This window comes from Caulobacter sp. P1_D6, assembly GCF_056406095.1.
In genome coordinates, this window is sequence record NZ_JBFUAW010000022.1 from 54145 (window position 1) to 111681 (window position 57537).

Below are 57537 nucleotides of genomic sequence, written 5' to 3' on the forward strand. Positions count from 1 at the left end.
GCCGGTCGACTGCCAGCCGTGCTCCTCGGTGGCGAACCAGCGGTAGGTCACGTCGACCTTCAGCTTGTCGGTCGCCTTGATCGAGGCGCCGGCGATGGCTTGCCAGGCGATGGCGATGTCGTCGTCGTCGACGGTCAGGTTCTGCTGAGCCGCGTTGGTCGCCGTGACCGGGCCCACGCCGCTGAACTGACCCAGCGCGCTGACGTCCAGACGGTTGATGCCGAGACCGGCGCCCAGGTAGGGGTTGATCCACGAGTCCGGCGCGAAATCGTACAGGACGTTGACCATCAGCGACCAGGAGTCGATCGAGCCCGACGGGCCGCCGCAGGTCGGCGAGGTGGCCGAACGGGTCACGCCGGGGGTGCAGAGGCCGATCGGCTGCTGACGGACCGGGTTGCCCATGACGGTGGTCAGGTCGCCGGGGCGATAGCCGCCTTCGACTTCGGCGCGCCAGTTCGGGTTGAACTGGTAGCCCAGGCGGACGAAGCCGGCCCAGTCTTCATCCGTCGACCAGGTCCAGTGCGCGTGCGCGCCATCGCGCAGGCTCAGGTCCGATTCGGAGTTGATGCCCTCGGGCCAGTGGTAGCCAAGGTCGACCGCGCCGTACCAGCCGGTCTCTTGGGCCGAAGCGGCGCCAGCGGCGAACACCGCGGCCAGAGCCACCCCCGCCAGGAGTTGGAGTTTCATATCAAGAGCCCTCTATTGCCCTGCACCGGCCGAGACCGACCGAGCATTGTTATACCAAGGCGCACGATCCGCGAAAGTGTCAGCAGAGCAACACCCGTCAGGTTTCGAGCGCCCCATTAGAGATGACGCCGCGAAACATGACCGCCCCCACGAAATCAACTTCCGAGCGTATCGGCTGACTGTCCCGGAAAAAGCGCCAGCATAGTACCGGTTCGCACGTGAATCCGCGCAGCGCAAGGCCTTGAGCGCGTTTTACAACCTGCAAACGTGTAAAAATGTCGCACCTGTGCAGGAACTCCACAGTCGGAAGCGGCGGGCGCCCGCTACCTCAGTCGAGGGTCCGTCGGTAACGTGACATAGCGGCGGCGGCGATCGCCACGACAAATAGCGCCAGGGCCAAAAGACTAGTCCAAAGGTCGATCAGACCCAGTCCTTTAAGTAATGAGCCGCGCACGATTCGCAGGAAGTGGGTCACGGGGATCACGCTGCCCAGGGCCTGGGCCCAGGCCGGCATGCCCCGGAACGGGAACATGAAGCCCGACAGCAGGATCGACGGCAGGATGTAGAAGAACGACATCTGCACGGCCTGCAGCTGGTTGCGGGCCACGGTCGAAATGAGAAAGCCCAACGACAGCGACCCGAAGATGAACAGCACCACCCCCAGGGCCAGGGCGTCCCAGCCGCCCGCCATCGGCACCGAGAACAGCACCCGCGCCAGCACCAGGATGACCACGGTCTGGATCAGCCCGACCACCACATAGGGCGACAGCTTGCCGATCATCACCTCGATCGGCTTGGCCGGGGTGGCCAACAGGCTCTCCATGGTGCCGCGCTCGTATTCGCGGGTCATGCCCAGCGAGGTCATCATCACCAGGGTCAGCGACAGCACCACGCCCAGCAGGCCGGGCACGATGTTGTAGGCGGTGATGGCCTCGGGATTGTAGCGCCGGTGGATCACCACCTCGAACGGATCCTTGTCGACCCCTATGCCAGAAGGTGGGGCCGCCGCGCCCACCAGGTCGCGCGACAACGCCGTACGCGGAAGATTGGCCAGGGCCGCGATCGCGCCGCCGGTGGCGGCGGGGTCGGAGGCGTCGGCCTCGACCAGGATCTGCGCGTCGTCGCCGCGCACCACGCGGCGCGTGAAGTCGGCGGGGATGGTCAGGGCGAACTGCACCTCGCCCCGGGCGATGGCCTGGTCCAGCTCCTCGGGCGAGGACGCCTCGCGGACGATCTTGAAGTAACCGTTGTGGGCCAGGGCCGAGAGGGCCGAGCGCGCCATCGGCCCGTGGTCCTGCACCAGCACCGCCGTGGGCAGGTCGCGCGGGTCGCTGTTGATGGCGTAGCCGAACAGCAGCAGCTGGACGATCGGCATGACCAGGATCATCGCATAGGTCAGCCGGTCGCGGGTGAGCTGGATGAACTCCTTGGTCAGCACCGCCAGGATGCGGTTCAGGGAGAGGCCCCTGTCGGCCGCCCCAGACGAGGATTGGGCGCCGCTCATTGAAAGTTGTCCCGCGACGACGCCATCAGCTGGATGAACACGTCCTCCAGGGTGGGCGAGACCTCGCTCCAGACGAATGGCGGCTTGCGATAGGGGGCGATGGCGGCCTCCAGCGCCGCGCGGTCCTGGCCGCTGACGTGCAGGGCGGCGCCGAACGGCGCGGCCATGGCCACGCCCGGGGCCTTGGAAAGCTCGCGGCCCAGCCGGTCGGCCCCTGGTCCCTCGGCGCGGAAGGTGGTCAGGCCCGACTGGCCGATCACCTCGTCCAGCGTCCCCCGCGCCATCAGCTTGCCGTAGGCGATGTAGGCGATGTCGTGGCAGCGCTCGGCCTCGTCCATGTAGTGGGTCGAGACCATCACGGTCAGGCCCTCGGCCGACAGGGCGTGGATCTCGTCCCAGAACTCGCGCCGCGCCTGGGGATCGACGCCCGCCGTGGGTTCGTCCAGCAGCAGCAGGCGCGGCTCGTGCAGCACGCACGACGCCAGGGCCAGGCGCTGCTTCCAGCCGCCCGACAGGCTGCCGGCCAGCTGCTTCTGGCGTCCCGCCAGGCCCAGCCGCTCAAGCGCCTCGTCCACCCGCCTGCGGCGCTGGTCCAGGCCGTAGATGCGGGCGGTGAAGTCCAGGTTCTCGCGGATCGACAGGTCCTCGTAGAGCGAGAACTTCTGGGTCATGTAGCCGGTCTGGCGCTTGATCTCCTCGGCATGGCGCCGGAAGTCCAGGCCCAGCACCGTGCCCTCGCCGGCGTCGGGGGTCAGCAGGCCGCACAGCATGCGCAGGGTGGTGGTCTTGCCCGAGCCGTTGGGACCCAGGAAGCCGGTGATCTTGCCGGAACCGACCTGGATGGTCAGGTCCTGGACCACGTGCTTGTCGCCGTACGACTTGTCCAGGCCGCGCACGTCGACGGCCAGCTCGCCGCCGGGCTCGGTCAGAGGCTTGGAAGCAGGCTGGGCGACCGCGGCGTTCACTTGCCCGCGCCCTTCAGCGGAACCACGTCGACCGGCAGGCCGGGCGGCAGGTCGTCCGGATGGTCCGGCAGGGCCTCGACCAGGAACACCAGCCGGTCGCGGGCGTCGCGGCTGTAGATCACCGGCGGGGTGAACTCGGCCCGGGGGCTGACGAAATTGATCCGGGCGCCGAGGCCGCTCTTGCAGCCGTCGCACTCGAAGGCGATCCGCGCGCCCGGCTTATAAAGAGCGACCTCGGACTGGGGCACGTAGAACCGCAACCGCACCCGGTTGTCGGCCAGCAGGGCCACCACCGGCTGGTTGGCCGCCACCCATTCGCCGGGCTGGTAGAAGACGTCCTGCACCCGGGCGGCCGTCGGGGCCTTGGGGCTGATCTGATCGAGGCGGTCCTGGGCGACGGTCAGCTGGTCGCGAGCGGCGGCGGCCTGGCTCTCGGCCGCGCGGATGGCGTCCGGCCGCGCGCCCAGCGTGCCGACCCGCCGCTGCTGCTCGACGGTGCGGACATTGGCCTGGGCCGTGCGCAGGGCCGCCTTGGCCTGGTCGAGACGGGCGGGGGCGTAGAAGCCCCGCGCCGCCAGGGGCGCGACCCGGTCATAGTCGGCCTGGGCCTGGACCATCTGAGCGGCGGCGGCGGCGCGCTGGGCGTCGTAGACCGCCAGCTCGTCCGGCCGCTGGCCCTTTTCCGCGTCCAGCACCTGGGACTGGGCGGCGGCGGCCTGGGAGGCGGCCTGATCGCGGGCGGCCACCAGCTGGGCGGCGTCCAGGGCGAACAGCGGTTGGCCGGCGGCCACGCGCTGGCCGCGCTGGACCGACACCGTGCTGACCGGCCCGGCGACCGAGGCCCCGACATAGAGGGTCTCGCCCTCGACATAGCCCGACAGTCGCCGGGGGTGGGCCGAGCCCGGGCCCCAGATCCGCCAGGCGACGAACCCGACCAGCCCAATGGCCGCGACGGCCAGGACGATGCGAACCCGCGGCTTCATGCGCGCCCCTCCCCCGGATCCACCAGCATGCCCTTCAGGACGACCTCGGCGTGCTGGGCCAGCAGGGCCTTCAGGTCGACCGGCTTGACCCCGATCGGCACGAACACCTCGCGCCACAGCACGCCCAGCAGCAGCGGCCCCGCCAGGCTGAACACATAGAGCTGGGGATCGCCGGGCCGCACCTCGCCGCGCGCCTGGGCGGCGGTCACGGCCCCGCTCATGGCGCCCAGCATCAGCGAGATCACGTCCTCGTGCCAGACCTTGGCCAGCTCCGGGAAGTTGCGTGACTCGCCGATCACCATCTTGGCCACCGCCCCCAGCCGGCTCTCGGTCATCAGGTCGGCGATGCGGGCGAAGACCAGGCGGATCAGGTCGCCGAACGGCATCTGGCTCTGGCCGATGAAGCCGGCGACGGCCTCCAGGTTCGGCGCGATCGTCTCGCGCACCACCGCCCGGAACAGGTCCTGCTTGGTCTCGAAATAGAGATAGAGCGCGCCCTTCGACACCCCGGCCCGGGCGGCGATGTCGTCCAGCCGCGCGGCCGCGAAGCCCTTCTCGGAAAACACGACCAGCGCCGCGGCGATGATCTCGCCGGGGCGTGCTTCGCTGCGTCGTCGCCACTTGGGTTGGCCGGGCTGCATGGTGGGGCTCGATATATAACTGACGAGTCAGTTATATATCCGGATATCACCGATTGTCAAAGCGATGAGAGCGCTCGACCGGAAGTGGCGCCTCGTCTAGCTTGACCGCATGCGCGCCCTCCTGATCCTCGCCGCCGCCCTCGTGCTCGCCAGTCCGGCCCAGGCCCGGGACGACAAGGAGGCCGCCACGCGTTGCGCCGCCAGCGTCGCGCGCCTCGACAAGCCGCTGAACGACCCGTCGGCGCGGATGGCTGTCTATTTCTGGTCCGTCTTCATCGATCACTACCGCCCGATCCCCTATGAGGCGGCGGCGATGTCGCAAAAGGTGATCGCCCAGTGCGGCGACGACGGCCGCCGCGACAATGCCTGGTCCTTCACCGTGCACCTGCTGGCCGCCTCGGGCGACCTGGACGGAGCCCAGGCCGTGGCCGAGGAGCGCTTGCGCCTGTCGCCCTCGAACACCGCATTGGAGGAACTGGCGGAGGTCCGGCTGCGAAAGGGCAACGAAACCGGCGCGCTCGACGTCGTGCGCAGCAAGGCTCTTCCGGGACGCTCCGACGAAGAGATGCTGGCGCGGATGTACCGGTCCCTCACCGTCGAACGGGACGCCGATCAGTCCGCCGCCCTGGCCTTGCTTCGGAGAGGCGAACAACATTGGCGCGCCCTGGCTGAAGTCCAGCGGGATCCGGATACGACCATCCGGTTGGCCGGCATGATCGCCCGCCAGGGCTCCCCGCAGGAACGCATGAACGACAACAAGGCCGCCGCCGAGACCTATGCCCGCGTCGAGACCACGCTCGCCCCGCTGCGCACCCGCCCTCTGGACGGCTTCGATGAGAACGGAGTCGAGGCCGTCCTGATGGACGCCTACGTCTCGAGGGCCAGGGTCTCCGCAGCGGCCGGCGATCGCGCCGGCGTGCTCGACAGCGCCAGCAAGGCCGTCTCCCTGGCCCAAGACGAACCTTTCACGGTCGCGGACGGATCGTTCCGGGGCGAGATCTCGATCAACCGCTGGACGGACGGCTATCCGGCCCGCTTTTCAGTCGACTACTTCCGGCAGATCGCTGACGACCTGATGCGGGTCGACGCGCCGCGCCAGGCCCTGCCGCTGCTGCGGGCCGTCGCCGAGTTCTGGTCCGTCGTCAACACATCGCGCGGAAAGCCTGACACCGGCACGCACCTGATCAATGTCGCCCGAGCCCAGCGCTTGTCCGGCGAACCCGCCGAGGCGTTGAAAACGCTGGATATCAGCCTGAAGCTGATGCGCGACAACGCCCGCCCGACCCCTACCGATCCCATGGAGGGGCACATGCTGCCGCGGATCGCCGAAGGCCTGCTGGAGCGCGGCCTGGCCCTGGACGCGCTGGGGCGCGGGACCGAGGCCTGCGCCGCCTTCCGCGACGCCCGCCTCACGTTCAGCCCCGAGCCAACCCACTATCCGGTGACGAGCCCCCTGCTGACCCGGCTGGACGAGGCCGTGGCGCGTCCGGCCTGCGCCGCCTAGACCCGGCCCGCGTCCCTCAACCGCTTGCGCTTGCCGCCTAGCGCGTCCGGCCGGTTCAGCACCTTGCGGTACTCGTCGCGGCGCTCGTGGATCGAGGCGATGACCAGGCCCATGGGCACGCCGATGTCGACCAGCACGGCTTCGGACAATTGCAGCGAGGCCTCGATGGTCTCGGGCACCGCGTCGGTGGCGCCCAGCTCGTACAGGCGGGCGGCGTGGCGGGCGTCGCGGGCCCGGGCGACGATGGTCAGGTCGGGGCGATGGCCGCGGGCGGTGGCCACCACCGCCTCGGCGGCTTCCGGCGAATCCATGGTCACCACCACCGCGCGGGCGTGGTCCAGGCCGCAGCGCTCCAGCAGCTCCACCCGCGAGGCGTCACCGAAATAGACGCGGTGGCCGGCGCGGCGGCCCTGCTGGACGAAGCTGGGGTCGCGGTCGATGGCGATCCAGGGCAGCTCGTGGCGATCCAGCATGTCGCCGACCAGCCGGCCGACCCGGCCGTAGCCGACCACCAGCACCCGGCCCGCCGGCTCCTCGCTCTGCAGGCCCACCAGATCGGGAGCCTCGGCGACGGGGGCCGGGGCGCGCTTGGCCAGGCGTCCGCCGACCGCCGACAGGACCGGGATCAGGAACATGGTCAGGGTGGCGGCCACCAGAACGGCTTGGCCCACTTGGTCGGAGACGACACTGGCGGCCATGGCGTTGTCGAGGATCACGAAGGCGAACTCGCCGCCGGCCGCCAGGGTCAGGGCGGCCTCGATCGACGCGCGGTTCGACAGGCCGAACAGCCGGCCCAGCCCCATGATCATCACGCCCTTGACGACGATCAGGCCCACGGCGACGCCCAGCACGAAAACCGGCGAGGCGATCAGCAGCGACAGGTCAAGCCGGATGCCCAGCGACACGAAGAACAGGCTCAGCAACAGCCCCTTGAACGGCTCGATCTTGACCTCGACCTCGTGGCGGTACTCGGTCTCGGCCAGCAGGATGCCGGCCACGAAGGCGCCCAGGGCCATCGACAGGCCCGATAGCGACGCCACCAGCCCCGCCCCGATGATCACCAGCAGGCAGGCGGCCATGAACATCTCTTCGCTCTTGGCCTTGGCGACCGAGCGCATCATCGGCCGCAGGGCCAGGCGGCCGAACAGCACGATGATCCCCAGGCCGACCACCGCCGGCCCGAGGGCCAGCAGGTCGCGCAGGCCGAACGTGCCGTCGCCCCGGCCCAGGATCGCCAGGGTGATCAGGATCGGGGCCACCGCCAGGTCCTGGAACAGCAGCACCGAGAAGGTGGCCCGCCCGCCCTCGGCGTGAAGGCGCTTGCGCTCGACCAGCACCGGCACGGCGATGGCGGTGGACGACAGGGTCAGGGCCGCGCCGATCGCCAGGGCCGCGACCGGCTGCTGGCCCAGCGCCATGGCGATGCCCCCCAGCGCCAGCGAGCAGCCGATCATCTGCAGGGCGCCCAGGCCGAAGACCAGCTTGCGCATCAGCCGCAGCCGCTCCCAAGACAGCTCCAGCCCGATCATGAACAGCAGGAACACCACCCCGAACTCGGCCAGCTGGGCGATTTCCTGGGGGTTGTCGACGGTGACGTAGTCCAGCCACGGGAAGGTGTGGCTCAGCGCGCCCAGGCCGAACGGCCCCAGGATCACGCCGGCGATCAGGAAGCCGAGGATGGGGTTCAGCTTCAGCCGCTTGAACAGCGGCGCGACGATGCCCGCCGTGGCCAGGAACAGCACCAGGTCCTTGTAGTCCGCCGGCGACATCGCGTGGTTCACGTGGTCTTGCCCCTCTTGCCTGGTTCCTAGCTGGCGAGTTTCAGTCTTACGCCGGCGCCCGCGTCGTCCGGTGGGATCAGCGCGACCCCGCCGACCTCCAGCGCGTCGATCAGCAGCCGTTCGGTGCTATGGTGCAGGGCGTGGCGCTCGGTCTCGAAGTCCTTGACCGTGCTGCGCGAGACGCCGGCCTTGTCGGCCAGGTCGCCCTGCGACCAGCCCAGCAGGCCGCGCGCGCCGCGACATTGGGCCGGCAGGAGAATTTTTGCGTGGGGCATCTGGCGCTCCCGGGCTTTGTCACCCATATTGGTTGAGTACGCCCGAAAATGTTGACCGTCAAGGAGAGCCTTTGCACCACACATCCCTGATCGCCACCATCTGCGCCGGCCTGGGCCTGGCCTTCGTGTTCGGCGCCATCGCCAACCGGCTGAAGCTGCCCGTGCTGGTCGGCTACCTGGTGGCCGGCGTGATCGTCGGCCCCTTCACGCCCGGCTACGTGGCCGATCAGGAGCTGGCGCCGCAGCTGGCCGAGATCGGGGTGATCCTGCTGATGTTCGGGGTGGGCCTGCACTTCTCGGTCAAGGACCTGCTGGCGGTGCGCAAGATCGCCATCCCCGGCGCCGTGGTGCAGATCCTGGCCGCCACCGCCATGGGCATCGGCCTGGCCCACCTGCTGGGCTGGACCCTGGGGGCGGGGATCGTGTTCGGCCTGGCCCTGTCGGTGGCCTCGACCGTGGTGCTGCTTCGCGCCCTGCAGGAACGCCGGCTGATCGAGACCGACCGCGGCCGCATCGCCGTCGGCTGGCTGATCGTCGAGGACCTGGCCATGGTGCTGGCCCTGGTGCTGCTGCCGGCCCTGTCGGGCATGATGGGCGGCGAGGCCCCGCCGCCGGGACCGGGCGGCGTCGCCGGCGCCTTCGCCATCACCATCGGCAAGGTCGCGGCCTTCGTCGCCCTGATGCTGATCGTCGGCCGCCGGGTGATCCCCTGGATCCTGCACCGCATCGCCCACACCGGCTCGCGCGAGCTGTTCCGCCTGGCGGTGCTGGCCATCGCCCTGGGCGTGGCGTTCGGCTCGGCGGCGCTGTTCGGCGTGTCGTTCGCCCTGGGCGCCTTCTTCGCCGGCATGATCATGGCCGAGAGCGAGCTTTCCCAGCAGGCCGCCAACGAGACCCTGCCGCTGCGCGACGCCTTCGCCGTGCTGTTCTTCGTGTCGATCGGCATGCTGTTCAACTGGTCGGTGATCCTGCGCGAGCCCCTGGCGGTGCTGGCGACCCTGGCGATCATTGTGATCGGCAAGTCGGTGGCCGCCTGGATGATCGTCATCGCCTTCAAGCGCCCGCAGAGCGTGGCCCTGACCATCTCGGCCAGCCTGGCCCAGATCGGCGAGTTCTCGTTCATCCTGGCCGGCCTGGGCGTGTCGCTGAAGCTGCTGCCCAAGGAGGGTCAGGACCTGATCCTGGCGGGCGCCATCCTGTCGATCCTGCTCAACCCGCTGCTGTTCGCGGTGCTCGACAAGATCCTGCCCAAGCTGGTCGGCCGGACCGGCGAGCCGGTGGCTCCGGCGATCGCCGCCCAGCCGCACGGCGTGCTGGTCGGCTACGGCCGGGTCGGCAAGGCCGTCGCCGAGGGCTTGAAGGGCCGCATGCCGCTGGTGGTGATCGAGGACGAGGGCGAACGGGCCGACGAACTGCGGGCCGGCGGCTTCGACGTGCTGCAGGGCAACGCCGTGCGCCCCGAAATCCTGCTCAAGGCGGGCCTGGCCGAGGCCACCCACCTGTTCGTCGCCGTGCCCAGCCCGTTCGAGGCCGCCCGGATCATCGAGCAGGCCCGCGCCGCCAACCCGAAGGTCAAGATCATCGCCCGCGCCTATACCGACGCCGACGTCGACCTGCTGACCCAGATGGGCGCCACCCACGCCCTGATCGGCGAACAGGAGATCGCGCGCGGCATGCTGGCCCTGGCGCCGAAGCGGGCGGCTCCGGCGGCGTCCGTGCACTAGCTTTTACTTCCATTCATCCCGGCGAAAGCCGGGACCCMAGCTGTCTCCGCAGGTTATAACCTGGCCCATCGCCCTGCTGGCGATGCTGGCCGTGCTCGTCCAGGCGCTGATGCCGGCCGCGGCCATGGCCCACGACGCTTCCGGCCAGTCGGTGCTGATCTGCACCGCCGACGGCGCCAAGTCGGTGGAAGTCGCCGGCGACGTGATCGGCAAGAAGGATCCAAAGGGATTCGGCGGCCTGCCCTGCGCCCAGTGCGTGGCCGTCGCCCTGGCGACCACCACCCCGCCGGACATCGCCGTCGCCCCGGTGCTCTACGGCGCCCGCATCGCCCCCGCCCCCCGCGCGGCCCTGACCGGCGTCGCCCTGGCCCGGGCGCCTCCCCGTCCGCCCGGACAGGGACCACCGACCGCCTGATCGCCTGACCTTCGTCTCGCGCGTTACGGCCGCATGCCGACGCGCGTCGTCATGCTTTCGGGGCTCTTTTCATGTCCAATTCCTTCCGCCTGGCCCTTCTGGCCGGCGCCACGTTCTGCCTCCTGTCATCCGCCGCGTACGCGGCCGAAGACGACCAACGCTCCACCGTCGACTCGGTCATCGTCACCGCCCGTCCCAATCCCGAGGATCCGCCGGTCGTGGCGGCCGCGCGCCGGCGCCTGTCGGAAACGCCCGGCGGCGTGTCGGTGATCTCGCAGGAATCCTACATCCATCGCGAGACCCTGGGTCTGGACGACATGCTGCGCGACGCGCCCGGCGTGTACGCCCAGCGCAAGTGGGGCGGGGATGTCCGCATCTCGATCCGCGGCTCGGGAATCGGCAACGCCAACCACAATCGCGGCCTGCTGCTGGCCCAGGACGGCGTGCCGTTGAACGAGGCCGACGGCTTTGGCGACAGCCAGGTCGCCGACCCGCTGAACACCCGCTACGCCGAGGTCTATCGCGGCGGCAACGCCCTGCGCTTCGGCGGGGCCCTGCTGGGCGGCGCGATCAACATGGTCACGCCCACGGGCAAGGACGCCGGGTTCGACAATCAGGTCCGCATCGACGGCGGCTCCTACGGCCTGCTCCGCGAGCATGTCGCCATCGCCCGCCAGTCGGGCGACTGGGACGTCTATGCCGCCGCGACCAACCAGACCGGCCAAGGCTGGCGCTCGCAGAGCCAGCAGAACATCCAGTTCGGATCCTTGAACATCGGCCGATCGTTCGGCCAGGACCGCGAGGTCCGGTTCATCGTCAACGGCTCGAACATCAACCAGGAGATCCCTGGATCGCTGACCCTGGCTCAGTTCGAGGCCAATCCGCGCCAGACCGCCGTGGGCAACGCCAGTGGCGACCAGGGCCGCAACCAGCGCGGCGTGCGCGGTTCGCTGGGCACGACCTGGCGGCTCGGCGACGATCTGGTCTTCCAAGGTTCGCTCTATGCGGTGTGGAAGGACCTGGACCACCCGATCTTCCAGGTCATCGACCAGCAGAGCCGCAACTACGGCGCCTTTGGCCGCTTCGACTGGGACGGCCAGATCGGCGGCAAGCGCGCCGACGCCTTCTTCGGCGCCTGGTACCGCACCGGCGACATGGACTCCAACTTCTACGTCAATGTCCGCGGCGCTCGCGGCGCCCCGACCTCGCGGACGCAGCAGAACGCCAAGGCCGTCGATGTGTTCGGCGAGGGCCGCCTGTTCGTCACCGACCGCGTGGCCGTGGTGGCGGGCGCGACCTGGGGCCAGGCGGAGCGGGACTACACCAGCTTCGCGGTCCCGGGCGTCGCTACGACGTTCAACCTGAAGGCCGACAAGACCTACGACTGGGTGTCGCCGCGCATCGGTCTGCTCTGGCAGGACGAGACCGGCAACCAGATCTTCGCCAACCTGACCCGCTCGGTCGAGCCGCCGAACTTCAGTTCGATGACCCCGACCAACACCGGCTTCACGCCCGTCCGCGCCCAGAAGGCCTGGACCGGCGAGGTCGGCGCGCGCGGCCACACCGGCCCGTTCACCTACGACGTCACCCTGTATCGCGCCGACCTGAAAGACGAGATGCTGCAATATGCGGTCAGTTCGTCGATCCCGGCCTCCACCTTCAACGCTGACAAGACGGTCCAACAGGGGATCGAGGCGGCGCTGGACTGGGCCGTGGCCCCGCGCTGGCGCATCCGCCAGACCTGGACCTGGTCCGACTTCCGCTTCGAGGACGACATCCAGTTCGGCGACAATCGCCTGCCGATCGTGCCTCAGAACTTCTACCGCTCGGAGGTCCGCTACGACGACCCGCGCGGCTGGTTCCTGGCCCCGTCCGTCGAGTGGTCGGCCAGCGACCAATGGATCGACTACGCCAACACCAAGAAGGCGCCGGGCTACGCGATCCTGAACCTGAACGCCGGCTGGAAGGTCAGCGGCCAGGTGTCGCTGTTCCTCGACGCGCGGAACCTGGCGGACAAGGCCTATGTGTCCAACACCCAGGCCGCCGTGACCTGGACCGCGGCGACCGCCACGCTCTGGCCGGGCGATGGCCGGTCGGTGTTCGGCGGCGTCACGGTCGGCTTCTGAGGAGAAACGTCATGAAAGCTCCGCTGATCGCCTTTCTGGCCCTGCTGGCCCCGCTTCCCGCCGCCGCCCACGTCGTCGCCGCGCCCGGCGAGGCCAAGGCCGGCTCCTATTCCGCCATCGCCTTCCGCGTCGGCCACGCCTGCGCGGCCGGCGACACGACGCTGAAGGTGCGGGTCGAGGTCCCCGACGGCGTGGCCTCGGCCCGGCCGCAGCCCAAGACCGGCTGGACGATCGATGTCGAAAAGGACGGTGACCGCGCCACCGCGATCACCTGGACCGGTCGCCTGCCCGACGACCAGTTCGACGACTTCGCCCTGCTGATGAAGCTGCCGGCTCAGCCGGGCGCGCTGGTCTTCCCGGTGATCCAGTCCTGCGAGAAGGGCGAGAGCCAGTGGACCGAGATCCCCGATCCCGAACGCCCCGGCGAGAAACTGACCCGCCCGGCCCCGACCGTGCGCCTGATCCCCGCCGCCGCCGAACAAATGCCCTCCATGCCGGGCATGAAACACTGATGCCGAGAAACGCCATGAACCGCTTCGCCCTCGCGGCCCTCGCCGCCCTCACCCTCTCCGCTCCCGCCTTCGCCGGCGACTACCGCGCCGGCGGGATCGAGGTCCGCCGCCCGTGGACCCGCCCCGCCCAGGCCGGCATGAACGGCGTCGGCTACCTGACGGTGGCCAATGTCGGCGCCAAGCCGGTCAAGCTGGTCGGCGTCGAGACCCCCGCCGCCCGTTCGGCGACCCTGCACCAGTCCAGCATGGCCGGCGGCGTCTCGTCGATGCGGCCGGTGACCGGCGGCCTGACCATCGCCCCCGGCGCCAAGGTCGACTTCGCCCCCGGCGGCTATCACCTGATGCTGATGGGCCTGACCAAGGCCCAGGCCCTGGGCGGCAAGGTTCCCCTGACCCTGGTGTTCGACGGCGGCCGCAAGCTGCGCATCGACCTGTCGGTCGAGGCGGGTCCGCCAAAGGCCGATCCGATGGCCGGGATGCATATGGATCATTGAAGACGGCGTAACCTGCACGTCAGAACCCCTCTCTCTTTGAGAGAGGGAGGGCGAATAGTGTCCGCCTCCGTCGCGGAGCGACTTTCGGCGCCCGATACCGTCGCACTTCGCCCGCCCTCCCCCAAACATGACAAAAAAGTAAGGGGCGAAAAGGCCCCGGGGATGGCCAAGTCGCGGTTCGGATTTTCCAACGGATCGCTGCTTCCATGAAACGAATCTGGTTCGCCGCCGCCGCCATGGCCGCGCTGTCCCTCTCGGCCTTCGGCGCCCAAGCGCGCCCAAATCTCCTAGAGGGGGACCACGACCACGCCTGCCTGAACGACGGCTGCACCCTGCAGTCGCTGTTCGTGGCCGCCGACACCCCGACCGCCGGCGCGCCGACGATGTCGCTGGAGTCGCCGCGCTACGGGACCTGGGGCTTCGACGCGGCGGGCATGGACCGTTCGGTCAAGCCGGGCGACGACTTCTATAAGTTCGCCAACGGGACCTGGGACGCCAACACCGCCATCCCCAGCGACCGCACCCGCTACGGCAATTTCGACAAGCTGTCGGAACTGTCGGAGGCCCGCACCAAGGCGATCATCACCGAGGCCGCGGCCAGCACCGCGCCCGACGCCGACACCGTCAAGATCGGCGCCGCCTACAAGGCGTTCATGGACGAGGCCCTGGCCGAGAAGCTGGACGCCAAGCCGATCGCCGGCGAGCTGGCCGACATCCGCAAGGTCGGGACCAAGGACGACTTCACCGCCCTGATGGGCCGCAATCCCACCACCGGCTATTCGGCGATCCTGGGCCTGGGCATCGGCGCCGACGCCAAGAACCCGACGCGCTACGCCGTCTACGCCACGACCGGCGGCCTCAGCCTGCCCGACCGCGACTACTATCTCGACGCCAAGTTCGCCGAGAAGAAGACCGCCTACGAGGCCTATATCGCCCAGACGCTGACCATGATCGGCTGGGACAAGCCCGCCGAGAGCGCCAAGGCGATCGTGGCGTTCGAGACCCAGCTGGCCGACGCCTCCTGGACCCGCGCCGAGCGCCGCGACCGCGACAAGACCTACAACCCCGCCACCCTGGCCGAGCTGCAGGCCCTGACCCCGGGCTTCGCCTGGAACCGCTATCTGGTCGGCACCGAGCTGCCCAAGATCGACCGCGTGGTGGTGACCACCAACACCGCCTTCCCCAAGTTCGCCAAGGTCTATGCCGACACCCCGCTGGACACGCTGAAGGCCTGGCAGGCGTTCAAGGTGGCCGACGGCGCCGCCCCGATGCTGTCCAAGCGTTTCGTCGACGCCAGCTTCGAGTTCCGCAACAAGACCCTGGCCGGCCAGCCCGAGCAGAAGCCCCGCTGGAAACGCGGCGTCGCGGCGGTCAACGGCCAGCTGGGCGAGGCGGTCGGCCGGGTCTACGTGGCCCGCTACTTCCCGCCGGAATCCAAGGCCAAGATGATCGACCTGGTCGGCAACATCCGCACGGTGCTGAAGGCCCGCCTGGAGACGCTGGACTGGATGTCGCCGCAGACCAAGGCCCAGGCCGAGGACAAGCTGGCCAACTTCACGGTCAAGATCGGCTATCCCGACAAGTGGCGCGACTACTCCAAGCTGGAGGTCAAGGCCGACGACGTCTACGGCAACGCCCTGCGCTCGGCGGCCTTCGAGTGGCGTCACGACGTCGATCGGCTGAACGGGCCGGTCGACAAGAGCGAGTGGGGCATGACCCCGCAGACGGTCAACGCCTACTACAACTCGGTCAATAACGAGATCGTCTTCCCGGCCGCCATCCTGCAGGCGCCGTTCTTCCATCCGGACGCCGACCCGGCCGTCAACTACGGCGGCATCGGCGGGGTGATCGGCCACGAGATCAGCCACGGCTTCGACGACCAGGGCCGCAAGTCGGACGGCAAGGGCATGCTGCGCGAGTGGTGGACGGCCGAGGACGCCGCCAAGTTCAAGGCCCAGGCCGACATGCTGGGCGCCCAGTACGGCGCCTTCGAGCCCCTGCCCGGCGCCAAGGTCAACGGCCAGCTGACCATGGGCGAGAACATCGGCGACATGGGCGGTCTGGCCTTCGCCCTGCAGGCCTATCACGCCTCGCTGGGCGGCAAGCCGGCCCCGGTGATCGACGGCTTCACCGGCGACCAGCGAGTCTACCTCGGCTGGGCCCAGGTCTGGCGCTCGAAGATCCGCGACGACGCCCTGCGCCAGCAGGTGGTCAGCGACCCCCACTCGCCGGCCTATTACCGCGTCAACGGCACGATCCGGAACCAGGACGGCTGGTACAAGGCCTTCGACGTCAAGCCCGGCGACAAGCTGTACGTGGCGCCGGAGGACCGGGTTCGGATCTGGTGACTTCGACCGGGGACATGCGCTCGCGCGTGTCCCCACCGACGCCCTGAAACTGGGGACACGCACAAGTGCATGTCCCCAGGCCAGAACGCAAAAACGGCGGCCCGCATCGCGGAGCCGCCGTTTTTATCGAGTCTGTCAAAAACTGGAGCCAGACCCCAGATACACCAAACCCGTCGCGGGGGATAATCGCGACGGGTCCAGCTATTTCTCGATCATTCGATCTAGGTGGGCGTTTCCTCCCCGAAACGCCGAAGGAAGGGAGCTCTCTTTGGGCTCGTTTCTTCCTTGCAAGGGTTAGAAACGGCAAATCCGAGATGGTGTCAACGGCAACGATCGTGAATCCGCAAGGGCTCGCGATATTTTTGACATAAAACCGTTAGATTGGACCGGCGGGTCAAACTTATCGCCGATCTCCTACCGGTTTTTTGACAATCCAGTCAAAACTTACCGGACCAACCGCTCCCGAAGCTTGTCCAGAACGGCCGATCGCGACTCGAAGACGTAGTCGGGACGCGAGACCGTGACCGGCTCGACTCCGGCCGCCCCCAGGGCGGCGGCGGCCTCGAACAGGTCCGAGGCGGCCAGCAGGGCGCCGTTGGCCCGGCGAGCGCCCTGGCCGACGAACGCCGCCACGGCCGCCTGGCCCGCCGTGTCCTGCTCGGCCGGCCACACCAGGGTGGCCATGTTCCGCGCCCGCCCCTTGGCCTCGACCACCGACAGCAGCCGCGCCAGCGACTCGATCTGGCCGTCCGTCCACGGCGTGATCAGCGAGGCGGTCAGCTGGGCCTGGCTCTTGAGGATCACCCCGTCGCTCAGCACCTTCAGCCCGTTGGCCGCCAGGGTAGCCCCGGTGGTGGTGATGTCGACGACCAGCTCGGCCGCGCCGGCCGCCGGGGCGCCCTCGGTGGCGCCGCTGCTCTCGACGATCCGGTAGTCGGCCACGCCGTGGCGGGCGAAGAAGGCCCGGGTCTGGGTGACGTACTTGGTGGCCACCCGCAGGCGGCGGCCGGTCTTGGCGAGATGGGCGTGACCGACCTCGTCGATGTCGGCCATGGTGTCGACGTCCAGCCAGCTCTTGGGGGCGGTGACCACCAGGTCGGCGCGGCCGAAGCCCAGGGCCCGCAGCAGCATGACCCGCGCGTCCATGTCGTCGCCGCGCTCGCGCAGCAGGTCCTCGCCGGTGACGCCCAGGTGCAGCTCGCCGCTGTCCAGGCCCGCGGCGATGTCGCCGGCCGACAGCAGCCGCACCGACACGCCCGGCAGGCCCGACAGCTCGGCGCTATAGCCACGCGAGCCGCCCGACATCTCCAGCCGGAAGCCGCACTCGGCCAGCCAGGCCTCGACCTGCTCCTTCAAGCGGCCCTTCGAGGGAATGGCGAAGATCATCGGAGCAGTCATTCGCCGCCTCCCGCATAGGCTCGCGCGGGACGGACCATGCAGCCCACCGCGCCGGTCTTGGTTTCCGCGCCCACTCTTGTTGTATCGAGGCGCGCGGGCAGGCCGTCGTAGCGGCCGCCGGCCGCCACCGGCCGCTCCTCGTCCAGGGCGTCGCTGCGCACCTCGAACAGGAAGCCGTCGTAATAGCCGAACGCCCGGCCGAAGGCGGCGGTCAGGCGCAGGCGGTCTTCCGGCACGCCGCGCGCGACCATGCCGGCCAGGCGCTGGCGCCAGCCGCCCAGGGCCGCGTCCAGCGCCGCCCGCTGCGGGCCGCCCAGGGCGGAGATGGCGTCCAGGGCCGCGCCCGGACGGTCGCTGACCGCCAGGAAGGCCCGCACCGCGTCGGCCTCGGCGGTCGACAGCTTGCCGGCCTGCACGGCCTGGGCGCGCTCGACCAGGCGGTGGGCGATCTCGGCGGGACGGCGGCCGCCCACCGGCTCGATGCCGGCCAGGGACCACAGCTCCTGCAGCACCGCCGAGGCCTCGGCCTCGGGCAGGCCGGCCAGCAAGGCGGCGATCCGGCTTTTCTCTTCGCCCACTGCTTGTCCGAGGGCCGACGATCCGCCCTCGAGCTCGATCTTCAGCTGGCGGGGCTTGGTGAAGGCCCGCTTCAGCCGCGCGCCCAGCGGCGGGGTCAGGCCCAGGCTGTCGACGAAGGCGCCGAACAGGCCGACGTCGCCCAGCAGCAGGGTCAGGTCCGAGCGTCCGCCGGCCGCGGCCGAGGCCCAGGCCAGGGCGGCGATCTCGGCGTCGGCGGCCACGGGATCGCCGGCCTCGAAGGCCTCGACCCCGACCTGCAGGAACTCCTCGGCCCGGTCGCTGCCGCGCGGCGCGACGCGGAACGCCTTGCCTTCATAGAAGTAGCGGCCTTGCCCCTTGCCGGCCGCCAGGTGCTCGCGGGCGATGGCGACGGTGAAGTCGGGGCGCAGGCAGGCCTCCTCGCCGACATCGCCCGAGACCACGAACAGCCGCGAGCGCATGGCCTCGCCGGCCAGGTCCAGCAGCAGGCCCAGGGGCTGCAGCACGGGCGCGTCGGTCGGCGTGGCGCCGGCGACCAGGAACGGAGCGCGGATGGCGTCGAGCGCCTCCGTCGGAATGGAACGCTCGAGCCTCACATCAACCCCCGATGATCGTCTTGACCGCCGCGACCAGCTCGCCGCGCGGGATCGTCTGCTGGCCGGGCCGCTCGGCCTTCCAGGCGGCGTTGTCGGCGACGCCAGCGGCGAGCTCGCGCCCAAGATCCAGATCCTTGATCGTGACCGTGCCGGCCGCGATCTCGTCGCCGCCCAGCATGATGGCGGCCGGCGCCATGCGGCGGTCGGCGTATTTCATCTGCGGCCGCATGCCCGAGGTCCCGAGATAGACCTCGGCCGCGATGCCGGCGTTGCGCAGCTCTCCGACCACGGAGAAGTACTCGCCCATGTGGGCCTGGTCGAAATTGATGATCACGACCGGCCCGCGCGCGACGCCGCCGGGCTCGCGCCCCGCCGCCCGCAGCGCCGCCGCCAGGCGCGAGACGCCGAACGAGAAGCCCGTGGCCGGGGTCACCTGGCCGGTGAACCGCGCCACCAGGTCGTCATAGCGCCCGCCGCCGCCGATCGAGCCGAACGACACCTTCTGGCCCTTGTCGTCCGTGGTCGACAGCAGCAGCTCGGCCTCGAACACCGCGCCGGTGTAGTACTCGAGCCCCCGGACGATCGACGGCTCAAACAGCGCCTGGTCGTCGGCCACGCCCAGGCTCTTCAGGGCCGCGTCGATCTTGGCCAGCTCCTCCAGCCCCTCGTCGCCCTCGGCCGAACCGCCGATGACGTTGGCGATCTTGGCCAGGGTGTCCGAGCGCCCGCCGGATCCGGCCTGGACGAAGTCCAGCACCGAGTCGATCGCCTTGCCCGCCAGGCCCGCGCCCTTGGTGAAGGCGCCGCTCTCGTCCAGCCGGCCCTCGCCCAGCAGCAGGCGCACGCCCTCGACGCCCAGGCGGTCCAGCTTGTCGACGGCGCGCAGCACGCCCAGCTTCTGGCCGTTGGTCTCGACCCCGGCCGCGGTCAGCAGGCCGTTCAGGAGCTTGCGATTGTTGATCTTCAGCACCGCCGCGCCGCGCGGCAGGCCCGCGGCCTGCAGGCCCTCGACCGCCATGGCGATGATCTCGGCGTCGGCCTCGGGACGGGCCGAGCCGACGGTGTCGGCGTCGCACTGGATGAACTCGCGGAACCGCCCCGGCCCCGGCTTCTCGTTGCGCCACACCGGCCCGAAGGCGTAGCGGCGGAACGGCTTGGGCAGGGTCTCCCAGTTCTGGGCGGCGAAGCGGGCCAGGGGCGCGGTCAGGTCGTAGCGCAGCGCCATCCACTGGTCGTCGTCGTCCTGCAGGGCGAACACCCCCTCGTTGGGACGGTCGCTGTCGGGCAGGAACTTGCCCAGGGCGTCGGCATATTCGAACGCCCCGGTGTCCAGCGCCTCGAAGCCGTAGCGCTCATAGACCGCCGACACCGCCTCCAGGATCGCCCGCTCGGCCCGCAGATCGCGGGCGCGCTTGTCGGCGAACCCGCGCGGGTTGCGGGCCTCGGGGCGGAAGGCTTCCGCCGGGGGGGTGTCTTTGGTGTCGGTCATGCGCGCGTCGGGTCCTGGTCGTAGGTCTCGACGGATGGCGCTTGTACGAAGCCCCATCCGCCTTGGGCGGGGCTCAGGCAGGGGGTTCGCCTAGAGCGAACGGACCCGGCCGATCCCGCGAGGCGAGGTCGGATGGTGGTGGCGGCCGTGATGATGCGGCGTACGGGTCATGGTAGGCGGGGCTATAGCGGATGAGGCGGCGGGGGGGAAGGGGTTCTACTTCACGGGCTTCAGGCCCAGCTTCCAGGTCCTCACATATTGCTACGGCACCTGAACATGCTACCTATGAGAGCTTAACCTTGGGAGGGGTAATGGATGCCGTATGAAAAGACGCACGCTGAATTGCAGGCCGAAGCCGCAACGGCGTTAAAGAGCTTCCCCATAAATCTTGACGATGTCAGGCGCGTTGTTGAATCCCTACTTAGCCGGGTACATTCAAAATTCTTTTCCTCATACACGGTACATGACTTCGGCCATGTCCATGAAATGCTCAAATCTCTTGACTGGATAATCCCACCAGCCGCATCCAAAATTATGTCACCCGGAGATTGGCTTCTTCTAGTTTTAGCTATATATTTGCACGATATCGGACTAATAGTTACTGACGAAGAATTTAATGACCGAGCAAAGACCGGTTTTCGAGATTTTTGTGAAACGAGATTATTTTCTGGACCTGAGGGTGCTGACTACAGAGCGAAAGTCGACGCAATCAAAGGCGACGAACACGATCGTTTTCTATATCAGGAATTTGTTCGAGCTAACCATGGGGCTCGTTCCCGTTGCTGGATTGAGGGCAAATCGGACCCTTCAATTGGCTGCACTGACCGCTCTTTGTCGGAAATTAGTCGCCTCCTAAGCCCATTATCACCGGAAATCCGATTTGACCTTGGATTGATTTGCGAAAGCCACAACCTCGATGACGTGGACAACTCAAAAAAATACAAACTCACGCAGCCTTATGGCAACAGTGACAATGAGACCGTCAATATACAATATATATCGCTAATACTTAGAACATCTGACCTTCTTCAAATAACAAGTGATCGGGCTCCCCCAGTCTTATTTCGACTGGTCAACCCCACTGATCCGGTGTCACAAATTGAGTGGGCGAAGCAGAAAGCTGTACGCCGGGTCATGTCCCTACCCGGGCGAGACAAAGAAGGCGTGATCGACGAATCTGCACCGAGAGATACAGTCGGCGTATTCGCTAAGTTCACGGATGAGAATGGATTTTTCGGACTAACTTCTTATTTACGATACGCTGAATCACAGCTCGCTAGGTCATACGAAATTGCAGAAAAGTCAAAAAGGGATACCCCTAAGAAGTATCCCTTTCCATGGAGACATATAGACACTTCAGGGATTGAGGCGGAAGGATTTCTTACTGAGACGTTCGGCTTTGAACTGGATCAAGCCAAGATTCTCGACCTACTTACCGGCCACACTCTATATAATGACAGCACGGTGGCCGTTCGCGAACTGATCCAGAATGCAATAGATGCTGTGCGCCTCCAGGCGGGAATTGCTGGTCAGGATTCCACTAAGATTGGCCGAGTGGACATACGGTGGAATTCAGAAAAAAGAGAATTGTGCGTTTCGGATAATGGAACCGGAATGACACAAGAAATTGTCCAAAAGCACCTTCTTAAGGTCGGCTCCTCAAGATACCAAGATCCGAAATTTCGCGAACAATATCCGAACTTTTCTCCCATCAGTCGCTTTGGTATAGGCGTCCTATCGGCGTTTATGATCGCAGACAGCGTAGAAATAGTCACCTGTTCTCAGGATGAAGACCAGGCCCGCCAAATATCATTGCGCTCGGTTCACGGGCAGTACTTGATACGCCTTCTAGATAAAACGAGCGATTTGCCCGCTAAGCAGCTCGCCCCAAACGGTACATCGGTGACCCTTAAGCTACGGGCAAGCGCGCGACGCGTGGACGTACTAGCAACTGTAAGAAAGTGGATTCAATTCCCACGCTGCGCGGTGAATGTATCAATCGACGATGATGAACCGATAGCTGTTGGTTTTTCCTCACCGAAGGCCGCAATCGAGTCATTCTTGGAAACGCCAGAGACAGCGAGGCGTTTTTCATCGACAAAGACCAAGGTTGTTGAGCGTAAAGTTGACGGACTTGAGCTCGCTTATGCTCTGAAATACGATTCATTCTTTAGAGACTGGTCGTTTATCACTGTCGGCGACAGAGAGGAAAATTTGCGCGATGAAATAGCTCCGATAGGAACGGCGATTGAAGGTATCGCAGTTGATTTTAGCACGCCAGGCTACCTATCTAGAGGGCTTCTAGCTTGCGCCAATGCTACCGGACCGAGTGCACCTCGGACCAACGTGGCTCGCTCTTCACTTGAAGAAACGCCCGAAGAGTTAAGAGCCACGAGGAGCATATATGACGTATTCTACGACCACATCCGGGAAGAGTCGCAAAGGTTGCACAAGGAGGAGGGCTTTTCATTGACTAAATCCGTCAATGAGATGCCCTATCTCATGAGCCCCCTGGAGAACGAACGCGTTGCTCGTGTGGCAAAACGCGTCATTAGCGAAACTGCTTTTGCCGAACTACCGCTCTTTCTCGTCGAGAGCCGAGAGGGAAGGAAGGCGGCATCATTAAGCCAGCTGATTGAGGCAGGGACGTTCTTCACCACAGATTCGCAACTCGTCCGGTCGATCGAAACGCTTGTGAAAGAGGCGCAACAAGATCTGCAATCTGGCGATCTTCTCGAAGCGTGCGGGTTCGAAAATTCTGCAAAATCGAGCAATAACCTTTTCGTGCAGAATATCCGGGAATCTGGCTCGACCTACTCAGTCCTGTCAAAGCATTTTGAACCGTCGGAGCTAACGGCCGACCCGAAGTCACGCAGACTGGACGCAAAGTGGACACTGGTTGGCAGCGAACCTATGTGGGGCTCTGAGAGATCTATCTCCATCAGATTAAGGCGTACTGGCAATAGAGACTATGTTCCCTATCTAAGCGAGTTTAGTGAACGAATGCGCATGAATAGGCGTGGATCTCCGGATGATGTATATTTCGCCGTCGGAGAACCGGCCACAACGGGTCTCGATGGATATCAATTTGCGACCCTAAAAGGTGCCGTATATCTTCTGCCGGGGACTCCTATTTCGGATTTTATATCCCCACTTTTACTCTCTGACGATGAAGGAAAGAATTTAGAGGCGATTGTATACCTTGACTCCATCCGATTCGTGATGCGGGGAAGACCATCATCGATCGAAGATTCTTTAGAGTTCGCTGAGTCGTCACTTAAGGAGCAAGCAGCAAAACTTCGAGCCAATATGTTGACGCAAATCCCGGAATTTTTGGGCGCTTTACAACAATGCGGCCCTGAGCTCGCGTGCTTTGATCCATTTGCATGGCTTCAGCGCGGATTTGAGGGTGACCTCTAGAATGGAAAATCCAATTCAGAAATCATCAGGAAGCCCCTCCGAGCTTCCGCAAACGGCAAATGAGGCTTACTGCTGGGTAGATCAGTGGTTGAGCGAAAACATATTGTGGTATAGGAAAAAAAAGAAAGATAGACAAGTCACGAGTTCTATCATACGGATTTTATGTATTTTGATGTTTTCGGGAGGGGCAATTTGCCCCTTGCTCTCCTCCGCATTGAAAATAGATATAAACGACTGGGGCTATCTACTCCTCGCAACCGGTGCCGCTCTCTTGGCGATCGATAAGTCGTTTGGACTAACCTCGGCTTGGGCTAGATTGCTAGCGACTGCGATGCGCCTTGAAGCGACGCAGGCTACTTATCGGGTGAAATGGGCCTACGTGTTGTCGCAAGCTCAACCGTTTGACTGGTCAGCTCTATGCCTTGAGCAAGTCGAACTTGCCTCTTCCGTTATGCAAGCTGAAACCTCACAATGGATGAATGAAACAAGAGCCGCATTTGATAAGTTAAGTGCTGACGGCAAGGGGTAAGCACGCCTCCGCTCGATTGCTTCGGACCCGGACAATAGATCAAGCCAACCACCTACCTAAGCTCCATCCCCTTTTCACCACGGGCACACACCCACCCCACCCCCAACAAATTCAACGCCCTACGCCCGCCCACGCCGAGCACAGACCCAATCTCGTCCTACACCTCCAAAACGCCCGCATAATACTCCTCGCCCCACCACCGGGGAGGCCGTCCAGCTGGCGACCTGGCGGGTGGCGGGGGCGGTCGAGCGGGAAGCGTTCGTCGGTGGTCTTGAGTGACGCTTCGCATGGTCCTGGGCAGGCTCCTGAAACATCGGGACGAAGCCCAGGCGGCGAGGGATCGGCGGAGGCGCCAGGCGCGGGCTGAAATCGCCCGCGCGGTCCAGGACACGCCAACGTCCTGCCCGCCGGGGGCCTCCATCGGAGCGGGTTAAAAATCCGCGATCCGAAGGCTCTCGAGCACAGGCCGCGCGGAGCGCTCCGGCCCAGGCCGAAACGGTACACTCCACAATCCTACACCGGGCATGGCCCGGACGCTCCGCCGCCCCCCAAGCCTGTCGGGTTTCCCGACGGGGACATGCGCTCGCGCGTGTCCCCAACAGACACCGTGCGAGATTTGGGGACACGCCCGAAGGGCATGTCCCCGGCCGCGCGCCAGCCCCACCCAACCTTCATGGAGATTTCGATGAGCAAGCCCAAGCCGCCCACGCCCGCCAACGATCACCTGGCCGCCTTCGGGAAGACGGACGACCTCGACCGCCTCACCGACGCGGAGATCCAGGCCCGGCTCGAGTCCTCGGGCGAGGCGTTGATGCGGGAGATCAATCTGAGGATCCTGCGCCTCCGGGAGCAGACCGTGGCCCGATTGGCGGCGACGGGGAGCAAGGACCGTCCCTGACTATCGGGCGCCTGACCGTCGGGGACTGCGCGCGGCGCATGTCCCCGACCACGTCTCCAATGTTCTCCAGGTCCATCCAAGTCTTAACGACGCCTTTACTGATTTATCCACAGCCGCCCACAGTCCACGAACATGAACGTCGTGTAATCTGTCACAGAAGTAATCCACCTTTCAGGCTTGTAACTTGAGATGACCGTCCGGGGTCGGCAGTTATCGCGACATCTGAGGGGATGACACGATGACCAAGACCATGCTGCTGGCGACCGCCGCTGCCTACCTGACCGTTGCGGGCGCCGCCCACGCCGCCGACGCGCCGCAAGCCGCCCAGGCCCCCGTTCCGACGGGTCCGACCAGCCAGGCGCCGCTGGACGACGCGACCCAGAAGGGCGTGCTGGTCTTCACCCCCGACTTCTTCGCCAGCCAGCGTCCGAACACCGCCCTGGACATGGTCGAGCGCGTGCCGGGCTTCACGCCCGACGACGGCGCCGGCACCCGCGGCTTCGAGGGCTCGGTCGGCAACATCCTGATCAACAACAACCGCCCGGCCTCGAAGAACGACGCCGGCACCGACGTGCTGGACCGCACCTCGGCCAGCCAGGTCGACCGCATCGAGCTGATCCGCGGGGGCGCGGCCGGCATCGACATGCAGGGCTATTCGGTGGTGGTGAACGTCATCCTGAAGACCGCCGCCAACCGCCAGTCGATCGTCACCTGGAACAACGTCCTGTTCGACGGCGGCCACGACGTCTGGGGCGGCAGCTACCAGTTCACCGCCAAGAACGGCGAGCGCAGCTGGAGCGTGCTGCTGAGCGACGGCACCTCGACCAGCGACTCCAACGGCGTGGGCCGCAACATCCGCCGCGACGCCAGCGGGGCGGTGCTGCGCGACGAGGCCTTCGTCAATGACGGCTGGGGCGGCGGCGACTCGGCGCGGCTGAACTATTCGGGGCCCCTGGCCGGCGGCAAGATCGAGGCGACGGCCGAGTACGGCATCCACGACTGGCAGGAGTGGCAGAAGATCACCTCGCCGGGCGTGCTGCGCTACAGCGACTACGCCGAGGACACCAAGTCGGGCGAGCTGGGCCTGACCTATATCCGCCCGATCAAGCCGAAATGGACGCTGGAGACCCGGGTCATCCACCAGTTCGAGGACTTCGACGAGGTGGCGACCGGCAGCGACAACGAGGCGGGCGTCGCGCAGCGCTTCACCGCCAAGGGCGACTCCTCGGAGTCGATCCTGCGGGCCCTGGTGCGCCACGAGCGCAGCGCCGCCCTGACCATCGAGGCCGGCGGCGAGGTGGCCTACAACATGCTCGACACCCAGCAGGCCTATGTCGAGAACGGGACGGCGATCGACCTGCCCTCGGCCTCGGTCAAGGTGGAGGAGCTGCGCGGCGAGGCCTTCACCAAGGCGACCTGGCGGGTGAACCCCCGGCTGACCCTGGAGGGCGGCCTGCGGCTGGAGACCTCGACGATCAAGCAGTCGGGCGACGCCTCGAACAAGGAGAGCTTCTTCTACGCCAAGCCCCGCTTCCAGGCGACCTGGACGCCCAAGGCCAACCACCAGCTGCGGGTGCGCTTCGAGCGCGAGCTGGGCCAGCTGGACTTCAACGACTTCGTGGCCTCGTCCGACTTCGACGACGGCAACGTCTACGGCGGCAATGTCGAGCTGGTGCCCGAGCAGCGCTGGATCTCGGAAGTCACCTACGAGCGCCGCTTCTGGGGCGAGGGCATCGTCTCGATCGGCTATCGCCACGACGAGATCATCGACGTGATCGACCGCCTGCCCCTGCCCGGCGGCCTGTCGGCGACGGGCAACATCGGCAACGGCACGCTGGACAAGCTGTCGGTCAACATCGTGGTGCCCACCGACAAGTGGGGGATCAAGGGCGGCCGCTTCACCTTCAAGAACGACTGGAACGAGACCCACGTCACCGATCCGACCACGGGCGAGGACCGTCCGATCTCGGACATCCGCCCGACCCAGGCCAATATCGGCTTCCAGCAGGACATCGCGGCCTGGAAGACCCAGTGGGGCGTCAACTGGCTGCCGCTGCTGGGCCTGGGCACCTACGACCCGGACCAGACCAGCGGCTGGCGCGGGGCGGGCTATGTGGAAAGCTTCGTGGAGTACAAGCCCACCCCGACCCTGTCCCTGCGGGCCCAGCTGAACATCTGGGACGACTTCGTGATCCGCCGCACGGTCTATTCGGACCGCACCCCGCCCCGGCCGGTGGACTTCACCGAGGAGCGCGACATCAACCCGCGCACCTTCGTGACGCTGCGGCTGCGCAAGACGTTCTAGCCATGGCGCGGGCGGGCCGCCCCTCATTGGGGCATGCCTTACTGGGCCATGCCTTACTGGGGCATGCCCTACTGGGCCATGCCCTACTGGGGAGGCCCGCCCGGCCCCTGGAAGTCGAAGCCGGGGTCCTTGCGGGCCTTGCCGGTCCCGAAGGTCCAGGCCAGGCTGACGCGCAGCATCCGGGCGTCGACATCGCGGACCACCAGGCTCTTCAGGGCCGGCGTATCGATCACCTGCTTGTCGCGATAGAGGCCCAGCACGTCCTGCACGGTGACCACCAGCGACAGGCGCTCGTCGATCTTGCGGCGATAGCCCAGGTCGATCCCGGCGGACGGCATGGCGTAGCCCTGGGCCGTCAGGCGCTTGCCGCTCAGGAAGCCGTTGACCTGGAGCAGGTCCTTGGGCGTGGCCTGCCAGCTGAGGCTGGCGCGGCCCGAGGCGGTGACGGCCGACCGGTCCTCCGTGAAGCCGAGGTTCGACCCGTCCAGCTGCGCCCAGAACAGGTTGGAGCTCAGATTGTAGGTCAGGGTCTTGGAGAGCTTGCCGTTCAGCACCAGCTCCAGCCCGCCGTTGCGGCTCTGGGCGACATTGGCCTTGGTGGTGACGAACACCCCGCCGCCGATGTCGGTGACCACGTCGCTCATCACCTTGTCGTTCTGGCGGTAGTACAGCGTGGCCATCGCCAGCAGCGGGGCCTTGCGGTACTGCCAGCCCAGCTCGAACGACCGGGTCTCCTGCGGCTTCAGGTTCGGATTGCCGATGCGGTAGTTCAGCGGGTCCAGCATGAACGGGACCGGGTTCAGGTCGAACGGGCCGGGGCGCTGCAGGCGCTCGCTGTAGCTGGCCGTCAGGGTCTGGCGCTCGCTCAGCGGATAGGACAGGTGCAGGCTGGGCAGCCAGTCGGCGGTGTTGTTCTCGTCCCGGCGGCCGGTGGTGGCCAGGTCCAGCGCGGACTTCTCGTAGCGCAGGCCGGCCAGCACGGTCAGGTCGCCGACCGGCTGCTGGTAGGTGGCATAGGCCTGGCTCAGGGCCTGCTCGTAGAGGAACTGGTTGGTCAGCAGCGGATCGGGCGTCAGCCCGTCCTGGCTGGCGCCCCGGAAGCCCTGGTTGACGTAGCCGTTGTCATCGAACTGCAGGTCGAACCCCAGCTTCAGCGTCCGCTTGTCACCCATCGGCCGGACATAGTCGCCCTTCAGGTCGGTCTGGCGCAGGTCGTAGCCCAGCCGTTGCTCGTCAAAGGCGCTGGAGGCGACCGGCAAGGTGGCGACGGTGTGGCCGGCCCGCACCCGATTGTCGTCGGTCACGTCATAGCTGAGCTTCAGGGTCAGCTCGTGGCCGTCCCCCTCGAAGCGGCGACGCAGGTTGGCGCCGACCATGGCGTTGTCGCGCCGCTGGCGTACCGTCAGGTCGCGCTGGAAGGCCTGGGTCGGATTGCCCGCCCCGTCCTCGCGCGCCGTGTCCCCCTGGCTGTCGACGGCCAGGTCGAAGCGGCTGAGGCGGGCCTCGCCGCCGAGATGCAGCTTGTCGCTCAAGTCATAGTCGACCGAGCCCTGGCTGGTCACGCTCTCGAAGTCGAGCTGGGTCTTGCCCTTGGTTTCGCTGTCGAGATCGGCCTGCCGGCGACGTTCGTAGTCGACCTGGTCGGCGGTGTCCCGGCGGTAGTTGAGATCGCCGGACGCCGACAGCTTGCCGCTGTTGTAGCCCATGTTGCCGCTGATCCCGCCGCGCCCGGAATCGCCGGTCGTCAGCCGCAGCCCGCTGGTGCGCCCCGCGCCCTTGGCCTTCTTGGTGATCAGGTTGATGACCCCGCCCGTGCCGTCGGCGCGGAACTCGGCGGACGGGTTGGTGCTGACCTCGACCCGGTCGATGCGGTCGGCGGGCATCTGCTGCAGGGCCTGGCCGCGCCCCTCGCCCTGGAACAGGCTGGAGGGCTTGCCGTCGATCAGGATGGTCACCGACGGATCGCCGCGCAGGCTGACATTGCCCTGAACGTCGACGTCCACCGAGGGCAGGTTGCGCAGGGCGTCGGCGACCGAGCCCGCCTGGGCCGACAGGTCGCCCGAGACGCTGTAGCTGCGCCGGTCGATCGAGGTGCGCACCTGCGGCGCGTCGGCCTTGACCTCGACGGCGCTGACGCCCGTGGAAGCCTCCGCGGGCTTCTGCGGCGCGGGAGGCGCGACAGGCGCCGCGGTGGAAGCCGCTTGAGCGGCGGCGAACGCCGCCCAGACCAGGCCGATATGCACTTGGGAACCCCCTGGAAAATCGCTGACGAACGCGCCGCCATGGCTTATGATACAGCTGTATTTTGCGATAGAATACAAATGTACTTTCGGTAATGGAGCAGCTCATGCGGATTTCGGGCGCCGAGAGCCAGGTCATGGAAGCCCTGTGGCGATGCGGGCCGCTGACGCCGGACGGCGTCGTTGCCGAGGTGGGCGAGGCCCACGACTGGGCGCCCGGCACGGTGAAGACCCTGATCACCCGCTTGCTGCGCAAGGGCGCCATCGCCGGGGCGCGCGAAGCGGGCGGCTATCTCTATCGGCCGCTGGTGTCGCGGGACGACTATGTGCAGTCCGAGAGCCAGGGCCTGGTCGACCGGCTGTTCGGCGGCGAGGTGGCGCCGCTGGTCGCCCATTTCGCCCAGCACCGGGCGCTGACGGCCAAGGACGTTCAGCTGCTTAAGGACCTGATCGCGGAGATCGAGGACGATGGCTGAGATGCTTTCCGTCGTCCTAGCCACCCTCCTGCGCGCCAACCTGGCCCTGGCGGTCGCGGTCGTCGGGGTGATGGTGCTGCGCCTGCCCGTGCGGCGGCTGTTCGGCGCGCGGGTCGCCTACGGCCTGTGGATCCTGCCGCCGCTGGCCGCCTTGGCCATGCTGGCCCCCGCGCGGGTGGTGACGATCCGCCTGCCCGTGGCGACGATCGAGAAGGCGGAAACCGCCTTCGCGCCCACGGCGGCGACCACCGCGACCGCGCCGTTCGACCTCCAGCCGCTGCTGGCCGCTCTGTGGCTGGCCGGCGTCGTCGCCTGCCTGGCCTGGCAGGTCTGGCGGCAGGTCCAGTTCGCGCGCGCCGCGCGCGCCGGACGGGCGGGGCCGGCCGTGGTCGGGGTGCTGCGTCCGCGCGTGGTGACGCCGGCCGACTTCGCCCAGCGCTACACCCCGGCCGAGCGCGAGGTCGTGCTGGCCCACGAGCAGGTCCACCTGGAGCGGGGCGACCCCCCGATCAACGCCGCCCTGGCCCTGCTGACCTGCGTGAACTGGTTCAACCCGGCCGTCCACGCGATGTCGCGCTGGCTGAAGATCGACCAGGAACTGGCCTGCGACGCCCGGGTCGTCGCAGCCTATCCCAAGGCCCGCAAGGCCTATGCCCAGGCCATGCTGAAGACCCAGCTGGCCGCCCGCCCCCTGCCGTTGGGCTGCCACTGGTCCAGCCATCCGCTGGCCGAGCGCGTGCGCCTGATCACCCGCCCAGCGCCCAGCCGAGGCCGCCGCCTGGTCGGCGCGGGCCTGACCGTCGTTCTGGGCCTGGCCGGCGCGGTGGGCGCGTACGCCGCGCGCCCGGCCAAGGTCGCCGTGACGTACGAAGCGCCGGCCGTCGCCTCCGAGGCGCCCGCCGCCGCAAGCCTCTCGTCTTCGCCGCGGCGTCCGGACCGGCGGGCGCCGCCGCGTCGGCCGGCTGAGCCTCGCCCGCCGGCCCCGCGCGCGGAGATCAAGCCGGTCGCGGACCCGCTGACGCCGGTCCCGACGCCGCCTCTCGAGCCGATCCGCCCGCCCGGCGAGCTTCGTCGGTTCCGCATCATTCACGCGGTCGCCGATCGCTCGCTGGTCCGGCCCGGCTCGGCGGTGCGTGTGGTGGCCAGCGGCCTGTCGCCGGACGGCGTCCCGCTGTGGTCGGACTTCACCGCCTTCGGCTCGCAGCGCCTGTATCGCAAGGGCGCCTACGAGCGGAGCGGCAGCCGCTATTCGATCTTCACCAGCGTGGTCCAGGAGGGCGAGCGCCTGCGGGTCACGGTCAGCCTGGGTCGCACCTTCCGGCCGGAACTGACGGGCACGATCGACCTGGCCCCCAACCAGACTGGAACCGTGCGCCTGCCGACCGGCCAGCCCATGGTCGTCACCGCCACCGTGCGACCGGAGACGCCGGACGAGATGGAGGAAGGCCGGAACCTGTCGGCCTTGGCGGCCGGCCACTGGGGGTAAGCTTCACCTCACAGCTCCGCTCATCCCGGCGAATGCCGGGACCCAGATCCCATAGCGGAGAGGCTGATTGGAAGGACTCAGAGCCGTTGGCGTCAGCCACACCGTCATTCTATCTGGGTCCCGGCATTCGCCGGGATGAGCGGATGTCGGGAACCTCCGGGCCTATTTCCTGAGCCGCTGGATCAGCGTCGTGGTCGACGGATCGTGGCTGCCCGTCGCCCCGCTCTCCAGCTCCGGCAGGATGCGCCCGGCCATCACCTTGCCCAGCTCCACGCCCCACTGGTCGAAGCTGTTGATGCCCCAGATCACGCCCTCGACGAAGGTCTTGTGCTCGTAGAGGGCGATCAGGGCGCCGAAGGTCTCGGGCGTCAGGCGCTCCATCAGCACCAGGGTCGAGGGCCGGTTGCCAGCGAAGGTGCGCTGCGGCGCCAGGGTGGCGATCTCGGCTTCGGAGACGCCCTTGGCCTGCAGCTCGGCGACCACGTCCTGCGTGGTCCGACCCACCATGAACGCCTCGGCCTGGGCCAGCAGGTTGGACAGCAGCTTCTCGTGCATGCCGGCCGGGCCCTCGTCGGACTTGGCCACGCCGATCAGCTCCATCGGGGTGATGTCGGTCCCCTGGTGCATGCACTGGAAATAGGCGTGCTGGACGTTGGTGCCCTCGTCGCCGAACACGACCGTGGCGGTGCCGCGCTTGGCGGGCTTGCCGTCCGGACCGACGGACTTGCCGTTGCTCTCCATCTCCAGCTGCTGGAGGAACGAGGCCAGGCGGCGCAGGCGGTGCGAATAGGGCACGACCGAGCGGGCGCGGCGGTCCAGGCCGTTGCGGTTGAAGATCTGAGCCAGGGCGATCAGCACCGCGGCGTTCTGTTCCAACGGCGCGGTGCGAAAGTGCTCGTCCATGGCCGCCGCGCCGTCCAGGAAGCCCTGGAACGCGTCCCAGCCGCAGGCCACGGCCACCGACAGGCTGACCGACGACCACAGCGAATAGCGGCCGCCGACCCAGTCCCAGAAGCCGAAGACGCGGTCGTCGGCCACACCGAAGGCGGCGGTCTTGTCCAGGGCGGTGGAGATGGCGGCCAGGTGCTGGTTGGCGCCGGTTTCGCCGAGGGCCTCGGCCAGCCAGGCGCGGGCCGCGCCGGCGTTGGCCAGGGTCTCCTGGGTGGTGAAGGTCTTGGAGACCACGATGACCAGGGTCTGTTCCGGATCCATGTCGGCCGTGGTCAGGGCGAACTCGGCGCCGTCGACATTGGCCACGAAGCGCAGGTCGATGCTGGGCTTCACCGGGCGCAGGGCGTCCCACAGCAGGCGGGGACCAAGGTCGCTGCCGCCGATGCCGATGTGCAGGATGGCCTTGAACGGCTTGCCGGTCGCGCCCTTGATCTGGCCCGACCGCACTGCCTCGGCGAAGGCCTTCATCCGGGCGCGGACGGCCTCGACCTCGGCCATGACCGGGACGCCGCCGGCCTTGAAGTCCGCATCGGCCCTGGCGCGCAGGGCGGTGTGCAGGACGGCCCGGCCCTCGGAGCTGTTGATCGCCTCGCCGCCGAACATCCGGGCCCGGGCGCCCTCGACGTCGGCCGCATGGGCCAGGTCGAGCGCGGCCTCGAGGCCCGCCTCGTCCCAGGCCTGTTTGGAGAGGTCGATGTGCAGGCCGGCGACGTCCAGCGTCAGGGTCTCCAGACGCCGGGGCTCGGCGTCGAACATCTCGACGATGCGCTTTTCGCCGGCGGCCTTGGCGGCGTCTTCCAGGCGGGTCCAGGCGGCGTCGAGATCGGCCATGCGACATTCCTTCACAATAGGAGGCCTTCACACTAAAGGCGGTCGAGTTGGTAAATCGGCGTTTACCCGGGCGGGCTTACCAAACCCCTGCCGCCACGTCATGAAGACCAATGACGTTTTTCGCGGGGAGTGCTCCATGTCGTGTGACGCCGTCGCTTTTTCCGCCATGCTGATGTTCGCATCGTTCACGCCGGACGCTCAGGCGGACGCGGCCCCGGCCGTGATCCAGCCGGCGCCCGCGCCGGCCTCGGTGCCCCCCCCTTCAGTTTCCGGCGAGCCGCTGTTCCTCGACATCGTCGGCCGGGCCAAGCGGCTGAAGGCCCAGGCCGAGGCCTATCGCGCCGGCCTGCCCAAGGACCCCGCCGCCGTCGCCGCGGCCCTGAAGGGCTTCGACGTCTTCCAGGGCAAGATCGCCGAACTGGCGGCCCAGGACATGAAGGGCCACGTGACCCTGAAGGAGCGCGGCGCGGTCGACGACCTCAAGTGCATCCTGCGCGGCATCAGTCAGGACCTGCCCGAGAAGCTCAAGGCCGTGGGCGAGGCCAAGACCGTCAAGGACCAGGACCTGGCCCTGCGGGACATGGTCTATCTGCTCAACGACAACGTCGAAGTGATCACCGCCCCGCCGCAGCCGGCGGCCTAAACAAAACTCCGCTCATCCCGGCGAAGGCCGGGACCCAGATCCCATGGCGTGGGGCCTGACGGGACGAGCTCTGCGCTTGAGGAACCCGCCTCTCCGCTATTCCATCTGGGTCCCGGCCTTCGCCGGGATGAGCGGATCTAGGGAGCCCTAAGCGTCCTTGTACTTCACCGAGCACCCGTAAGGCTGGCTGTAGGCCACGGCCACCTTCCGGCCGGCCTTCACATCGTTGAGCGCGGCGACGACGTAGTTCCTGGCCGTCTTCAGGTCCTCGACCTTGGCGCTGGGCGTATCGTCGATCGCGCCCTCGTAGACGATCTGGCCCTCACGATCGATGACGAACATGTGCGGCGTGGTCTTGGCCTTGTAGGCCGTGGCCACCGTGCCCTGGGGATCCAGCAGCATCGTCGTGGGCTTGGCGCCCTTGGCGTTCATCCAGGTCTTGGCGGCCGCGCCGTCCGGGAAATAACCCTGCTTGCCGGGCGCCGACGAGGCGACCGACAGCCAGACCACGCCGTCGGCCGTGGCGGCCTGCTGCAGGCCCTGCATGTTGCCCGAATAGTGCTTCTTCACATACGGGCAGCCCTCGTTCACCCACTCCAGCACCACCACCTTGCCCTTGAACTCGGACAGGGAGCGGGTCTTGCCGTCGACATCGACGGCGGTGAAGGCCGGCGCGGCCTTGGCCAGGGCGAGGGACGGCGCCAGCAGCAGCCCGGCCAGGGGCAGGCCGGCGGCGACGAGGCGGCGAGTGATCGGCATGTCGGTTCTCCCGAACGTTGAAAGCCCTCCGCCCTCACGATTCCACAAAACCGCGTTCCGCGAAAGACTCGCAACAGGCTTGACGTATTCGCCGCACCTTCGCCATCCGGGCTTGATAAGGCCAAGCTAGCCCTTCAGAAGATCGCGTCCTCCCGAGCACCGCCCACCGACCATGTCGCCGAAGTCCAAGATCTCCGCCGCGCTCGCCGCCCTCGGCCTCGTCCTGGCCGGCTGCGCCACCGAGACCAAGACCACGGTCTTCGTGCCGGTCGTGGCCCCGACGCCGCCCAGCTCGCTGACGCCGCAGCCGGTGATGCTGTTCAACCAGACCAAGGACGGCCGCAAGCTGTTCACCCTGGACGCCGAGTTCCCCTATTGCGACGTCGAGACCGGCAAGCTCATTGTCGTGCCGCGCTGGTACGTCACCGACTTCGCCAGCGTGCCCTGGTACGGCCAGGGCTTCGTCGATCCGCAGGGCCCGACCGCGCGGGCGGCCATCGTCCACGACTGGCTCTACACGATCGGCGAGCCGGGCAAGCGGCAGGAGGCCGACGACATCTTCCTGCGGGCGATGCTGAAATACGGCGTGCCGCCGTTCCAGGCCAACATCGCCTACAAGGCCGTGCGGATCGGCGGCGAGAAGGGCTACGGCCTGATCACCGACTGGAAGTTCACCGACCCCAAGCGCCAGGACTTCTTCCAGCCCGCGCCGTTCGCCAAGCCGAGAACGGGCGCGGTGCGGATCCTGCCGCGCTGCCAGGGCTTCGGCGCCCTGATCCAGTCCGGCTGGCGGGCCTATCCGATCAGGACCCCGATCATCGCCGCCCCGCCGCCGGTGGTCGTCACCCGCACCCCGCTGGACCAGGTGAAGGAGCGCCTGCCGTTCGGCGTCGGCGACAAGAAGAAGTAGCCTAGGCCGCCCCCGCCTCGGGCTGGGCCTCCGCGCCCTTGCGATAGGCCGCGACCAACTGGCGGTAATAGGTGGAGTTGAAGGCCACCACGGTGGCGACCACCCCGACCGCGCCCGCCAGGGTGAAGACCAAGGCGATGCCGCGCTCCGGCCCACGTCCGAACCAGTCGCCGATGGCGTCGGCCCCCGATCCCGTGGTCATGAACGGGATGAAGATGAACTGGGTCAGGGGGCCGATCAGGAAGGCGGTCAGGGGCGAGGCGGCCTGCTCGACCGACTGGGCGAAGCCGAACACCCGGCCCTGGCGCTCGAACGGCACCACCTTCTGCAGCGTCGTCTGCTCGGCCGCCTCGGCATAGGGGCCCAGCAGCATCCAGACGAAGCAGCCGGCGGCCAGCAGCCAGATCGACGACTGCACCGTGAACACGCAGCACACCGACCAGGTGACCAGGTTGACCAGCAGCAGGGTGCGCAGCGGGTTGGGGCCTAGGCCCGTCTTCGAGATCACGATCCCGCTGAGGATGAAGGCCGTCGACAGGAAGCCGAACAGCAGGCCCCAGGCCTGCACCGAGACCAGCGACAGGCCGTAGGCGTCCAGCAGCGCCATGAAGATGCCGCCCAGGAAGTTGTTGAAGGAGGCGAACAGGATCAGGGCGAACAGGCCCGGCACCGCGCCGATCACCTTCAGGGTGCCGGCGATGTCCACCCGTCGGGGCTCGGCGGGCGCGTCGGGGTGCGGCGCGTCGCGCGGCTCCTTCACGTCCACGGCCAGCAAGTGCGCGAACGCGGCCAGGGTGAAGGTCATGGCGAAGATCAGGGTGTAGAACATCCCGCCCCACGCCACGAGGAAGCCGCTGATCACCGAGGTGGTCAGGAAGCCGATGCCGGTGACCATCCCGACCAGGCCGTTGGCCTTGTCGCGCTCGGGCTCGGGGATCAGCACCGTCACCAGGGTGGGCAGGGCGATGGACCGGATGTTGCCGGCGATGACGCCCAGCATGGTCAGGCCGATGAAGATCCACAGGTGCGGCTTGGAGACGTCGGCCAGGCCGCCCTTCGGCGTCAGCTGGTGGGCGATCAGCGCCAGGGCGTAGAACACCAGCGACGCCACGCTCGAGCCCAGCATCACCGTCTTCTTGAGATGGTGATCCACCAGGCTGCCGAACCAGAAGCCGGACGCGGCGGTCAGCACCAGATAGACGCCGGCGATCATGCCGGTGGCGAAGACCGAGCGGGTCTCCAGATAGACGTAGAAGGTCAGGGCGAACCAGACCGTGAAGTTGGTGATGTTGGCGACCAGGTTGTTGCCGAGCAGGTGGTGGAACACCACCCGCGACCGGGGCTTGCTCTCGGGTTTGGATGGCGCGCTCGACATGCGCCGAACCTGCCAGCCGCTCCCGCCGAACGCAATGTTCGCCGAACCGCGCTAGCCCTTGGCGGCCTTTTCGATCGCCTCGATCACCAGGCCCTCGGTCAGCAGCTGGGGCAGGATCACCGGTTCGCCGCTTCCCTTGGGATAGACCAGGTACAGCGGCACGCCGGCCCGTCCGTGCTCGGCCAGGGCCGCGGCGATGGTGGCGTCGCGCTTGGTCCAGTCGGCGCGCAGCAGCACGGCGTCGGAGGCCTTGAAGGCGTCGATCAGGCGCTGACCCTTCAGGGCCGTGCCCTCGTTGACCTTGCAGGTCACGCACCAGTCGGCGGTGAAGTCGACCATCACGACCTTGCCCTGCGCCTGCAGCGCCGCGACCTTTTCCGGGCTCCAGGGCTCGGAGGCCAGGCCCGGGCCGGCCGGAGCCTCGGCCGATGCGGCGGCGGCCGGCGTCGAAGCGGCCGGAGCGGCGCGGACGCCGACCACGACCAGGGCCACGGCGGCCGCCAGCGACAGGGCGGCCAGGACGAACGGAACCGCCGCGCCCTTGCCGCCGATCTGCCGCGCCTGGGCCAGGCCGTAGAGCCAGGCGGCGAAGGCGACCAGCACGCTGGCGGCCAGCAGGGCGGCCAACGGGATCGAGCCGGTCTGCTGGCTGTAGACCCAGGCCAGCCACGCGGCCGTGGCGTACATCGGGAAGGCCAGGCCCTTCTTAAGCACGTCCATCCACGGACCGGGACGCGGCAGGCGGCCCAGCAGGGCGGGGACGAAGGCCAGGATCACGAATGGCGCGGCGAAGCCCAGGGCCAGGCCCAGGAAGACGGCCAGCGACAGCAGCGGCGGCTGGGTCAGGGCGTAGCCCAGGGCCCCGGCCATGAACGGCGCGGTGCACGGGGCGGCCACCAGCACGGCCAGGGCGCCGGTCAGGAACGAGCCGCCGATCCCCGAACCGCTCGCGCCCGAAGCCACGCCCTGCACCGAGGCGCCGACCTCGAACACGCCGGACATGTTCAGGGCCACCAGCAGCATCAGCAGGGCCAGGGCGGCGACCACGGCCGGCGACTGCAGCTGGAAGCCCCAGCCCACGGCCGCGCCGCCGGCCCGCACGGCGATCAGCAGGCCGGCCAGGACCAGGAAGGTGACGACCACGCCCGCCAGGAAGGCCAGGCCCTGGACGCGGGTCTTGCCGGCGTCGTGGGCGTGGGCGGTCAGGCTGGCGGCCTTCATCGACAGGATCGGGAAGACGCAGGGCATCAGGTTCAGGATCAGCCCGCCCAGGAAGGCGAAGGCCACGGCCAGGGGCAGGCCCAGGCTGGCGCCTTCAGCCGACCCGTGGGCCTTGGCCGGAGCGGCGGGCGGCGCGCCCAGACCGCCGGCCGCGGCGGGGATGGTCCCCGGGGTGGCGGTGATCTCGTAGGCCGCGCCGTTCAGGGCCAGGACGCCGGAGAGTTCGGTCGGCTTGGCCTCGGCTTGCGTGAAGTCGTAGCCGGGGGTCAGCGACAGGGTCAGGCCCTCGGGGCCGCGCTCGATCGCCTGCTCGGGCGGATGCTCGATGACCTTGCCGGAATAGGGATAGAAGAACGCGCCGGAGATGTCGGCGCCCTTCAGCGGCGCGCCGGTCACGGCCAGCTTCAGCACCGAACCCTGCAGTTCGAACACCGCCTTCAGCCCGGCCGGTTTGGGGGCCTTGGCCAGGGTCTCGGCGACCTTCGCCCCCCACTTCGGATCGGTCCCAGGCATGCCCGCCACGACCGGCAGGGTCAGGGTGACGACGGCGTCCTCGGGCACGCAGACCTGCTCGCAGACCAGGAAGGCGGCGGCGGCCTTCAGGGTGACGACCGAGCCGACCTGGGCGTTGGCCGGCACGCTGATCGGCACGGGCAGCAGCACCTCGCCGGTATAGGCGAAGTCCAGCAGCGGCCCGACGCGGCTCTTCTCCGGGGTCGGCCAGACGATGTCGCCGGCGGTCCAGCCGGCCGGCAGGGTCCAGACGATGCGGGTGGCGTCGCCGGCGTCGCCGGGATTGCGCCAATAGGTATGCCAGCCCGGCTGGATCTTCTGGCGCAGGGCTACATAGACCGTCGAGCCGGGGGCGACGCCGGCCTCCTGGGACACCAGTTCGACCTCGATATGCCCGGTCTGGACGGGATCGGCCTTGGCGTCCCCGCTGAACAACGGCGCGCCCAGCAACAGGGCGACTACCAGCGCCGGGAGAACGGCGAACAGCTTTCGAAGCGACATGAACGAGTTCCAGGCTCGGGCCCAAGATAAGGTTGGGGCAAGACACATGACCTCTCCAAGCGCTCTCGACAATGGCCAAGCCGTCGTGATCAGGTCGAAGACCCGCGTTCGCAAGAGAGTCGCCCGTCCATGCCCGCTTCCTTCGACGACATCGAGATCGGCCAAGTGGTGTCGCTGGGCGCCACGGTCGTCGACGGCAAGGCGCTGGAGACCTTCTGCGCGTCGTTCCAGCCGGGCTGGCCGGCGGCCAGCGGCGCGCCCGACACCATGGTCTTCGCCATCTGGTCCAAGCTGGACAGCGAGGCCAGCGCCGCCTGGCCCCAGACCAAGCGGGTCGGCGTCGACGCCCTGCGCTGGCTGCGCAACCCGCCGGCCGGCGAACTGCTGCGCGGCCGCATGACGGTGATGGGCAAGGACCCGGTCGGCGAGGGCAAGGGCATCGTCATCGCCCAGCACGACCTGCTGGACGAGGCCGGCCGCCTGGTCTTCTCGTGCCTGACGCGAAGCATCTTCGCGCGGTAGCGAGAACGAAAAAGGCGGCGGGCTCTTTCGAACCCGCCGCCTCTTCAACGCCGTGAAGCGTCTGTCTTAGTTCAGCGCGCCGTTGGCGGCCGCTTGCTGCTGGCGGATGGTCGCCAGGGCGATCAGACGGTCCCAACCGATCAGCGACACCAGGTGCGCATAGATCTGGGCCAGGGCGCCGCTGGTCTGCAGTTCCTTGATCTTGTCGGCCGGCAGGGCGTTCAGCTTCTCTTCCGAGACGCCGAAGTACTCGGCCACCGTCTGCGGCTCGCCGGCCGAGCCGTCGGCGTTCAGCGGAGTGAAGACGGCCTTCTTCAGTTCGAAGAGGTCGTTGTCCTTCAGCAGCTGCACGAACGAGTCGGTGCGGCGGCGCTCGACTTCGAAGTCGTCGCAGAACTTGATGCAGTTCTGGGTGTATTCGGTCGGCTCGCCCTTTTCGTCGAACAGCGGGGTCTGGCCGCCTTCGGCCAGCAGGTCCGAGCTGCGGTCGATGCAGACGATCAGACGATCCTGGTTCTCGTCGTTGGCCAGGACGAACGGATAGCGGCGGATATAGGCCGGGATGTAGGCGCCCGGCTCGAAGCCGCCGTCGGCGCCGATGAACAGGTTCTCACCGGTGTTGAGGCCCATCACGGCCAGCGGCACGCGATCTTCGCCGGCGAAGATCACCGGATAGCTCAGGGCGGCGGGGGCGAATTCGGTGACGGCCAGCGGCACGGCGGTGCCGTTCAGGGCGAAGCCGTAGGGCTTGTCCTTGTGGACCAGAGCGAGCTTGGCGTGCTGCTCGCGGTTCAGCGGCTCCGGCGAGGAGTAGAACAGAACGTTGCCGGAGATGCCGCCGGCGGGTTGGGTCGTTTCCATGAACAGCTCGACATAAGGCTAATGAACGGACGCCTATTGCGCTTAGGCGGCCTTTGAAAGGTCCGGCGCTTCTAGCCGATCCGGAGGGGCCTCGCAATCGACCCCTCCGCCTTGTGGTTAAGTCGAGCTTCCATTTCACCCCTGGCGGGAAAGCGGCGCTGGAAACGCCGCCCTGGGCGAGCGAATTCTAGAACTTCCAGGCCACGCCGGCCCGCACCGAACGGCCCGGCGACGGGGCGATGTCCTTGAGGAACGAGACGTGCTCGCGGATCTCCTCGTTGGTCAGGTTGCGGCCGTCGACGAACAGCCGCAGCGGCGAATCCGCGATCGGCTTGAACGTGGCCTTGAGGTTGACCACCGTGTAGCCGTCGGTGGGCAGTTCGAAGGTCGCCACCCGGTCCTGCTCGGCCACGCGGCGCACTTCCAGCGTGGTCTCGACGCGCGGCGCGGTCCACACCACCGAGCCGCCCAGCGACCACGGCGGGATGCGGGCGGGCACGCCGGCGTCGGTGTCGCCGTGCACCCAGTCGAAGGTGGTCTCCAGGCGGATCGACTGGGTCGCCCCGCGCCAGGCGTCGTAGCTGGCCTCGATCTCGGCCCCGTGGAAGTCGGCCTTGGTCTGGAAGTACTGGTAGACGGGGAGGTCGTCCTCGACCGCGCCGGTCGGGGCCTCCTCGATGAAGTTGTCGTACTTGGCCGCCCACAGGTGGCCTTCGGCGCGCACGCGGTCGCTCTTCCAGCGGACCGTGGCCTCCAGCGAGGTGACGGTCTCGTTGTCGAGGCTGTCGTCGCCGACCTCGAAGCCGCCGGTGCCCGGGTGCGGGCCGTTGGCGAACAGCTCGAACTCGGTCGGGGCCCGGCCGTTGCGCGACAGGGTCAGGGCCAGGAACAGCGGGTCGCTGGGCTTGTAGAACACGCCCAGCGAGGCCGAGACGTTGTCGAAGTCGCGCGACTGGGTCGGCGTGGTCAGCTCGCGCGTGTCGAAGCGCAGGCCGGCGTCGACGCCCCAGGTTCCGCGATCCAGGCGTTGCAGGGTGAAGACCCCGTATTCCTTGATCTTGGTCGAGGGCACGAAGGCCTCGTCGCCGATGGCTTCGAAGTGGCGCTCCAGCGCCTGGAAGCCGATGGCGCCCTGGTGGCCGTCATGCTCGCGGTGCACCAGCTCCACCCGGCCCTCGGTCCCGTCCGACAGAAAGCGGGTGCCGACTTCGCCGTCCTCGACGCTGACCTCGGCGTGCTCGTAGTCGGCGTAGCCCAGCGAGACGCGGACCTTCTCGAACCACGGATTGTCCAGTTCCTGCTCGCCGCGCAGGTCGTAGCGGGTCTGCTGCAGGTGGATCGAGACCGGGCCCTCGGCGTTGGGGTCGATCGGGGCCAGGATCTGCTCGTAGGGCACGCCGTAGGTGGTGTCGGTCTTCTTGACCGACAGGCCGACGAAACCCCGGTCGTGGACGTAGGAGACGCCCGCGCCGTAGGCGTCGACCTCGACATCGGTGTTCTTGACCTTGTGGTCGGGATCGACCGTCAGGCCGTCGCGGGCCGCCAGGCGGTCGGACACCGCCGCGACGGGGATCGAATAGTCGTCGGTGCGGCGGCTGGAGACGTCGGCCGCGAACACGAACGGGCCCTTCCCGGCCTTGATCGCGCCGCTGTAGGCCCAGCCGTCGTCGACCGACGAGGCCGAGGCCGACAGCCTGCCCTCGGGGCCGTTGGCGGCCGGGCTGGAGGGCACGCGGTCGTCGATCATGTTGACCACCCCGCCGATGCCCGAGCCGCCGTAGGCCAGGGTCGAGGGGCCGCGCAGCACCTCGATCCGCGAGGCCTCGCCCGGGTCGCTGGCCACGGCGTGGTCGGGCGACAGGGCGCTGGCGTCGACCTGGCCGACGCCGTTCTGCAGCACCATCACCCGGGGACCCGACAGGCCGCGGATCACCGGCCGCGAGGCGCCGGGACCGTAGAAGGTGGACCGCAGGCCGGGCAGGCCGTTCAGCAGGTCGCCGATGCCGGCGGCCGGCAGGGTGTCCAGCTGATCGCGGGTCACGACGTTGACGCTGCTGGTCACGGTGTCCAGCGACACGGCGTAGGGGGCGGCGGTGACCACGACCTTGTCGACGGCGTTGGACTCGGGCCCGTCCAGCGCGGCGGCGGCGTCGGCTGGAGCCGGGGTCTCGGCGGCTTGAGCGAGCGGCGCGACGAGGGCGAACGCCAGCAGGCTCGCGGCGGAAAGCAGTACGCGACGGGGCATGGGAGATCCTGAACCTTGGCCGGGGGAGCGGCTTGGACGAAGTGTTATGAAATAACATTACGAGTCGTCAAGCGGCTTCGTGCCAAAACCCGGCTTGACGTCACGCTTCGTCGCCGTTCTGTGGTCGGATGACCGCAAGGAGGCCGCCCATGACCCGCAACATGCTGCTCGTCGCCACTCTGGGCGGCGCCCTGCTGATGGGCTGCTCCCCGGTCCAGGACCTGTTCTCCAGGCCGGCCGCCTCGAAAGCCGCGCCCTATGCCGTCAGCCCCAGCACGGCCAGCTGGACCAAGCCGCCGACCGGCTATCTGAAGACCGGCATGAACCTGGACGGGGCCGCCATCGTCGGGCCGCCGCCGACCCCGGACTCGCCGCGCGGCAAGGCCGACCAGGCCACCTTCGAGGCCACCCGCGCCCTGGCGGGCACGCCGGCCTGGGACAAGGCCATCGCCGACGCCGACCTGTCGGGCGCGCACGGCTTCAAGAGCTTTTCCTGCGCGGCCGGGGTCACCATCAGCCCGCAGGCCACCCCGACCCTGACCAGCCTGCTGCTGCGGATGACCGACGACGCCGCCACCCTGTACCAGCCGGCCAAGGCGGCGTTCCAAAGGTCACGCCCGCCGGTGGGCAACACCAAGCCGATCTGCGTGCCGCGCGAAAAGTGGATCGAGACGGACGGCTCCTATCCATCCGGTCACGGCTTGATCGGCTGGTCCTGGGCTCTGGTGATCTCGGAGGTCGCGCCCGAACACGCCAGCGCCGTCCTGGCGCGCGGCCGCGAGTTCGGCGACAGCCGCATCATCTGCGGCGTCCACTATCAGAGCGACATCGAGGCGGGGCGCTATCTGGGCTCGGCCATGGTCTCGCGGCTGCACCAGGATCCGGCGTTCATGAGCGATCTGGAGAAGGCCCGGGCCGAGGTGGCGGCGTCGCGGGCAAGCGGGGCGCCCAAGGACTGCCCTGCCGGCTAGCACTTGCCCCCTACGGGTCGCTTCGCGACCGTCTTCCCCCAGAGGGGGAAGAGGACGCGGTGCGGCGGCCGGGGCGTCCTCCGCCCCCTATGGGGCCGGACAGGCGGCGCAGCCGCCAGGTGGGGGCAAGTGGGTGAGTTGCTGAGCTAGGCCGGCCGCCCCGTCGCCAGCGCGCCATACAGCTCCGGCCGGCGATCGCGGAAGAAGCCCCAGGCCGCGCGGTGGGTGCGCAGGAAGTCCAGGTCGAAGGTCCCGGTCACCAGGCCCTCATCGGCGTGGCCCAGCTCGCTGATCAGGTCGCCGCGATGATCCGCCACGAAGCTGGAGCCGTAGAAGGTCTGGCCGCCGTTCGGGTAGCCGTCCCAAGGCTCGAAGCCGATGCGGTTGGCGCCGACCACCGGGATCACGTTCGACACCGCATGGCCCTGCATCGCCCGCTGCCAGGGCAGGGTCGTGTTGAGGCTGGGGTCATGCGGCTCGGTGCCGATGGCGGTCGGGTAGAACAGGGCCTCGGCGCCCATAAGGGCCATGGCGCGGGCGGCCTCGGGGTACCACTGGTCCCAGCAGATGCCGACGCCCAGGCGGCCGAAGCGTGTGTCCCAGACCTTGAAGCCCGTGTCGCCCGGCCGGAAGTAGTACTTCTCCTGGTAGCCGGGACCGTCGGGAATGTGGCTCTTGCGATAGAGGCCCAGCATCGAGCCGTCGGCGTCGGCCATCACCAGGCTGTTGAAATAGTGCGGGCCCTCGCGCTCGAAGATCGAGATCGGGATGACCACGCCCAGCTCGCCGGCCAGGGGGGCGATGGCCTTGACCACCGGATGCTCACGCCACGGATGGGCTTCGGCGAACCACCGCTCCTCCTGCGTCACGCAGAAATACGGACCCTGGAACAGTTCGGACGGCAGGATCACCTGCGCGCCGCCGGCGGCGGCCTCGCGGATGAAGGCCTCCGTCTTCTTGATGTTGGCCTGCAGGTCCATCCCGTAGGAGGTCTGGATCGCGGCGACGCTGAGGGCGCGGGTCATTCGCCGGGCTCCTGTTGGCTGATGCAGTGGAACGAGCCGCCGCCGGTCAGGATGGCGGTCGAGGGCAGGCCGATGACCTCGCGCTCGGGGAACAGGCCGCTGATCACCTCGACGGCGAAGGCGCCCGACTCCTCGGCGTAGATCGGCACGATCACCGCCTCGTTGGCGATCAGGAAATTCATGTGCGAGGCCGGGATGATCTCGCCGTCCTCGTCGAGGATGCGGCCCGGCGAGGGGATGCGCACCACCTGCAGCGGCGAGCCGCGGCCGTCGGTCATGGCCGCCAGGGTCCGCGCCGTCTCGGCATAGACCTCGGCGTTGGGGTCGTCGGTCCCGAAGGCCATCGGGCAGGCCACCACGCCCGGCGCGACGAAGCGGGCCAGGTTGTCGATGTGGCCGTCGGTGTGGTCGTTCAGCAGGCCGTCGCCCAGCCACAGCACCTTCTTGACGCCCAGCGAGGCGGCCAGGGCGGCCGAGGCCTTGGCCTCGTCGAAATCGCCGTTGCGGTTCTCGTTGAGCAGGCACTGGCGCGTGGTCAGGACGCAGCCCATGCCGTCATGGTCCAGCGACCCGCCCTCGAGCACGAAGGCGTTGCGGGACAGCGGCGCGCCGCTGGCGGCGGCGATCTGCTCGGCGACCAGGTCGTCGCCCTCCATCTCGTACTTGCCGCCCCAGCCGTTGAACAGGAAGCCGGCGGCCACCGGACCGTTGGCGGTGTCGACGAAGATCGGGCCGGTGTCGCGCAGCCAGATGTCGCCGAACTGGCCGCGGACGATCTCGACCGTGGTGTCGGCCAGGCGCGCGCGGGCGGCGGCCTCGGCCTCGTCGCCGACCACCATCAGGCGGACGCGTTCGCCGCCGGGACCGGCCAGGGCGCGGGCCAGGGCGGCGACCTCGTCCTGGGCCTGCTCAAGGTCTTCCCGCCAGAGCTCGGCGTGGCTGGGGAAACCCACCCACATGGCGCGGTGCGGAGCCCACTCGGCGGGGACGGTCGGGGTCATGTCGGAAACCTGGATCGAAACGGGAGGCGCAAATGGGCCGGGACGGGCCCGGGGTCAAGCCGTCCTTCTAGAGCATTTTCAAGCGAAGTGGATTCCGGTTCGCGTGAAGGAAATGCGTCAAAGCAAAAAGCAAACTGCTGCGACAAAAGGAAAAGGGCGGTCCGTTTCCGGACCGCCCCATGCCTTAGTCCGCTGTACGCCGTTCTTAGAACGCGGCGTGCAGGGTGATGCTGGCCGTGCGCGGATAGCCCGGTTGGCCCAGGCCGGTGCCCGAGGGGTTCACCGCCAGGTCGCCGAGGTACTTCTCGTCGGCCAGGTTCTTCACGTTCAGCTGGATGTAGGTGTTCTTCATGCCGACGCCGTCCAGGAAGCCGTCCAGGACATAGCGGGCGTCCAGGTCGAGCAGGGCGTAGCTCGGCACTTTTTCGGTGTTGGTCAGGTTGGTCCAACGCTCGCCGACGTACTTGGCTTGGACGCCGACGCTGAGCGCTTCGGTGATGTCCCAGTCGACGCGGACGGCGCCTTGGTAGTTCGGGGCTTCGTACAGTTGCTTGCCCTTGGTCAGCAGCAGCGAACCCAGGGCGGTGCCCGGGATGTTATCCTGCAGTTCCGAGTCCTGGTACGAGAACGAGGCGTAGAAGCTGAGGTAGTCTTCCGGCTTGAAGCCGAACTGGGCGTCGAAGCCCTTTTGCTTCACGTCGCCGACGTTGACCGAGAAGGCGATGTTGTCCTGCTCGTTGAAGGCGCGCTCGATGCGGTTGCTGAAGTTGTTGGCCCAGAGCGAGGCCGACAGCAGGATGGTCGGCGACTGGAAGCGGTAACCCACGTCGATGACGTGCGAGACTTCCGGGTTCGGGTTGGTCAGCTTCTTGTCGTACAGGTCGTCGGTGCGCGGCGCCGACAGGGTTTCGGCGTAGGTCGCGTAGACCGATTGGTGGTCGGTCAGGTTGTAGCTGACGCCGACGTTCGGCAGGATCTTGTCGTACTTGCGGGTGAACTGGCGCGGACGACCGTACTGGGTGGTGCCTTGGCCCGGCAGGGTGACCAGCGTCTGGCCGTTGCCGTCGTCGGTGCCGGGCACCGCGGTCGGGGTCTGGTTGGTGCAGTAGGCCGTGAAGGTGTCGGCCTGATAGCAGAAGTTGTTCAGTTCGCGCTTGAAGAACGGAGCGCGCAGGCCGGCGTTGAACAGGACCTTGTCGTCCATGAACTTGCCGCGGTACTCGACCGAGATCTGGTTCAGGGTGGCGACCGAGACGCGGTCGCGCTTGCGCAGGATGCTGCCGTCCGAGAGCTTGATCGGCTTGCCGTAGCCGTCCTTGCCGCCGAACACGTCGTTCGGCGTCGTGTCGCCGCTGAACGTCGTGTATTCGCCGGTCTGACGGTGGTGGGCTTCGTCGTAGGTGTAGGCGGCGCGGAGGCTTTGGCCTTCGGCGAACTTCCAGATCAGCGACGAGGTGATGCCGTAGCGGCGGGTGTTGGTCGTGTTGGGCGAGTACAGCAGGACGGTGTCCTGGACGTCGCCGTCGCCGTTCAGGTCCTGGCCGCCGGTGTTCACCGAGCCGAGGATCAGGCTGTTGGACGGCGTGGGCAGGCCGGGCGTTTCCTTGAACAGGCCGCGACCGCCGCCGTTGGCCAGGGTGTACTGGAAGTAGGGGTCGGCGGTCAGGATGAAGTTCTCGCCGATGTGGAACAGCGACTGACCGCGGATGTTGCCCGTGTTCGACGGGTTGATGTTGTACTTGTAGCAGGTGCCCGCGTTGGTATCGATCTGAGCGGTGCCGGCGACCGGGGTCGGACGCGCGCAGGTGGCGCGGCTGTAGCCGATGCCGGTGCCGGCCTGGAACTGGGCCAGGCTCATGCGGTTGATGAAGTTGTTGCGGTTTTCGTTGTAGTTGGCGATCAGGCTGACGAAGTCGCCGTTGTCGCCGATCGGCTGATAGATCCGCGCGTTGAGCTGCTTCTTGTGGATCTTGCCCGGGCCGTTGAACACGTCGTTGATGGCGTCGGCGTAGCTGAACCAGGCGCTGGTGCCCCAGGGGCCGATCTTGCCGGTGTCGATCACGCCGAAGAAGCGGCGGAAGTTGCCGTCGCCGGCCTGGGCTTCGAACACGCCGCCGAACTCGTCGGTGGGCTTGCGGGTCACGTAGTTGATGGTGCCGCCGGCGGCCGCGGCCGTGGGGCTGTCAACGTCGGTGGTGCCCAGGTTGACGTCGACCTTCGAGATCAGTTCCGAGTCCATCTGCTGGTTCGGATAGATGGCGTAGTTGCCGCTGTCGTTCAGCGGGATGCCGTCCTGCAGCAGGGCGATGCGCTGCGAGTCGAAGCCGCGGATGGTGATGTCGCCGCCGGCCGAACCGTAGGCGTCGTTGTTGGAGAAGTTCACGCCGGGCAGCAGGTTCAGCGAGTCCAGAATCGTCTGGCCGGGCACCTGGCGGGCGATGAAGTCCTGGGTGATCGTCGAGCGCGACTTCGGAACCACTTGCTGAACGATCGCGCCGTTCTGGTTCTTCAGGCTCGAAGCGGTGACCACGACCTGTTCGACGGCGTCGGTGCCGGTCGACTGGGCCATGGCGGCGGTGGCGCTGAGCAGGCAGCCGACCAGAGCGGTCGACGCCAGACAGGCGAGCTTTTTCGTCATCATCTTGATCTAATCCCCTCGTTCAAGCCGCAACGGGGTGCATGAAGCCCGCCGAGCCATGTCATTGAGAGGCTCTTTAGCGACGTATTTAGAAGGTTTGGTGACGGAAAGGCCACGATCGCGGATAAACGCGCTCCGGGGGCCCGCTTGCGGAAGATTTAGTCAGCGTCCTCTTACTTATGCGGGAGAAATCAGCGTGGCCCTTGATGAAACGGCGCGGGCGACCCAGGCGCGAATCTGGCGCCTGACCCTGATCTTGGTCGGGGTTCTGACGGTTCTGCGAGTCGTCGCGCTGTTCGTCACCCCCCTGGAGTTGTACCCGGACGAAGCTCAGTACTGGCTGTGGTCGCGCCACCTTGATTTCGGCTACTTTTCCAAGCCTCCCGTCATCGCCTGGCTGATCTGGGCGACCACGCGGATCGGCGGCGACGCCGAGGCCTGGCTGCGCATCGGCTCGCCCCTGCTCAACGCCGGAACGGCCCTGGTGATCTCGCGCATCGCCACGCGGCTCTACGGCGACGAGCGGAACGGAAACTGGATCGGGCTGGCCGCCGCGGCGATCTTCATCCTGATGCCCGGCATCCAGCTGTCGTCGGTGCTGATCACCACCGACACGCCGCTGCTGTTCTTCCTGGCCTTGATGATCTGGGCCTGCGTCGCCTTGCCGCACGCCTCGCCCCGCACCCGGATCTGGATCGCCGCCGGCATGGGCGCGGCGCTGGGCATGGCGTTCCTGAGCAAGTACGCGGCGATCTACGCCCTGGCCAGCCTGGCCGCCCATCTGTTCCTGTCGCGCGAGGCCCGGCGCGCCTGGACCCCGGTCATGGCGATCGCCTTCTTCGCGGCCCTGTTCGTCGTTTTCGCCCCGAACATGTGGTGGAACTACCAGCACCACTTCTCGACGCTGGAGCACACGGCGGCCAACGCCAACTGGAAGGCCGGCAGGCTGTTCAACCCGATCGAGCTGGTCCAGTTCGTCGGCTCGCAGTTCGGCGTGTTCGGACCCGTGCCGTTCGGCGTGCTGGGCGGCGGAGCCCTGCTGCTGGCGTTCCGCAGGCGCCTCGCGCAGGCTGACATCATGCTGCTGTGCTTCGCCCTGCCGCCGCTGGTCACCGTGGCGGCCCAGGCGTTCGTCTCGCGGGCCAACGCCAACTGGGCGGGCGCGGCCTATGTCGCCGGCTCGGTGCTGGTCGCGGCGTGGCTGCTGCGCTGGGACGCCCGCCGCTGGCTGATCGGCGGCCTGGCCCTGCAGGCGGTGCTGGCGGCGCTGTTCCTGACCTGGGTGATCGATCCGCGCACGGCCGAGGCCATGGGCATGGCCAACGCCTTCAAGCGGGCGCGCGGCTGGGACCAGACCGTGCAGGCGATCATCGAGCGGACGCGCGAGGAACAGGCTCTGCGCGGCGGCGTGACCGCCGTCGCCGTCGACGACCGCTTCCTCTACAATGTGGCCGCCTACTACGGCCGCGACTATTTCGGCACGTCGGCCGCCCCGCCGCTGCGGATGTGGGTGCACGAGATCGCCCCCCGCAACCAGGCCGAGGCCGAGGCGCCGCTGGACGCCGCCCTGGGCCGCCGGGCGCTGATCGCCAGCCTGGAAGGCACCTACCGGGCCAAGATCCGTCAGGACTTCAAGGCGACCTCCGACCTGCAGATCGTCCGTGTGCGGCTGGACAAGAAGCGCTCGCGCCGGACCGACCTGTTCATCGCCCAGGGCTTCGCGCCCGTGCCGCGTGATCCGGAGACGGGGTTGCCGCCGGATCCGGAACCGACGCCCTAAGGCCTAGGCCCTCCCCCTGTGGGGGAGGCGGCCGAAGGCCGGTGGGGGGAGTTCAGGGCGATCGATCCGGGTTTAAGCCGGCTGCCGATCACTCCCCCCTCCGTCGGCTGCGCCGACACCTCCCCCACAGGGGGAGGACCTTAGACCCCGACCTCGAACGCCGCCTCGGTCTTGGCCTTCACCTCGTCCACCGTCACGTCCGGCGCCAGCTCGATCAGCTTCACCGGCGTCTTGCCCCGGTTGATCTCGAACACGCCCAGTTCGGTGATCAGCAGGTCGACGACGCCGGCTCCGGTCAGGGGCAGCGAGCAGCGGTGCAGCAGCTTGGCCGCGCCGGACTTCTCGCAGTGGTCCATGACCACCACCACCCGCTTGACGCCGGCCACCAGGTCCATGGCCCCGCCCATGCCCTTGACCATCTTGCCGGGCACCATCCAGTTGGCCAGGTCGCCGGTCTCCGACACCTGCATGCCGCCCAGGATCGACAGGGCGATGTGGCCGCCGCGGATCATCGCGAAGCTGTCGGCCGACGAGAAGTACGAACTCGAATCCAGCTCGGTGATCGTCTGCTTGCCGGCGTTGATCAGGTCGGCGTCCTCCTCGCCCTCGTAGGGGAAGGGGCCCATGCCCAGCATGCCGTTCTCGCTCTGCAGCGTCACGGACATGCCTTCGGGGATGTAGTTGGCCACCAGGGTGGGGATGCCGATGCCGAGGTTCACATAGAAGCCGTCCCGCAGCTCCTTGGCCGCCCGCTCGGCCATCTGGTCACGCGTCCAGGCCATTACGCTTGCTCCTTCGGACGAGTGGTCACGCGTTCGATGCGCTTCTCGAACTTCGCGCCCTTGATCAGGCGGTCGACATAGATGCCGGGCGTGTGGATGTTGTCCTTGTCCAGGGCCCCGACTTCCACGACCGCCTCGACCTCGACGACCGTGACCTTGCCGGCCGTGGCCATCATCGGATTGAAGTTGCGGGCGGTCTTCCGGTAGACGAGGTTGCCCTCGGCGTCGGCCTTCCAGGCCTTGACGATCGACAGGTCGGCGGTCAGGCCGCGCTCCATCACATACATCTCGCCGTCGAATTCGCGGGTTTCCTTGCCCTCGGCCACCAGGGTGCCGTAGCCGGTGCGCGTGAAGAAGGCGGGGATGCCCGCCCCGCCGGCGCGGATGCGTTCGGCCAGCGTGCCCTGCGGATTGAACTCCAGTTCCAGCTCGCCGCTGAGGTAGAGCTGTTCGAACAGCTTGTTCTCACCCACATAGGACGAGATCATCTTCTTGATCTGGCGGTTCTCCAGCAGGATCCCCAGGCCGAAGCCGTCGACGCCGCAATTGTTGGAGACCACCGTGAGGTCCTTGACGCCCGTTTCGCGGATCGCCGCGATCAGGTTCTCGGGAATGCCGCACAGGCCGAAGCCTCCGGCCATGATGGTCATGCCATCGAATAAAAGACCCGCCAGCGCTTCGGCGGCTGTGGACTTCACCTTGTCGACCATGGTTCCTCCCGGAGCGACGTTCGGCGACTGCTCTGAGCCGCCGGACGGAGAAATTCAACCCTTGATGAATAAAATTTCGATGCGTGGAGTTTCGGCGTGACGGATCAGGCTAACCCTGGGGAAGCTAGCATTGGGCTCGCGACGCCCGCCACCTCGGGCGTGCTGTTGACCCTGGCGCACCCGGCGCTTGAACGGTCTCGCGCCAACCGCGCCCTGGCCAAGGCGGCCAAGGGCGTCGAAGGGGTCACCTTCCACGACCTCTACGAGACCTATCCGGACTTCGCGATCGACATCGAGGCCGAGCAGGAACGGCTGGTGGCGCACGACGTGATCGCCGTGCAGTTCCCGCTCTACTGGTACTCGACGCCCGCCCTGCTGAAGGAGTGGTTCGACCTGGTCTGGCTGCACGGCTTCGCCTACGGCCTGGACGGCAACGCCCTGGCCGGCAAGCGGCTGTTCGCCGCCTGCACCACCGGCGGGGCGGCCAAGGCCTATCACGCCCACGGCTACAACCGCTTCACCCTGGACGAATATCTGCGCCCGCTGGAGCAGACCGCCTATCTGTGCGGCATGGTCTGGGAGACGCCCTTCGTGGTGCACGGCGCGGCGATCAAGGACGACGACGAGCTCAAGGCCGAGGCCCAGCGCTACCGCGCCCGCGTCGCCTCGCTGCTGACCGCGCCCGCCGACGCCGAACTGGGGGCCTGATCCATGCCGTTCCTGCTGCAAGCCCTGGTCTATCTCGGCGCCGCCGTCATCTCCGTCCCGATCGCCAAGCGGCTGGGCCTGGGCTCGGTGCTGGGCTACCTGATCGCCGGCGTGGTGATCGGGCCGTTCGCCCTGTCGCTGGTCGGCGAGCAGGGCGACGTGATGAAGTTCGCCGAGTTCGGCGTGGTCATCCTGCTGTTCCTGATCGGGCTGGAGGTCCAGCCCTCGACCCTGTGGGACATGCGCAAGGCGATCTTCGGTTTCGGCGGCTCCCAGGTCGTGGGCACAACGGTCGCCATCGCCGGCGTCTCGATGCTGCTGGGCCTGCCCTGGCAGACGGCCCTGGCCGTCGGGATGGTGCTGGCCATGTCGTCCACCGCCATCGTGCTGCAGACCCTGGACGAGAAGGGCCTGAGGCATGGGCCGGTCGGACGGGCCGCCTTCGGGATCCTGCTGCTGCAGGACCTGGCGGTGATCCCGATGTTCGCCCTGCTGCCGACCCTGGCGACCATCGCCCCGCCGATCCACGCCGAAGCCGCCGGCCACGGCGCCGGGAGCCTGGTCGCCCACCTGCCGCCGTGGGCCCAGGGGATCGCGGTGTTCGTCGCCGTCGGCGCCGTGGTCGGCGGCGGCCGCTACCTGGTGCGGCCGATCTTCCGCTTCATCGCCGAGGCCCGGCTGCGCGAGATCTTCACCGCCGCGGCCCTGCTGATCGTCGTCGGCGTGGCCAGCATCATGCAGACCGTCGGCCTGTCGCCCGCCCTGGGGGCCTTCCTGGCGGGCGTCGTCCTGGCCGAGAGCGAGTTCCGCCGCGAGCTGGAGTCCGACATCGAGCCGTTCCGGGGCCTGTTGCTGGGCCTGTTCTTCATCACCGTCGGGGCCGGCATCGACCTGCGGCTGGTCGCCAGCCAGCCGCTGGTGCTGATCGGCCTGGTGCTGGGCCTGATGGTCCTGAAGTTCCTGGTCGTGTTCGGCCTGGCGCGGCTGTTCGGGGCCCCGGCCCGGGGCGCGGCCGCCGTCGCCACCGCCCTGGCCCAGGGCGGGGAGTTCGCCTTCGTGCTGCTCAGCTTCACGGTCGGGGCGGGCGTGATCGGCGCGACCCTGGCGGCCCTGCTGACCGCCGCCGTCGCCGTCTCCATGGCCCTGACCCCGGTGGCGATGATCCTCTACGAGCGCATCGCCCAGATGATGGACGCGGCCATCCCCAAGCAGGTCCCCGACACCGGGGCCTTCGACGACGGCGAGCCGGACATCATCATCGCCGGCTTCGGCCGGTTCGGTCAGATCACCGGCCGCCTGCTGACCGCTAACGGCTTCCGCTCGACCGTGCTGGACAGCGATATCGAGCAGATCGACCTGCTGCGCCGCTTCGGCCGCCGGGTGCACTACGGAGACGCCACGCGGATGGACCTGCTGCGCGCCGCCGGCATCGAGCGGGCCCGGATGCTGATCGTCGCCCTGGACGATCGCGAGAAGACCGTCGAGCTGGTCGAGACCGCCCGCAAGGCCTTCCCCGACCTGGTGATCCTGGCCCGGGCCTGGGACCGCCGTCACGCCTACGACCTGCTGGCCAACGGCGCCGACGCGGTCGAGCGCGAGACCTTCGAGGCGGCCCTGGCCCTGGGCACCACCGCCCTGCAGAAGCTGGGCTACCGCGCCCACCGCGCCCATCGGGCCGGCGCGATCTTCCGTCGTCACGACCGCAAGTCGTTCGAGGACCTGCGTCCCGTCTGGGGCCAGGAGGAGGCCTACATCCTGGCCTCGCGCGACGCGGCCCAGACCATGGACAAGCTGCTCAACGCCGACCTTGCTCGTTTGCGCCCCGGCGACGCCGCCGGCGCCTGGGACACCGCCACCCTCGACGAGGAGCTCAAGGAACGCGCCGAACGGGACGCGGCCCGGCGGGAGGGAGCGAAGTAGGGGCAGGGAACTGACGACGCCCTGACGGGATTCCTTACTGCAAGGAGGAATCCCATGGCTGACAACCTGCAAGATCGCGGACCCCAGGATCGCGCGCGGATCAACGTCAACGAACCGCACGAAGTGGCCTATTGGACCGAGAAGTTCGGCGTCAACGCCGACCAATTGCGCAACGCCGTGACCGACGTTGGCGTATCGGCGGACGCGGTGGAACAGGCGCTGGCGTCGCGTCGCGACAAGGTCTGAGCGGAAGCCGTGCGCTACTTCTTCCAGCTCAGCGACGGCCACGTCCTGACCGATGACGAGGGCGAGGTGTTCGACGACCTCGACGCCGCAAAGGTGGAAGCCGCGCGGATCGCCGGCGAGTGGCTGCGCGACAACGCCGACGAGTTCGCAGAGGAAGGCGCCTTGCTGGTCGAGGTGCTCGACGAGCGCAAGGCCGTGCTAGCGACCGTCGCGGTCGAGGCCAACACCCCGACCGGGACGATGCACTGATCCTATCCTAAGCCCTCCCCCTGTGGGGGAGGTTCTACAAGCCTACAGCAGCCAGTCGCCGACCACGTGGTGCTGCGGATCGAGGTAGCCCTGCTGGGTCAGGGACGTGATCGTCCAGTTGTCGAGGATCACCGAACCCATGCCGACGGCGCTGATCTGCACGGCGTCGGCATGGCGGTCGCCGTTGGTGTCGACGTCCTTGAAGGTCGGCTTCAGCAGTTGATCGATCAGGTCGTCGAGGATGCCCAGAGCCTTGGCCGGTCCATGGCTGTCGAACAGGCCGCCCAACTGGCCGCGCAGCGGGGTGACGATGTGGTCCTCGCCCGGGTTGAAGTCGGTGATGTGGTCGGTCCCCGACAGCAGGTTGAACACGAAGTCGTCCGCCCCCGCCCCGCCGGTCAGGAAGTCGTTGCCCAGACCGCCGTCCAGCGTGTCGCGGCCGGTCCCGCCGTTGATGCGGTCGACGCCCGCGCCGCCGTAGAGGTGGTCGGATCCGCCGCCGCCGTTGATCACGTCGTTGAACAGGCCGCCGGTGTAGGTGGTGTCCTTCTCGCCGACGTCGGTGAAGCTGTTGGCCTTCAGCAAGCTGCCGGACAGGCTGCGGTTGTCGCCCGCCTCGCCCACCGTGATGCTGACCGTGATCGGGGCCGAAAAGCCGCCATGGCCGTCCGAGGCGGTGTAGGTGAAGCTGTCGATCACCGACTTGCCGGCGGCCAGCTGATCGAAGCTGTCGGCGTCGGCCACGTAGCGCACCTGGCCGTTCTCGATGCTGATCGAGGCGCCCAGGGCCGACTTGGTCCCCGACAGGGCCGCGATGCTCAGGACGTCCAGGTCGATGTCGTGGTCGTTGGCCAGCACGTTGACCAGGATCGAGGCGTCCTCGGCGACCGAGGCCGCGTCGGCCGCGCCGACCGGCGCGTCGTTGACCGCCTCGACGCCCAGTTGGACCGTCACCACGCCCGACACGCCGCCATAGGCGTCATGCGCGGTGTAGGTGAAGGCGTCGGTGCCATTGTAGTTGGCGTTGGCCGTGTAGACGAACGAGCCGTCGGCGTTGAGCACCAGCGTGCCGTAGGTCGGGCCGTGGTCCAGCACCGCCGTCAGGGCGTCGCTGTTCACGTCGCTGTCGTTAGCCAGCACGCCGTGCGCGGCGTCGACGGTCAGGATCGCGTCCTCGGAGACCGTGAACACACCGTCCAGCGTCGCCACCGGCGCGGTGTTGATCGACAGCAGGGCCAGCACCGCGTCGTGGTCGGTGGGCTGGTCGATCGCCGCCTGGCCGGTGTTGAGGTGGACGTTGTCGAACACCGCCCCGCCCTTGAGGCTTTGCGAGACCAGCAGGTGGTCGATCTGCTGGGTGTTGCCCTCGAAGAGGTACGAGTACTGGTCCTCGGGCGCCAGGGTGCGGACCAGGTTGTAGAGGGCGCCGTTGGCCTCGAGCAGGGTCAGGGTCTGCTCGAACTGGAAGCCGTTGAAGTCGCCCATCACCGCCACGTGGGCGTCGGGATTGGCGGCCAGCAGGCCGGCGACGTAATCGCGCACCGCCGTGGTCTGGTCCACCCGGCGGTCGTCGCCGCTGTTGGCGGCGGGCTGGTTGGCGCCGAACAGCGGATCGCTGCCGCCGCGCGAATAGTTGTGCACGTCGATGGCGGTGACCGTCTCGCCGTGGAAGATGAAGTCGGCGGCCAGCGGATTGCGGCTGTTGTTGAAGGCGTTGGCGGGGCCGGTGGTGTCCTGGACCAGCCGGGCCGAGCCCTCGACATAGTCCACCCGGTCGGCGCGGTAGAGGAAGGCGCTGCGGATGTTGCCGTTGCTCTCGCCGCCCGTGGTGTTGTTGGCGGTCGGGGCGATCTCGACCCAGCTGTAGCGCGGGCCGCCGGCCGCCTCGATGGCCGCCACCAGCTTGTTCAGGGTGTCGGCCCCGCTGTAGTTCGTGCCGTTGCCCGACCCGTCGGCGTCCTGGATCTCCTCGACGCCGATGATGTCGGGCGCGCCCAGATTGTGGGCGATGTCGTCGGCCAGGGCCTGGAACTTGGCGTCCGGATCCTGCGGCGAGATGTTTTCGAGGTTGTAGGCGCCGATCTTCAGGTGGCTGGCGTCGCCGGTCAGGGAGGTGGTTTCCTGCGGCAGGGGGCCGCCGCTGACCATGTTCTCGACGGAGAGCGGGATCACCTCGTACTTGCCGCCGAAATAGCTGACCACGCCGGTGACGTCGCCCAACTGGTCGCCCAGCACGTAGCCGGCGTTGAAGTCCGGGTTCACGCCGGTGTCGGCATAGACCAGGATGCGCTCGGGATTGAAGTCGCCGTCCGAGATGGTCACCCCGCCGCGGTCGTTCAGGCCGGTGGCGCCGGCCCCGCCGTCGGCCACCACCCAGGTCTGGCCCGTGGTCGTGGCGTCCACCGCCTGGGCGTTGTGGATGGTGACCACCATGCCCTCGATCGACTCGTAGAAGTCGACCCCGTCGTGGGCCGGATCGAAGCTCGACAGGCTGTCGTCGTCGATCACGGTGTTGGGGATGGCCCGGCCGCCGGCGCCCAGCACCGTCGAGGCCACCGCGCCCGTGCCGATCACGCTGATGGTCGGGGCGGTGATCTCGGTGATCGTCAGGTTGGTGGCGACGCCGCCGTTATATTCGTCGACCGTGCCGGCCACCTTCACCAGGTCGCCGACATGGACGGTGGGGATGGCGTTGGTGAACACGAAGACCGCGTCCGAGGTGGCGTCGTTTCCGTCGCCCGTCACGTCCTGGATCCAGAAGCCGCGCGAGCCGCTGGTGTCGATGGCCGTCACCACGCCCTGGGTCGACACCGTCTGGCCG

General features: G+C 67.9%; 45 protein-coding genes (2 of these 45 cut by a window edge). 22 read left to right on the top strand and 23 right to left on the bottom strand.

The window, feature by feature from the left end:
• From AC1DYP_RS13865 to AC1DYP_RS13885, 5 genes are all read right to left on the bottom strand, one after another.
• Positions 1-687, bottom strand: the 5' portion of a protein-coding gene (locus AC1DYP_RS13865; protein WP_477046799.1) for an OmpA family protein. The gene continues 513 nt to the left of window position 1, outside the view; 687 of the gene's 1200 nt are visible here — the first part of the coding sequence; it begins with the start codon at positions 685-687; its stop codon lies beyond the left edge, outside the window.
• 328 nt (positions 688-1015) lie between these two features.
• Positions 1016-2191, bottom strand: a complete 1176-nt coding sequence (locus AC1DYP_RS13870; RefSeq protein ID WP_477046800.1) for an ABC transporter permease — start codon at positions 2189-2191, stop codon at positions 1016-1018.
• The gene (locus tag AC1DYP_RS13875) at positions 2188-3156 is read right to left on the bottom strand and encodes an ABC transporter ATP-binding protein (protein WP_477046801.1); all 969 of its coding nucleotides are present in this window, start codon (positions 3154-3156) and stop codon (positions 2188-2190) included. Before AC1DYP_RS13875 ends, AC1DYP_RS13870 begins: the two co-directional genes overlap by 4 nt.
• Positions 3153-4139 carry an HlyD family secretion protein gene (locus tag AC1DYP_RS13880; RefSeq protein ID WP_477046802.1) on the bottom strand — a complete coding sequence of 329 codons (987 nt, stop codon included), beginning with the start codon at positions 4137-4139 and terminating at the stop codon, positions 3153-3155. The genes AC1DYP_RS13875 and AC1DYP_RS13880 overlap by 4 nt, the downstream gene beginning before the upstream one ends.
• Positions 4136-4780 (bottom strand): TetR/AcrR family transcriptional regulator, encoded by a 645-nt coding sequence (locus tag AC1DYP_RS13885; protein ID WP_477046803.1) that lies wholly within the window; start codon positions 4778-4780, stop codon positions 4136-4138. Before AC1DYP_RS13885 ends, AC1DYP_RS13880 begins: the two co-directional genes overlap by 4 nt.
• A gap of 109 nt (positions 4781-4889) precedes the next feature.
• On the opposite strand from AC1DYP_RS13885, the gene AC1DYP_RS13890 reads away from it, so the two are divergent.
• Positions 4890-6284, top strand: coding sequence for a hypothetical protein (locus AC1DYP_RS13890; protein WP_477046804.1), 1395 nt, complete (start codon positions 4890-4892; stop codon positions 6282-6284).
• On the opposite strand, the gene AC1DYP_RS13895 is transcribed toward AC1DYP_RS13890, so the two are convergent.
• On the bottom strand, positions 6281-8053 hold the full coding sequence (locus AC1DYP_RS13895) for a cation:proton antiporter domain-containing protein (RefSeq protein ID WP_477046842.1): 1773 nt from the start codon (positions 8051-8053) through the stop codon (positions 6281-6283). The two genes, AC1DYP_RS13890 and AC1DYP_RS13895, sit on opposite strands and share 4 nt — an antisense overlap.
• 38 nt (positions 8054-8091) lie before the next feature.
• Positions 8092-8340, bottom strand: coding sequence for a helix-turn-helix transcriptional regulator (locus tag AC1DYP_RS13900; RefSeq protein WP_477046805.1), 249 nt, complete (start codon positions 8338-8340; stop codon positions 8092-8094).
• A 71-nt stretch (positions 8341-8411) separates the two neighbouring features.
• Here AC1DYP_RS13900 and ybaL point away from each other — a divergent pair, with 71 nt between their 5' ends.
• The 6 genes from ybaL to AC1DYP_RS13930 all read left to right on the top strand — a co-directional run bounded on the left by ybaL (position 8412) and on the right by AC1DYP_RS13930 (position 15959).
• Complete coding sequence (gene ybaL / locus AC1DYP_RS13905) at positions 8412-10064, top strand: YbaL family putative K(+) efflux transporter (RefSeq protein WP_477046806.1); 1653 nt, start codon at positions 8412-8414, stop codon at positions 10062-10064.
• 82 nt (positions 10065-10146) lie between these two features.
• Entirely contained in the window at positions 10147-10479 is a 333-nt protein-coding gene (locus AC1DYP_RS13910; RefSeq protein ID WP_477046807.1) for a DUF2946 family protein, read from the top strand.
• Positions 10480-10550: 71 nt separating this feature from the next.
• Complete coding sequence (locus AC1DYP_RS13915; protein WP_477046808.1) at positions 10551-12605, top strand: TonB-dependent receptor family protein; 2055 nt, start codon at positions 10551-10553, stop codon at positions 12603-12605.
• Positions 12606-12616: 11 nt separating this feature from the next.
• Complete coding sequence (locus AC1DYP_RS13920; protein WP_477046809.1) at positions 12617-13117, top strand: YcnI family protein; 501 nt, start codon at positions 12617-12619, stop codon at positions 13115-13117.
• 14 nt (positions 13118-13131) lie between these two features.
• Positions 13132-13611, top strand: a complete 480-nt coding sequence (locus AC1DYP_RS13925; RefSeq protein WP_477046810.1) for a copper chaperone PCu(A)C — start codon at positions 13132-13134, stop codon at positions 13609-13611.
• A gap of 206 nt (positions 13612-13817) precedes the next feature.
• A complete protein-coding gene (locus tag AC1DYP_RS13930) occupies positions 13818-15959 on the top strand; it encodes a M13 family metallopeptidase (RefSeq protein WP_477046811.1) in 2142 nt (713 codons plus the stop codon).
• A gap of 444 nt (positions 15960-16403) precedes the next feature.
• Here AC1DYP_RS13930 and hisG read toward each other — a convergent pair whose 3' ends face one another.
• Genes hisG through hisS form a run of 3 tightly spaced genes read right to left on the bottom strand, consistent with a single transcriptional unit; the run spans position 16404 to position 20000 of the window.
• The gene (hisG, locus tag AC1DYP_RS13935; protein WP_477046812.1) at positions 16404-17357 is read right to left on the bottom strand and encodes an ATP phosphoribosyltransferase; all 954 of its coding nucleotides are present in this window, start codon (positions 17355-17357) and stop codon (positions 16404-16406) included.
• Complete coding sequence (locus tag AC1DYP_RS13940; RefSeq protein ID WP_477046813.1) at positions 17354-18511, bottom strand: ATP phosphoribosyltransferase regulatory subunit; 1158 nt, start codon at positions 18509-18511, stop codon at positions 17354-17356. The genes hisG and AC1DYP_RS13940 overlap by 4 nt, the downstream gene beginning before the upstream one ends.
• 1 nt (position 18512) lies before the next feature.
• Positions 18513-20000, bottom strand: a complete 1488-nt coding sequence (hisS, locus tag AC1DYP_RS13945) for a histidine--tRNA ligase (protein ID WP_477046814.1) — start codon at positions 19998-20000, stop codon at positions 18513-18515.
• Positions 20001-20315: 315 nt separating this feature from the next.
• On the opposite strand from hisS, the gene AC1DYP_RS13950 reads away from it, so the two are divergent.
• The 4 genes from AC1DYP_RS13950 to AC1DYP_RS13965 all read left to right on the top strand — a co-directional run bounded on the left by AC1DYP_RS13950 (position 20316) and on the right by AC1DYP_RS13965 (position 27152).
• Positions 20316-23420: an HD domain-containing protein gene (locus AC1DYP_RS13950; protein ID WP_477046815.1), complete on the top strand. Its 3105-nt coding sequence runs from the start codon at positions 20316-20318 to the stop codon at positions 23418-23420.
• A gap of 1 nt (position 23421) precedes the next feature.
• Positions 23422-23949 carry an SLATT domain-containing protein gene (locus tag AC1DYP_RS13955; protein ID WP_477046816.1) on the top strand — a complete coding sequence of 176 codons (528 nt, stop codon included), beginning with the start codon at positions 23422-23424 and terminating at the stop codon, positions 23947-23949.
• A gap of 685 nt (positions 23950-24634) precedes the next feature.
• Positions 24635-24847: a hypothetical protein gene (locus AC1DYP_RS13960; RefSeq protein WP_477046817.1), complete on the top strand. Its 213-nt coding sequence runs from the start codon at positions 24635-24637 to the stop codon at positions 24845-24847.
• A 238-nt stretch (positions 24848-25085) separates the two neighbouring features.
• Positions 25086-27152 carry a TonB-dependent receptor plug domain-containing protein gene (locus AC1DYP_RS13965; RefSeq protein WP_477046818.1) on the top strand — a complete coding sequence of 689 codons (2067 nt, stop codon included), beginning with the start codon at positions 25086-25088 and terminating at the stop codon, positions 27150-27152.
• An 83-nt stretch (positions 27153-27235) separates the two neighbouring features.
• Here the strand turns inward: AC1DYP_RS13965 and AC1DYP_RS13970 are convergent, their stop codons facing one another.
• Positions 27236-29395 (bottom strand): TonB-dependent receptor domain-containing protein, encoded by a 2160-nt coding sequence (locus tag AC1DYP_RS13970; protein WP_477046819.1) that lies wholly within the window; start codon positions 29393-29395, stop codon positions 27236-27238.
• A gap of 104 nt (positions 29396-29499) precedes the next feature.
• Between AC1DYP_RS13970 and AC1DYP_RS13975 the strand changes: the two genes are divergently transcribed.
• Both AC1DYP_RS13975 and AC1DYP_RS13980 read left to right on the top strand, forming a co-directional pair.
• Positions 29500-29868 carry a BlaI/MecI/CopY family transcriptional regulator gene (locus AC1DYP_RS13975; protein WP_477046820.1) on the top strand — a complete coding sequence of 123 codons (369 nt, stop codon included), beginning with the start codon at positions 29500-29502 and terminating at the stop codon, positions 29866-29868.
• Complete coding sequence (locus tag AC1DYP_RS13980) at positions 29861-31354, top strand: M56 family metallopeptidase (protein ID WP_477046821.1); 1494 nt, start codon at positions 29861-29863, stop codon at positions 31352-31354. The genes AC1DYP_RS13975 and AC1DYP_RS13980 overlap by 8 nt, the downstream gene beginning before the upstream one ends.
• Positions 31355-31516: 162 nt before the next feature.
• Here the strand turns inward: AC1DYP_RS13980 and pgi are convergent, their stop codons facing one another.
• Positions 31517-33136, bottom strand: a complete 1620-nt coding sequence (gene pgi, locus AC1DYP_RS13985; protein ID WP_477046822.1) for a glucose-6-phosphate isomerase — start codon at positions 33134-33136, stop codon at positions 31517-31519.
• 136 nt (positions 33137-33272) lie between these two features.
• Between pgi and AC1DYP_RS13990 the strand changes: the two genes are divergently transcribed.
• Positions 33273-33779, top strand: coding sequence for a hypothetical protein (locus AC1DYP_RS13990; RefSeq protein WP_477046823.1), 507 nt, complete (start codon positions 33273-33275; stop codon positions 33777-33779).
• 147 nt (positions 33780-33926) lie between these two features.
• On the opposite strand, the gene AC1DYP_RS13995 is transcribed toward AC1DYP_RS13990, so the two are convergent.
• Complete coding sequence (locus AC1DYP_RS13995; protein ID WP_477046824.1) at positions 33927-34538, bottom strand: thioredoxin family protein; 612 nt, start codon at positions 34536-34538, stop codon at positions 33927-33929.
• A 172-nt stretch (positions 34539-34710) separates the two neighbouring features.
• On the opposite strand from AC1DYP_RS13995, the gene AC1DYP_RS14000 reads away from it, so the two are divergent.
• Positions 34711-35448, top strand: a complete 738-nt coding sequence (locus tag AC1DYP_RS14000; protein ID WP_477046825.1) for a DUF1353 domain-containing protein — start codon at positions 34711-34713, stop codon at positions 35446-35448.
• A gap of 1 nt (position 35449) precedes the next feature.
• Here AC1DYP_RS14000 and AC1DYP_RS14005 read toward each other — a convergent pair whose 3' ends face one another.
• Positions 35450-36823, bottom strand: a complete 1374-nt coding sequence (locus tag AC1DYP_RS14005) for an MFS transporter (RefSeq protein ID WP_477046826.1) — start codon at positions 36821-36823, stop codon at positions 35450-35452.
• Between the two features lie 51 nt (positions 36824-36874).
• Positions 36875-39058, bottom strand: a complete 2184-nt coding sequence (locus tag AC1DYP_RS14010) for a protein-disulfide reductase DsbD family protein (protein WP_477046827.1) — start codon at positions 39056-39058, stop codon at positions 36875-36877.
• A 129-nt stretch (positions 39059-39187) separates the two neighbouring features.
• On the opposite strand from AC1DYP_RS14010, the gene AC1DYP_RS14015 reads away from it, so the two are divergent.
• Positions 39188-39580, top strand: a complete 393-nt coding sequence (locus AC1DYP_RS14015; RefSeq protein ID WP_477032894.1) for an acyl dehydratase — start codon at positions 39188-39190, stop codon at positions 39578-39580.
• 66 nt (positions 39581-39646) lie between these two features.
• Here the strand turns inward: AC1DYP_RS14015 and AC1DYP_RS14020 are convergent, their stop codons facing one another.
• Both AC1DYP_RS14020 and AC1DYP_RS14025 read right to left on the bottom strand, forming a co-directional pair.
• Positions 39647-40441, bottom strand: a complete 795-nt coding sequence (locus AC1DYP_RS14020; RefSeq protein WP_477032895.1) for a SapC family protein — start codon at positions 40439-40441, stop codon at positions 39647-39649.
• Positions 40442-40628: 187 nt separating this feature from the next.
• Entirely contained in the window at positions 40629-42686 is a 2058-nt protein-coding gene (locus AC1DYP_RS14025; protein ID WP_477046828.1) for a TonB-dependent receptor, read from the bottom strand.
• A gap of 149 nt (positions 42687-42835) precedes the next feature.
• Here AC1DYP_RS14025 and AC1DYP_RS14030 point away from each other — a divergent pair, with 149 nt between their 5' ends.
• The gene (locus tag AC1DYP_RS14030; RefSeq protein ID WP_477046829.1) at positions 42836-43657 is read left to right on the top strand and encodes an acid phosphatase; all 822 of its coding nucleotides are present in this window, start codon (positions 42836-42838) and stop codon (positions 43655-43657) included.
• Positions 43658-43803: 146 nt separating this feature from the next.
• Here AC1DYP_RS14030 and aguB read toward each other — a convergent pair whose 3' ends face one another.
• The 3 genes from aguB to AC1DYP_RS14045 all read right to left on the bottom strand — a co-directional run bounded on the left by aguB (position 43804) and on the right by AC1DYP_RS14045 (position 48321).
• On the bottom strand, positions 43804-44682 hold the full coding sequence (gene aguB, locus AC1DYP_RS14035) for an N-carbamoylputrescine amidase (protein ID WP_477046830.1): 879 nt from the start codon (positions 44680-44682) through the stop codon (positions 43804-43806).
• On the bottom strand, positions 44679-45683 hold the full coding sequence (locus AC1DYP_RS14040) for an agmatine deiminase family protein (RefSeq protein ID WP_477046831.1): 1005 nt from the start codon (positions 45681-45683) through the stop codon (positions 44679-44681). Before AC1DYP_RS14040 ends, aguB begins: the two co-directional genes overlap by 4 nt.
• A gap of 205 nt (positions 45684-45888) precedes the next feature.
• Positions 45889-48321 (bottom strand): TonB-dependent receptor, encoded by a 2433-nt coding sequence (locus AC1DYP_RS14045; protein ID WP_477046832.1) that lies wholly within the window; start codon positions 48319-48321, stop codon positions 45889-45891.
• A 196-nt stretch (positions 48322-48517) separates the two neighbouring features.
• Here AC1DYP_RS14045 and AC1DYP_RS14050 point away from each other — a divergent pair, with 196 nt between their 5' ends.
• Positions 48518-50101, top strand: coding sequence for an ArnT family glycosyltransferase (locus AC1DYP_RS14050; protein ID WP_477046833.1), 1584 nt, complete (start codon positions 48518-48520; stop codon positions 50099-50101).
• 140 nt (positions 50102-50241) lie between these two features.
• On the opposite strand, the gene AC1DYP_RS14055 is transcribed toward AC1DYP_RS14050, so the two are convergent.
• Together AC1DYP_RS14055 and AC1DYP_RS14060 are read right to left on the bottom strand one after the other, a co-directional pair.
• Positions 50242-50883: a 3-oxoacid CoA-transferase subunit B gene (locus AC1DYP_RS14055; RefSeq protein ID WP_477046834.1), complete on the bottom strand. Its 642-nt coding sequence runs from the start codon at positions 50881-50883 to the stop codon at positions 50242-50244.
• The gene (locus AC1DYP_RS14060) at positions 50883-51593 is read right to left on the bottom strand and encodes a CoA transferase subunit A (protein ID WP_477046835.1); all 711 of its coding nucleotides are present in this window, start codon (positions 51591-51593) and stop codon (positions 50883-50885) included. The genes AC1DYP_RS14055 and AC1DYP_RS14060 overlap by 1 nt, the downstream gene beginning before the upstream one ends.
• Before the next feature lie 96 nt (positions 51594-51689).
• Between AC1DYP_RS14060 and kefF the strand changes: the two genes are divergently transcribed.
• The 4 genes from kefF to AC1DYP_RS14080 are packed head-to-tail and all read left to right on the top strand — an operon-like array spanning position 51690 to position 54716.
• Complete coding sequence (kefF, locus tag AC1DYP_RS14065; protein ID WP_477046836.1) at positions 51690-52301, top strand: glutathione-regulated potassium-efflux system oxidoreductase KefF; 612 nt, start codon at positions 51690-51692, stop codon at positions 52299-52301.
• Positions 52302-52304: 3 nt separating this feature from the next.
• On the top strand, positions 52305-54221 hold the full coding sequence (locus AC1DYP_RS14070; RefSeq protein ID WP_477046837.1) for a monovalent cation:proton antiporter-2 (CPA2) family protein: 1917 nt from the start codon (positions 52305-52307) through the stop codon (positions 54219-54221).
• A gap of 54 nt (positions 54222-54275) precedes the next feature.
• A complete protein-coding gene (locus AC1DYP_RS14075) occupies positions 54276-54467 on the top strand; it encodes a DUF3606 domain-containing protein (protein WP_477046838.1) in 192 nt (63 codons plus the stop codon).
• Between the two features lie 9 nt (positions 54468-54476).
• Positions 54477-54716: a DUF6894 family protein gene (locus AC1DYP_RS14080; RefSeq protein ID WP_477046839.1), complete on the top strand. Its 240-nt coding sequence runs from the start codon at positions 54477-54479 to the stop codon at positions 54714-54716.
• A 42-nt stretch (positions 54717-54758) separates the two neighbouring features.
• On the opposite strand, the gene AC1DYP_RS14085 is transcribed toward AC1DYP_RS14080, so the two are convergent.
• A protein-coding gene (locus AC1DYP_RS14085; RefSeq protein ID WP_477046840.1) for an Ig-like domain-containing protein crosses the window boundary here: on the bottom strand, positions 54759-57537 show its 3' portion. The gene runs 971 nt beyond the window's last position; the window shows 2779 of its 3750 coding nt (coding positions 972-3750); its start codon lies off the right edge, out of view; the stop codon is at positions 54759-54761.

What these genes read in the sequence shown, in the direction of transcription:
- AC1DYP_RS13870 (WP_477046800.1), bottom strand. Translation starts at nt 2,191, where the DNA reads ATGAGCGGCGCCCAATCCTCGTCTGGGGCGGCCGACAGGGGCCTCTCC.
- AC1DYP_RS13880 (WP_477046802.1), bottom strand. Translation starts at nt 4,139, where the DNA reads ATGAAGCCGCGGGTTCGCATCGTCCTGGCCGTCGCGGCCATTGGGCTG.
- AC1DYP_RS13885 (WP_477046803.1), bottom strand. Translation starts at nt 4,780, where the DNA reads ATGCAGCCCGGCCAACCCAAGTGGCGACGACGCAGCGAAGCACGCCCC.
- AC1DYP_RS13890 (WP_477046804.1), top strand. Translation starts at nt 4,890, where the DNA reads ATGCGCGCCCTCCTGATCCTCGCCGCCGCCCTCGTGCTCGCCAGTCCG.
- AC1DYP_RS13895 (WP_477046842.1), bottom strand. Translation starts at nt 8,053, where the DNA reads ATGTCGCCGGCGGACTACAAGGACCTGGTGCTGTTCCTGGCCACGGCG.
- AC1DYP_RS13900 (WP_477046805.1), bottom strand. Translation starts at nt 8,340, where the DNA reads ATGCCCCACGCAAAAATTCTCCTGCCGGCCCAATGTCGCGGCGCGCGC.
- AC1DYP_RS13910 (WP_477046807.1), top strand. Translation starts at nt 10,147, where the DNA reads ATGCTGGCCGTGCTCGTCCAGGCGCTGATGCCGGCCGCGGCCATGGCC.
- AC1DYP_RS13915 (WP_477046808.1), top strand. Translation starts at nt 10,551, where the DNA reads ATGTCCAATTCCTTCCGCCTGGCCCTTCTGGCCGGCGCCACGTTCTGC.
- AC1DYP_RS13920 (WP_477046809.1), top strand. Translation starts at nt 12,617, where the DNA reads ATGAAAGCTCCGCTGATCGCCTTTCTGGCCCTGCTGGCCCCGCTTCCC.
- AC1DYP_RS13925 (WP_477046810.1), top strand. Translation starts at nt 13,132, where the DNA reads ATGAACCGCTTCGCCCTCGCGGCCCTCGCCGCCCTCACCCTCTCCGCT.
- AC1DYP_RS13930 (WP_477046811.1), top strand. Translation starts at nt 13,818, where the DNA reads ATGAAACGAATCTGGTTCGCCGCCGCCGCCATGGCCGCGCTGTCCCTC.
- hisG (WP_477046812.1), bottom strand. Translation starts at nt 17,357, where the DNA reads ATGACTGCTCCGATGATCTTCGCCATTCCCTCGAAGGGCCGCTTGAAG.
- hisS (WP_477046814.1), bottom strand. Translation starts at nt 20,000, where the DNA reads ATGACCGACACCAAAGACACCCCCCCGGCGGAAGCCTTCCGCCCCGAG.
- AC1DYP_RS13950 (WP_477046815.1), top strand. Translation starts at nt 20,316, where the DNA reads ATGCCGTATGAAAAGACGCACGCTGAATTGCAGGCCGAAGCCGCAACG.
- AC1DYP_RS13955 (WP_477046816.1), top strand. Translation starts at nt 23,422, where the DNA reads ATGGAAAATCCAATTCAGAAATCATCAGGAAGCCCCTCCGAGCTTCCG.
- AC1DYP_RS13960 (WP_477046817.1), top strand. Translation starts at nt 24,635, where the DNA reads ATGAGCAAGCCCAAGCCGCCCACGCCCGCCAACGATCACCTGGCCGCC.
- AC1DYP_RS13965 (WP_477046818.1), top strand. Translation starts at nt 25,086, where the DNA reads ATGACCAAGACCATGCTGCTGGCGACCGCCGCTGCCTACCTGACCGTT.
- AC1DYP_RS13975 (WP_477046820.1), top strand. Translation starts at nt 29,500, where the DNA reads ATGCGGATTTCGGGCGCCGAGAGCCAGGTCATGGAAGCCCTGTGGCGA.
- AC1DYP_RS13980 (WP_477046821.1), top strand. Translation starts at nt 29,861, where the DNA reads ATGGCTGAGATGCTTTCCGTCGTCCTAGCCACCCTCCTGCGCGCCAAC.
- pgi (WP_477046822.1), bottom strand. Translation starts at nt 33,136, where the DNA reads ATGGCCGATCTCGACGCCGCCTGGACCCGCCTGGAAGACGCCGCCAAG.
- AC1DYP_RS13990 (WP_477046823.1), top strand. Translation starts at nt 33,273, where the DNA reads ATGTCGTGTGACGCCGTCGCTTTTTCCGCCATGCTGATGTTCGCATCG.
- AC1DYP_RS13995 (WP_477046824.1), bottom strand. Translation starts at nt 34,538, where the DNA reads ATGCCGATCACTCGCCGCCTCGTCGCCGCCGGCCTGCCCCTGGCCGGG.
- AC1DYP_RS14000 (WP_477046825.1), top strand. Translation starts at nt 34,711, where the DNA reads ATGTCGCCGAAGTCCAAGATCTCCGCCGCGCTCGCCGCCCTCGGCCTC.
- AC1DYP_RS14005 (WP_477046826.1), bottom strand. Translation starts at nt 36,823, where the DNA reads ATGTCGAGCGCGCCATCCAAACCCGAGAGCAAGCCCCGGTCGCGGGTG.
- AC1DYP_RS14010 (WP_477046827.1), bottom strand. Translation starts at nt 39,058, where the DNA reads ATGTCGCTTCGAAAGCTGTTCGCCGTTCTCCCGGCGCTGGTAGTCGCC.
- AC1DYP_RS14015 (WP_477032894.1), top strand. Translation starts at nt 39,188, where the DNA reads ATGCCCGCTTCCTTCGACGACATCGAGATCGGCCAAGTGGTGTCGCTG.
- AC1DYP_RS14020 (WP_477032895.1), bottom strand. Translation starts at nt 40,441, where the DNA reads ATGGAAACGACCCAACCCGCCGGCGGCATCTCCGGCAACGTTCTGTTC.
- AC1DYP_RS14025 (WP_477046828.1), bottom strand. Translation starts at nt 42,686, where the DNA reads ATGCCCCGTCGCGTACTGCTTTCCGCCGCGAGCCTGCTGGCGTTCGCC.
- AC1DYP_RS14030 (WP_477046829.1), top strand. Translation starts at nt 42,836, where the DNA reads ATGACCCGCAACATGCTGCTCGTCGCCACTCTGGGCGGCGCCCTGCTG.
- aguB (WP_477046830.1), bottom strand. Translation starts at nt 44,682, where the DNA reads ATGACCCGCGCCCTCAGCGTCGCCGCGATCCAGACCTCCTACGGGATG.
- AC1DYP_RS14040 (WP_477046831.1), bottom strand. Translation starts at nt 45,683, where the DNA reads ATGACCCCGACCGTCCCCGCCGAGTGGGCTCCGCACCGCGCCATGTGG.
- AC1DYP_RS14045 (WP_477046832.1), bottom strand. Translation starts at nt 48,321, where the DNA reads ATGACGAAAAAGCTCGCCTGTCTGGCGTCGACCGCTCTGGTCGGCTGC.
- AC1DYP_RS14055 (WP_477046834.1), bottom strand. Translation starts at nt 50,883, where the DNA reads ATGGCCTGGACGCGTGACCAGATGGCCGAGCGGGCGGCCAAGGAGCTG.
- AC1DYP_RS14060 (WP_477046835.1), bottom strand. Translation starts at nt 51,593, where the DNA reads ATGGTCGACAAGGTGAAGTCCACAGCCGCCGAAGCGCTGGCGGGTCTT.
- AC1DYP_RS14070 (WP_477046837.1), top strand. Translation starts at nt 52,305, where the DNA reads ATGCCGTTCCTGCTGCAAGCCCTGGTCTATCTCGGCGCCGCCGTCATC.
- AC1DYP_RS14075 (WP_477046838.1), top strand. Translation starts at nt 54,276, where the DNA reads ATGGCTGACAACCTGCAAGATCGCGGACCCCAGGATCGCGCGCGGATC.